Below are 57,671 nucleotides of genomic sequence, written 5' to 3' on the forward strand. Positions count from 1 at the left end.
CATAGTTGATCGACCTTATTCTCCCAGCCGTAGTAGCATTATTGACGGCATTTCTATTTTAATCCTCTGTGGTGCAGCGCTATTTCTTGCGCTGCATGTATGGCTAACGGGTAGTATTGTTCAACAAATTACTCGCACCGCGGTGGCTTGTTTCCGAAATTGAGATATTAGCAATAGCGACTATTACTGACTGTATCTGTCAACAATATTGAATTACACTACTATTAGGAGGCGATTCAAGTGAACCATAAGTCCAATGAATTACCGGTTATGTTTTTTGGCGAACAGCAATCTCTCGAGAATTGGCTGGAGAACAATCATGACACTTCACCGGGAATCCGGTTGCAAATCGCGAAAAAAAATTCCGGTGTGGTTACCGTATCCTACGATGAAGCGCTTGAAAGTGCATTGTGTTACGGATGGGTTGACAGCCAGAAGGAAAAGTTTGATGAAAAAATGTGGGTTCAACGATTTACTCCGCGTAGGGCTAAGAGCATCTGGTTGAAAGTGAATAAAGACAAAGCAGAGCTTCTCATTACAAATGGAAGAATGAAGCCTTCTGGGTTCAAAACGATTGAAGTTGCCAAAAAGAATGGACAATGGGATAAGGCCTACGAATCGCAAAGTATCGCTTCTATGCCTGAGGATTTCGCAATTGAACTTGAGCGTAATGTCAAAGCGAAGGCATTTTATGATACGTTGAATAGCCAAAATAAATATGCAATCCTGTTCAGAATCCATAATGCCAAGAAGCAAGAAACCCGGGCGAAACGAATTCAACAGTTTGTAGCGATGCTTGAAAAAGGTGAAAAAATATATTCCTAATCAGTCCCTGTCGATTTTGAACTAGCGGGTACGATAGTGCAACCGCAATATAGGTTGAGTTTTAGTTTTCATATGTTATATGAATTCTTAATAGATTTGGACCCTGAGCTAAGTGTAAGAGGACTAGAACATATATCCATTAGATTCCGCGAAAAACGCGGTTTTTTTTATTTTGACGTTAAGGTCTCTAACAGGATATTACCTCGTACAATTTGATGCGAATTGTATGAAGCGAAGAGAGAGGTCAAGCATCAACAATGTTTTTCTAATCGTGCATGCTGGTTGACAAAATAATGGCTAAGAAACTGTAAACTAACAAGATCCGTAACTAAGATAAAAAAGCAAAAGGCATCCAATAGGTGCCTATTGCTTTTTTCAATTATACAGTTAGAGACCAAACCGACGTTTCTTTAATGAACTGGCGACCACCAATTGCCGGATGCGACTAACATGCAAAGCAACCTAATCGTATTGCCGTAATAATCGTTGTCATCGAAGCTGGCATTTACCATATGCGTCCAAAGCTTATTAAGCCACATCTGATTATCGGCATGGATCATTGCGCTTACCGCAAAGGGAGACACGAAAGCCAGATGATTATTGAATTCTGTAGGCAAATCTTTGCCATTCAAATAATAGCCTGCTCGAATAATACCAGGATCCAGACTAGTTTTGCTTTTGATCCAATTGTTCACCTGCGTGAATTGAGCAAAGGCTCTTCGATCTCCCGTCATCAAATAATCTAAAGGGATCCGCCATGTCGTCCTGCAAGCGTTCATATAGTAATCGCCGTCATAAGGTCCTTCCAAAAAATTAGGGGGAGCTGGTGCGAAATCGACGTTGCGTTTTACTGCAAAATCAGGCAATAAACCTGTTTTAGGACTGAAATCATTATATAGCTGCTTCATTATGGAGTACGTAGTATTCACGACCCAGCCCCACTTGGCATCATCGGTTGCGATCTGAAACGCTTTCAGATGTTCGATCATAAAGTCGGAGGGACGTGTTGCTCCGCTATATTTAGGGGTATCCGGGTTGACCCAATCTCCCAGGCTTAAAAACCACTTCCGCTGATCCACATCATGCTTCAAGATGGCAGCAATCATTTTATTGGCTTCGTTTAAGTATTTGATTGTTCCCCGGTTTCCCCACTGGTTATAAGCGAGTAACAGGGAGAAAGCAATATCCATATCGCCGTCAGTGGCCGAATCGGCGCCTTCTGTATTTACGATGTTTCCTCTTTCGTCTTTAATCTGCTTCCAAGCCATCAATAGGGGATTATTGGAACTCGGATGAGCTTTGTAAAATCGGAAAAGGCCATCGAAATATTCCCGGGCATTCGGATCATAGCCGGCCAGGTAAGCTGTTAGAAGCATGCCATGCCCATGGCTCTCTGATGTCGATACGGAGTTCTTCGGTTCGGCCTGCCCTTCTAGGTTGAAATAAACGTAATATTGATCGTTCACAGCAGGATTTCGAATGAGATACTTTGATTTCCAAATTTCATAACATTCTTTTACACTCTGATCTAGCTGCGCTTGGTTGACGTGGTTTGGTTTAATCGTCCTCACTTTATATCTCGAATGCTGAGGGAAAGCACGTTTGGCTCTTGAAGCACGAGATTCGAAAATAAATAAGCTTCTCCAATTGGTTGCTTTCATGCGAATCCCCCTCTAAAGCTGAGCATCTTGACAATATTATTCGGCTCTAAAGCAAATAAGAACCTGCTGAAGTGAACGCAACTAGAATCTGGGCAAGGCAAATAACCCTCCGAATTTAGATTGGAGGTATTTCTTGTGTTGGTTGCTTGGGCCAAATTCAAGTCGATGAAAGTATCTTTGCGTTTTAGCGAGGGAATCTTTCTGTCGCCCAATATGACAAAAAAAGCCGCGAATTGCGGCTTTTTTCATGCCGTTCGCAACCGTTTTGAGGTGAAATAGACCTACTCGAGAATAAGGAATATTAATTATTTATATTTTGTCGAAAATTTAGCAGGCAAACCTTGGAATTTAGTCGAATTATAGAAAATGGACGTAGTTAAATTTACCTAAGTATTGAGGTGTCGGCAGGAATGAGGCTAAACATATTCATCCGAATTTTTTTGATCATAGCGAGTATCTTGCCGATCGTGCCGAATCTCGCGGGAGCATCCTCGGCTTCGGCTGGTTCATCGATCTCATCCTGGCAGATCAAATGGGAGACGGAAGCAGAGCGGCTTGCGGAGCCCGATCAGGCGTTGAAAGCTGCTGGGTGGGAGGACATACAGGCTGCGGATCCGGCAGTATCCAAACCGGAATATGCGGTGTCCGCATGGGTCCGGATCAAGCTTCCCGTCATCGAAAAGAACCAAGGGGTGTTCTTTCGCTCGATATATGCGCAGAACATCACCGCCTTTCTGGGCGGGGAAGAGGTCTTTCATTCGGAACGGAAGTATTGGTTCGATCTGAACCGCGTTTTGATTCCGCTTGAAAATCACGACTCCGGTCAAGAGCTGGTCCTGCATCTGGAAAGCCAAACGGACAGATTGGGCCTCGGACGCGGAATTAACATCTCGGATTACCAGGATCTCTTGCGTTTGTACGCGAAATTCGATTTGCTCGACATCATCTTGGGCAGCGCGTTTGTCTTCGTCGCCTTCGTCATGCTCGTATGTTCGGTTTTTCTCGACCGGAATCTATTGAAGAGCTGGCTCGCGCTATGCTTTATCATTCTGCCGATCGGCGGGTTATTGATCGGATACTCGCCGTTCCTGTATACCTTCTACGGAGAGTACGGTTTTATTTATCAGGGGATGTTCGATCTGTCCTTGTACCTGTTCTTGCCGTCCTTAATGATGTTTTTCGAGCAGTTGTTCGGAAGCGGCTATCGCGGCATCGTCAAGCATTTCCGCCGGTTCCAGATCGCCTATTCCATCTTTGGAATCATTGCGCTGACTGTCAACTGGGCATCCGGCTATGCATTACAGCAATATTACTTTTTTGTATCGGTTACGTGTATCGGCATAATCATGCTGGCCCAATTTATCCTGATCCTCATCATTCTGGTCAGGCAGCTATGGAATCGCAATATTGATTCGATTATCCTCTCTATCGGATTGGCTGTCTTTGCAGCGGTCAGCGTAGCGGAATTGTTGAAATTCTACGCATCTTCCAAGACGTACGACCTGTCGTGGTGGAAATGGGGGCTGGTCGCTTTCGTGCTATCGCTCATCGTGCTGCTCGGGCGCCGAATCTCCTACCAGCATAAATTGATCATTACCTACTCGCGGGACTTGGAAATCTACAACTCCGAGCTGCAGCGTTCGGAGAAAATGGAGATTATCAGCCAATTAGCGGCTTCTGTGGCGCACGAGGTCCGCAACCCGCTTCAGGTCACGCGCGGCGTGCTGCAAATACTCGAGAAACGCCACGACATCGCGCCGAATACCGAGAACTTTTACAAGCTTGCCATCGACGAGCTTGATCGGGCTTCGACGATCATTACCGATTTTCTTACCTTCGCAAAGCCGGAGCTGGAACAAGTGGACGAATTGGATTTGGCAGACGAATTCAAGCACGTGGAAGGCATTATCGTCCCGCTGGCCAACCTTCAGGGCGGCCACTTGGAGATGAGCGTGCCCCGTTCGCTACGGATCATGGGCAATTCCTCGAAGCTGAAGCAGGCATTGATTAACATCATTAAGAATAGCATTGAAGCACTGGAAGGCTCCGGCGTCGTGAAGATTTGGGCATACGAGGAACGCGAACAGGTCGTCATTCATATTTCGGACAGCGGCGCCGGGATGGATGAGCGCATACTCGAAAGGCTGGGGGAACCGTATTTCACCAACAAAACAAAGGGGACCGGTCTTGGACTCATGGTGACGTTCAGGATCATCGAGGTCATGCAGGGGACGATTAAATTCAAGAGTCAGAAGGGTGTCGGTACCGAAGCGATGATTCGTTTCCCAGCCGCGCGCTATGTAGAAACAAACGCGAAGGTCTCTATGTGACCTTCGCGTTTTTTGTGGGAAATATTGGAGTGTAGCAAATGCAGAGCATTACCAAGTACTGAGTTCGCTGTCCGTTTTTGCGGCGTCAGCCGGGTTTTGAGGGATGACGAGCGCGAGCTTAGATGGCGTTTCTTCGATGACGACCAGTTCCACGTCTTCAGGCAAAGCCAGATTGAAGGCTTCTTTCAACGCTGCTTTCGGGTCCGCCAGCAATTTGGCTTTGAAAGATTCGTCGGACCAGGCTTTCTCGATGATCTGTTGCTGCAATTCTTGTTCGGACATCTGGCTGCACCTCTTTTATAGGAATATACTACCATGTAAAGCTTATCACTACTATTGGGACAATTCTACTAATAATCGCTATTATACGACAATTATTGCACAAAAAAGGAATCCCCCGGCGGGTGATTCCCTTTGTCGTTTCTTCCCTATGTCTTTCTTACCACTAGTCAACATGTTAATTACCGGAAATGGAAGGTTTATTTTGCGAAAGCCAGTACGCAAATCCACCGCCGAGCAGCTGTTTCTTCGTTTGGCTCAATTGCTCGCCAGCTTCCGTCAGCCTGTCAGCCAAATGAGAGTGGAACGCGGCCAAATGGGGGAGAGCAAGCTTCAATCTTGCAAAAGCCTCGCCATTCGCTTGCGTAAGCTGCGAGTAACGGTTTAAGGCTCCGTCGATGTAGATGGCATTCCTGATATCGGTTCTCGTAATCAGGGAAGGGGACACCGCTTTCTCGGAGGCAATCATGCCGATCAGGCTGTTGGCGTTATGCAAGTCGAAGTCTTCTTCCCAATCGGCCCAATCGTCAGACATTTGCAGCGTAGCCAATACGAGATCGACCGCCTCGGAAACGGCGGGCTCAAGTTCGTGGCGACCGGCGAGAAGCAAGGCGCCGGTACTCGCCAATTTGACAGGCGCCGCCTTTTGCGCGAGCTTGGCCGGAGACAGGCTGACGGAAGGACTCTCATAGGCAACTGCCATGGACCAATCCGTCACGTAAGCGCGATAATAGTTCCAAAAAAGGGAGCTGCTCTCAAACAGCGTACGGTACAGGTCCAGCATGCTTAAATGGAACAAATTGCCGAGGGCCAGCTGTTCTTTCCAATCGGACGGGGCGGTATCCATGAGATCGTCCTGGATGAAAAAATACAGCATGACGAATACGTTAGCGAGCGACAAATCGCGATAGCGCTGTGAATCCAACTCCGTAATGGGCTGCATCCAAAACGGAAGCAGGTAGCAGATATGGTTCTTCGTGCCGGAAGGATTTAGCGGGTTGAAGGCTTTCAAATAATCCCGCCCTTTGTCGTTTAGCGGTGCCGGAAAGGCATCCATCAGCCGTTCCGCTTCCTGAAACACATAGACAAGTTCATGTTCGTAATCGGATCTCCATGACATCGTTTCTTGGTCCTCCCGGATTGGTAATCAAATGCGTTGAAACGATAAAGCGAACATGCCGGCCTCATAGGAGAAGGATTCCTCGCTAAGCCATCTGTCCAATTCCTGCTTTCGCTCATCGGACAAATGATTGCTTTGCATGATCCTAGTCACAGTTTCCATGTAGCGGTGCAGCAGCCGCTTCGTTTCGCTGTCTTCAGCCAGGATGCGATAACGCTGCAAATTCGTTTGTAAGCCGCCGAGGGTCGACGTTAATTCTTCCAGCCGATTGACAACCGGCTTAGGAAAGCGATCCAGCAGCGGCTTGCGCGAAGCCCGGAATAACGTTTCGAATCGAGGAAGGCAGTCGGCTGGCAGGGGACCAGTTGCGTCGTCGTCCAAATCGATTACGATGATCAAGGAATCAGAATGGGTGACGGTTCGCAGCCAAGTCAAAAAATGCCCGAAGTCCGGGAGATGCAGGGCGACCAGTCTAACAATGACTACATCGAACGGCTCGGCCCATGGCGTCCGCTCCCGATAATCAGCCTGAACAAATTGCAGGCCAGGCGCGCTTCTTGCCGCCGCAAAGCGGTAAATGCGTTCGTCCTTCTCGAGACCGATGCATCTCAAGTGCGGGTAGTCCTGTTTGACTGCCTCCAAATAGGCACCGTTTCCGCAGCCGATATCGAGAACGGACGAAGCGGCTTTAAGCGGCTCATGCAGGATCAGCGAACGCTCATGCCCATAGAAGAGCTGCACGGTCAGCGAAAGCATTTCGTTGAATAACTTGGTAGAATCGTCGGTGCCCAACATTAGCACTCCTTTATCGGCAATGTGATTAACTAGATTAAGTATAAGGTGAAGCATGCGGTCGAACAATGCTAAAATCCAAACGTGGGAATAGGCGAAGAATTCAGCTGATCACATCGTGGGGCTCTCTAACGAATGCAGGAGGTCTTATTTGCCCGGAATGGGGCAGTTTTGAATTCTAACGAATCCTACAGGTCTTATTTAGCCCTAATCCCGAGCTCCGATGCCAATTTCGGCGGAATAAGGCTTCTACGATTCGTTAGAATTTAGAAGAAGCCATTTTCGCGTTAATAAAGCCTGTATGATTCGTTAGAGTTGCCATTTGGGATGGACACCGTACCACAACTGAATGAATAAGATATTACCGCGACATCACTATCTCATAATATCTTGTTTTTGAAAGGGGAGTATGTATGGTTCGTAAATATACGACTGGACCTCTGAATAATTTAACGGAGAAAGATAAGACTGTCTCCAAAGATATTGTTGTAAACTCGTTAAACCAGAATCAACATGAGAATGTGAAAGTAAGAATCAAAGTTTATGCATTAAATGGGAAGAAGAAATTGATTCATAACGTTGTGCTGATTGTGAGACCGAACGCATCAACATATAATAGTTTTTATGTAGGAAATGCAAAGCAGTATGAAGTCCAATTTATTACCGATCATTCTAATGTTCAATTTGCATCGTTTGGGATTAGTCCGAAAGATCGTTTTGTTGCCGCGCATCGAGTAATCAACAGTGAATTAACAAGAATTGTTTGAGTAAGATATGACTGTCAATGCCGCGTAATTCGCGGCTTTTTTTATTGCCGCTTATTATCCGCTTTCCCCTGCTGCATTCTGACCGTTATCGAACTGCGAGGTCAACACGAATAATTAACCATTTTCGACATCGGCCAAGGTAGACATTCCACGCTTCGTACCCGTAGTATGAAAGTTAAAGGACAAATCTGGAATCTCTTTTCAAGTACAAGGAGGGTTTATGCAAAATTCAGGAAATGTCATTACGAATCCCCGCAGCGGGCAGCGCATGATATTCCGCAAGACCGGGAAGGACACGAACGGGACGATGGTGGAGATCGAAAGCTTCAACCCGCCGTCGCAAGAAAGAGAGCCCGAGCACGTGCATCCCAAACAAAAAAGCTCGTGCGAAGTGATTTCCGGCATTATTCATTTTCATATGGACGGCAAGACCCATATTTTAAAGCCCGGCGACAGCCTGGAGATTCCAGCCGGCGTACCGCATTATTTCTGGAATGAAAGCGCCGAGGAAGCGCATACGATTCAACGGTTTTATCCGGCGCTCGAGATAGACGGTTTTTTCAAATGCTATTTCGCGTTTGCCAGAAACGGCATGCTTAACAAAAAAGGACTGCCCAGCCTGCTTCGCATGTCGCGTCCGATGCTGAACTACCAAAACGAAATCCGCACGGTAAATCCGCCGTGGGCGGTTCAAAAAACCGTGTTTACGGCGCTCGCTCCGGTTGCCGGAATACTGGGCTACAAGAAGACCTACGAATAAGCGCGCGGCTTGTGTTCGTTGCACTTCCGCTGGACGATAGAATAAGAGATAGGGACGTATTGAAAAAAGAGCCGTAGAGGGCTCATTTTTTGTTTGAAATGCGATTATCCCCGCGGCGAGACAAAGGATACAATCGGTTGCTTGCAGTATTAAATAAGACTTATTCCGGGGATTGGGCTTAGAGCTGTTGGATAAATACCTTGATTCTCAATGAGATTACTAAATTCATCCAGGCCAAATGCGGATATTAAAGGTTCTGGCCCGAGGTTAAATATATTCAATACCAACTGCACTTCATAAGCAACATTCCCGGTGATGTTAAATCTCGAGACTTCATAGACACCAGGTGCTACAACGATTGAAGAGAGATATGCGGTATAGAATAGCTCTGAATCTACAGAAGCTATGAAAAAGGATTACACTTAGCGATTAAGTTGCGATGGTATATTTATTTAAGAGTTGTATTTTTGTGAGCTTGGGCGAAAGGGGGCAGCCTTGATTGAATGAACGGACAGCAGAGAAAATGGTCCCCGGATCCGTAGACAGGCGATAGCTGAGGAAGTGTTAGTATTGATTTCCTTGCTGTTTATGTACGAAGTAATTAAAAAAACAAGCCCCGATAAAGGGGCTTGTTCTGTATTTCTTAGGGCAATAATTAGTCCTCTTCTTGGTGATCATGCTCTTCGTGATCATGGTCTTCATGATCATGACTTTCATGTTGACCGCGATCTCCGTCATCATCTTCGTCTTCGTCTTCGTCACCTTGCTTACCGTCATGATGGTCATTATCCCGGTCACCACGAGCGAGTCGCGATTGCTGTTTCTTCTTTGCTTGCTGCTCTTTATGAGCTTTTTGCCAAGTTTCGTGCAACGCTTTTTTCTGCTCTTTTTGTGTTAGCTGATCTTTATTTGCGAGTAGTTCCTTATGGTCATTTTGATCTTCTTGCACATTTTTCACTTTAGCATTGCTTTCATCATCATCTTTTACTTGTTCGTATTTCAACACTTCAGGTCGATTCGTGAATTTGATTTCGATATTGATTTCCACCATTGTTGGTTCGATAGCAAAATGCTTGAACAGCGCATCCAATACTTGCTGCTTATTCATGTTTTCTTGTAATTTGACATCATCCAGAAGCTGCTGGATAAATTGGACCGCTTCGCTGCCTGTCAGGTGGTTTTCCTCACCCTTGCTACGGTTTATTACTACCTTGGATTCGGCCTTCGCTTGTTCCCGATCGAGCTCAATTTCAATCTTTAGGCCATTGCCGGCGATTTTAATTTCCAAGTCTTTCAATTGATCGAGTTTGATTGTTCCCTTACTCGCACTAGGTTGAGCAGTTGAGGTCGCAGGTGTTGCAGTAGCTATCGGTGGGACTACATATGTATCGCTTGCTGCAGTCGGTTTGTTCTCTGGTGTTGGGGACGAATCATGATCCGCATAGGCGACGAATCCATATGAAAGAATGATAGAGCAGAGTGCTCCTATTAACATATAGGCAATTTTCTTTTTCAAAAATAATCCTCCTCTAATTTGTTTGTTCTTTTGGCTTGTGGCAGCAAGTATAGGAATTCGTCATGCAAGTCTGGTTTTAGTCCGTACAAGGTTTTACTCCAGAAATGAAAAGGCTGGCCCCGCAGCTAAATAGAGTCAAGTGAAGATATTTTTTTGGTCGATGAACATTCTAGCCCAAAACGAAGTCCTTTCCTATATAGACAGGAGAGGAGACTTCAATCATGAATAGGATTATCGAATCAGTCATGCAACGATCGACCATCATTTTAGTTTGCGTCGTACTTATATTGGGATGGGGAACAGTCTCGGCTTTACAAATGCAGAGGGACTACCTGCCTGGTATCAATAACACCACATTAATGGTGTCACTGCGTGCATCATCCTACCAAGCGGATCAAGTAAAAAAGGATATTACGGCACCGATTGAGGATGCCATCCGCAAGACCAACGGAATAACCAACTTAGAGACAACCTCCTACGACGGCGGGGTCTTGATGAATATCTACTACCCCATGGATTACGATATGAATAAAGCGGAAAACGCTCTTAAACAGGCATTGAATGATGCGGCATTACCCGATGGGATCAACAAACCTGTCGTAACCCGATTAACGTCGAGCACGTTTCCAGTCTTGAGTTATAGCCTGACGGCAAATAACAATAAAGTAGACGATCTAACGCTGCAATCCACCTTGCAAACCGATATCGTAAAGCAATTGAAATCCGTACCCGGCGTCTCGGATGTTCAAACCGTCGGCGGTGCAAACCGAGGTTATGTTGTCGTTCTGCGCATGAAAGATCTCTTTGCGAATAACTTGACGCTGGATGATTTCAATAAATCCATCACGGCAGAAGTGCCCAGCTTGCAAGGGAACATTGCCAATGTTAAAGCTTCGTTCCCGATTCGAGTAGAAGGATGGGATCTCACGGAGCAGCAGCTGAACAATCTTGCGATTAAGAACAAAGACGGCAACAGCATCCCATTGTCGGACATTGCTTCGGTTTCTCAATCCCTAACCGATGTGAAAACCGTCTCAAGAACGAATGGCAAAGCAAGCGTGATGATCAATGTGATCAAAACGCCAACGGCAACGATTACAGATGTAGCAAAACATGTGAAAGAACGCGTATCCGGCATTTCGGCTGTTCAAAGCGGCGATGTCGCGATGACGCTTCAAACCGACCGTGCACAGGATCTGAACAGTTCATTAATGGGTCTGGTTCGTGAAGGCTTATTGGGATGTCTGTTCTCCATGCTCTTCGTACTATTTTTCTTCAGAAATGCACGTTCTACGCTATTAATTGCGATCACGCTGCCGATATCGCTGCTTGCTACGACAGCGATCTTGAAATCAATGGGGGTTACTCTGAACATCTTGACCGTTTCCGGACTTATTGTCGCCATGGGACGTATCGTCGACGATGCAATCGTGATTTTGGACAACATGTATAGACGCGTTCAGGAAAACAAAGACAAGCCAGTTCTGAGCGTATTATCTTCTTCGGTGGTCGAGATGCTTCCAGCCATCTTCGCTTCTACCGCGACAACGGTAGCCGTATATGTTCCGATTGCCTTAGTCGGCGGTATCATCGGTGCATCTTACTCCGGCTTTGCTTGGTCGGTCGTCATTGCGTTAGCAGTTTCCTTCCTCGTTGCCATGCTGGTGATCCCTGCATTCGCCTTTATGGGATGGAGATCATCGAAGGCGGAAGCGGTCACGCTCGAACCGCTCATGAAGCCGCTGCTGCAATCCGCGTTGAAGCACAAGAAAACCGTGATTAGCATCTCGTTGCTTCTGTTTATTGCCGCGGGAATCTTCGCATCGCAGCTTCCGTTCAGCCTGCTGCCAAGCACGGCAAGCGGCCAGGTCGCCGTCAAAGTGGAACTTCCGAAAGGAACGCCTTTGTCCGAAGTAGACAAAGAAGTTAAGAATGTGGAGCGCGTCTTGCAAAACAATGCTAAGATCGCTTCTTATACCGCTACATTCGGATCTACATTCACGCCAACGGCGGACGACGTCTTTGACCAAGGAGGAGGGTTCATTCAACAGCCGAACGTGGCGAATCTGTCCATCCAGTTAAAAAACAAAAATGATCTCACTACCATCATTCCAGCCTTGCAAGCCGCTTTGAATCAAGTGGCCAATAATTCGGCAATTACGGTAACGAATCAGAACATCGCCGGCGATGATTCCACGATCAATATCCTATTAACCGGCGCCGATCAAGCCACGTTGGAAAGCACGGCTCAGCAAGTCCGAACCAAACTGGTGACCATTCAAGGTCTGAGCGTAACAGGGAAAACGGATCTCACGAACGGGATACCGAAATATGCAATCGCGATTGATAAAACAAAGGCGCTGCAGGCTGGCATTAATCCTGACGATATCAATAAACTGTTGGCGCGTTACACGTCCAAAGCGAAAGACTTTGACATTTCGACGTCCACTGGCACGATTCCAGTCGACGTGTATATCGATTCCGTCAAGACAGGCGTTTCGAACGAAAATGCAATTCCCGTGTATACGCCTGAACAAGTATTGGCTTCGATGGCTGCCGAAACGGTTACCGGAAGTAAAGGACAGACTTATCGTCTGGACCAATTCGCATCGATTCAGAAGAGCGACGCCGTTTCTTCCATTCAAGAACGTGATGGTCAACCATTCTCCATCGTGCAAGTTCAGATCACGTCAAGCGACATGAGCAAGGTGTCGAAAGAAGTTTCTCAGTCCTTGAAAGCCATGAAGTTCCCGAATGGAGTCACGTATTCGCTTGGCGGCATTACGCAGCAAGTGACGCAAATGTTCATTGAAATTACAATCGCCGTCATTATTTCCATTCTGCTCGTGTTGCTCATCACCAGCTTTGTTTTCAAAGGTTGGAAAGCACCGCTTGCTGTATTGATCAGCATTCCGCTGGCATTGTCAGGTGTCGTACTCGCCTTGTACGCCATTCATGGCCAATGGAATCTCGCCGCATTCATCGGGGTATTGATGCTTACGGGAATCGTGGTTACGAACGGAATTGTTCTCATTGATAAAATCGAACGAAATCGGAAAGAGGGCATGGGACTTCGGGAAGCCGTCATGCAAGGAAGCCTCTCCAGGGTTCGTCCGATATTTATGACTGCGGGCACGACCGTTTTGACTTTAATACCGCTGGCGTTCTCGCATAGTTCAGATACCGTCATATCGCAAGTGCTTGGTATTGTGGTCATTGGCGGCATGATTACATCCACCCTCAACAGCTTTGTCGTGATACCGATTATTTATGAATGGATGCAGGGCAGGGTTGTGAGGGGCATTGGATGAACTGATTATTTGAGGATAAAACTAAAGGAAGAGGAGGGTATCAATGGGAAATTGGACATCTTGGTTAGAACAGTACGGATACGGACTGATTAGTTTGGCTGTATTTCTTGAAATACTCGCTTTGCCTCTTCCTGGCGATATGATGTTAAGTTATACCGGGCTTTACGTGTATGAAGGGAAAATGAACTGGATACTTAGTATCTTGGCGGCGGGTACTGGCGCAGCAGCCAGCATCTCCCTGTCTTACTGGATTGGATATCGTCTGGGTAAACCGTTTATTGTCAAGTACGGTCATCGCATCCATTTGGGTGAAGAACAATTGTCACGGATTACGGTATGGTTTGAGAAATACGGAACAAAGTTATTGTTCATTGCTTATTTCATTCCGGGATTAAAGCATATTATCGGCTATTTTTGCGGGGTAACGAGAATGCCATTTCGCCGCTATGCCGTCTTTGCTTATACAGGCGGGCTATTCTGGGTCAGTTTATTCGTTTCGCTTGGCCGAGTGTTAGGTCCGAAATGGGAAGCCTATCATTCAACGGTCAATCGATATATGATTATCTTTGGCATTGCTTCAGCGTTGTTGACGCTCGCAATTTATTTTTACCGAAAATATAAACGCCGCGTGCTGGCTTCATTGATGAATTTGTTGATCAAGGGCAGTCGCCATTTCAAATCGCTCGGTAAGGTCAGAATCCTGGTGCTGGCTTCATTCGCATTATTAGTGCTGTTCTTCTCGCTGATGCTGGGGATGATTCAGGATTTCCTTGCACACGAATTTAGCCAATTCGATGAAGTGACCTCATATGTGATCTTAACGTTATTCGGACCCGAGTGGCAGGAACCAATGCAGCTCTTCGCGAAACTGGGGACGATCTATCTCTATGGACCGCTTATCATGATAACATCCATTTGGATTTTGTTCAGGGGCAGGAACAAGGGATTGGAGTTTTTATTTCTTATCTGGGTAGTACTTGGCGGGGAAGTGCTTGATGATGGATTGCGAATGTTGTTTCACCGTCCTGGGCCTGTTGCAGCCGGTATCCAACTCATCAATACATTTCCGAGTGAGGAGACTCTTACTTCGATCACGGTGTGCGGTTTCTCTGCCTTTTTATTGCTAAGGCATTATATCCAGAACCTGATCCGGATTTTTGTATTTCTATTTGTTGTTCTCGTGTGCCTGCTAGTCGGCATCAGTCGTATTTATTACAATGTGCAGTTTCCAAGCGATGTCGCGGCCGGTTATGTTTTCGGCGGCGTATGGATAACTTTGAACGTCATTCTGCTTGAAGTGCTGAGGAAGCTTCAAGATAATGAAGCAGCGATAGTAGCTAATTGACGTGAAACCTCCTGGTTCCGTTTCGGTAGGAGTTGAGTAAGCGAGTGGTGGATGAGGAACTGAAGCATATCATTCATCGTGCTAAACGTGGCGACCGGGAAGCTTTTTCAGATCTAGTCCAACGTTTTAAAGGCCATGTCTATCGATATGCGGTGGGGATGTTAGGCGATCGAATGGATGCGGAAGACGTCTCGCAAGAGGCATTTATTAAAGCCTATTACTCCCTATCAAGTTTGGATAACGAGTATGCGTTTTCTTCTTGGATCATTCGAATTGCGGCCAATCTCTGCAAAGACCGATTAAAAAAACGCGCGAAATTGCCAGAACAAGAGAGTAATGAAGTACAGAACGAATGGATAGCGGATCAACACGCAACCGACCCGTTGGAGAAGTTATCCATTGAAGAAGGGCTATGCAGACTCTCGGTCGGTCATCGGGAAGTTCTATTATTACATGAGATCCAAGGCTATAATTATGAAGAAATCGCGGAAATGATCGATGTTCCTCTTGGAACGGTGAAGTCAAGGCTGTTTGCAGCCAGGATTAACTTGCGGAAAGAATTAAGAAGGGAGGACTGACTGGGAATGAGCAAACATCCGGAGGAACAGTTGTCGGCCTACCTCGATGACGAGCTGACTCAAGATGAAAGAAGGGGAATCGAAGTGCATCTTGAGACATGCGGGTCCTGTCAAGCGCTGCTGGAAGTCATGGCAAACACCAACAACGACCTTGTGCAGACTTTCAGCCTAATCGAAGCGCCTATGGATTTCGAGGTTAGGGTTATGCAATCCATCGGAGCGAAAGAAGAACGACATTTCGCATACAAAGGGCGGATTTTGGCGCTTTTATTAGGTTTGTTGACACTTGGGGTATTTTATCTGCTAACAGGAGCGATTATCGGTAAACTCATACATGGATGGTCTAAATTGGTGATCACACTGATCTATGCCATATCTCATTTCATTCTCAGTGTACCCGCCTTAACCGGGGGAACGATTGTCCTCTCTTTAATTATCCTTGTGACCTCCTTCATTTCACTCAAGCGGTTGCTTCAAACCTCAACGAGTTGAAAGGGAGGGTCACTTTGAGAAAACTAGCATATACCATCTGCTTCTTTATGCTGTTCATGTTGCTTATCCCTGGTATGGTATCAGCAAAGAGTATTTTTGAACACCAGAACACCACTGTGCCTGCTGAACAGATCGTTGACGACGTGTACGTTGTCGGAGGCGATGCCGATATCTTAGGCCAAGTACAAGGTATTGTCGTCGTCATTAACGGTAACCTGCATCTGGGCAGCACGGCCAAGATTACAGGTGTGATTGTCGTGATCGGAGGGAAGGTAGACCAAGATCCGGGTGCTGCTTTGGGGGACGATATCTATGATATCTCGCTGGATAACGCTACGCAAAACAGTTTTCTGATCGGAGGCGGGCTCGTGCTAAGCCTATGGGTGCTGCAGCTGGCAGGAAACTTGCTCATGGCTCTTGTACCTGTCCTAATTAGAGTCCTCGGTAAGGAAAAAATAATTGCTTTTACCGAACGTTATCAGCGTGAAGCCTTAGGTCGGCTCTTATATATTGGCTTTCTAAGCGGCTTGGTAATTGCTGCGTTAAGCGCATTGCTGCTCGTTACCGTTATAGGCATTCCGATTCTGGTTCTGATTCTGTTGGCGCTACTCGTCGCATTGGCGATGGGAATGACCGTGATCAGTTATCGAATTGGCGATATGATCAAAGGTTCGGAACAAATGCCTGATTGGTTAAAAGTGCTTATCGGCGCCAGCATGATAACTGCATTTTCGAGTATACCCCTGATTGGTTGGATTCTATTGTTGGTAGCTGGATTGCTCTCATTGGGAATATGCACACAATGGATTGCAGGGAAGCGCAAGAAAAAAACCAAGGACTAAACGTTCTCCGTTGTCGAGTGACAAGAACATGTAATCTTAAGAAGCCGCTAACTGCGGCTTTTTTCATGTTAAAGCTATATGTTCTTCTCAAAATCCATTGCAGGAATGACTCCTTTATAAAGCCAAAACAGCGAGAGATGGACATGGCATCCGTTTGCTAAATGGTAATGTCCAAATGCTTGCAGTTCAATTCTTGTTTCTGCGAGGAAATCGCAATTCGAAGCGTGTACCCGCACCGGCTTGGGATTCGGCGCGGATGGTACCTCCGTGGGCATCGACAATCCATTTGGCAATGGAAAGTCCAAGCCCGGTGCCACCTTCTTTTCGAGAACGTGCCTTGTCCCCTCGGTAAAATCGCTCGAACAGATAGGGGAGCTCTTCCTTCGGTATACCTCTGCCGCTATCTGAAACGATAACCGTTACTTGGTGAGCAGAAGATTTACCGGTCACCTCGATTCTTCCGTTAGAAGGCGTATATTTCAGCGCATTGTCCAAGAGGATGACGAGCAGCTGCCGGATGCGACTTTCGTCCCCCCAAAATGGTAGCGGCTCCTTGAGCGATACATCGATATCGATCTCTTTGGTGACCGAAAGCAACTGGAATTGCTTCGTCAAATCCATCAGCACATGATCCAAAGAAAACACTGAGCATTCTAGTTCTAATTGATTGGAATCGGACCTAGCTAGCGTCAGTAAGTCTTCGAGCAGCTTACTCATGCGGGTACTTTCTTTCAGAATGACGGCAATATTGTCGCTTTCCCTCTCGATCGAGTGCGCTGGATAACGGAGTAACAGCTCGGTCTGTGCACGAATGACTGAAACCGGTGTGCGGAGCTCATGGGAGGCATCCGCAACGAATCGTTGCTGCTTGTCCCAGGCTTTTCGAATCGGAATCCATGCTCGGCCTGCAAGAAAAAAACCAGCAAAGATCGAAATAAGGACGCCAGAGCCTACGCCCGTGATGATGTCGAGTAGCAGGGAATGGAGCGTGCTATCGTCGTCTTCGAGACTCGTGAGAACTGTAAGCGATTCGATTTCACCCCAACGCGCCTGAGAGAAGGGTGTGAGAAACCCGCGGTAACGGTCTCCACCGACTTTGAACGTTTCATATGAGGAAGTACCTTTATGATAGAGAAGAGCATCGATCTGTGCTTGCGTGAAAGTTTGGGCGGGTGACTGGCCTTGAATTTGACCCTCAGCGTCCAGAAAGATGTATATTATTCGGTCATCTTGCTCCAGTGCATGGTGCTCCTGTCTCAGAATCGCTTCCGCATCCCGAGCAGAGTCGATCTGCTCAGCAGCGTTCCGCAGCACCTCATCTGTTTCCTTATACAATCTATACCGCATGTGTAAGTAGAGGGTAGAACTGAGCATTACTAGGATGAGAAAGAGTACAGCTGCATTCAGAGCGACCAATCGAACGCGGACGTTATTAAACATCATATTCTCCTTTCAGCATGAACCCGATTCCCCGTATTGTTCGTAAACAGTTCTCGGCTCCAGCGACAGCCAGCTTTTTGCGGAGGTGGTGGACGTAGACATCGACCGCTGAGATGCCCGCTCTCGATTCAAATCCCCACACTCGGTCAAATATCTGTTCGCGTGTAAGAATTCGGTCTATATTGCAAACCATAAATTCCAACATCTCATATTCGGTTGAGGTGAGGGCGAGTAGAGTATGACCGATAAAAGCTTCGCGCGAAGCCGGCGAAAGACGGTACGGACCGTAAGTAAGATCCCCCTCCGCTCCAAGAGTGCCACGACGTCGCAGAACGGCTCTTGAACGGGCGAGCAGCTCTTCTACGGCGAAAGGCTTCGTGATATAGTCGTCTGCGCCTGCGTCTAATCCGGCCACGCGATCTTTCACAGCGTCTTTGGCAGTCAGTAAGATGATTGGAACCGTATGACCACTGCTTTGAAGACTTCGAACGATGTCAACGCCATTCATTCCTGGAAGCATGACATCAAGCACAATAAGATCGTAGATGGCTTGCTGAGCCATGAAATAGCCGTCGTCGCCAGTTTCCGCTGTATCTGTCTGAAACGATTCGCTTTCGAATACGCTTCGAATTATACCGAGTAGGGATGGATCATCTTCCACCACGAGAACTCTCATGCAACTATCAGCTCCTTTCTATGGGTATTTGCTTTTCTGTATGCGGCTGTTTTTTAAAATTAATTTAAGCTTGCAATATTATAATAAGTCTTACATGAATCAATGTGAAGTTAAGAAACCTTGTCCGAACGGAGGCCATACGATGGCGAAAATGAACAAAAAGTGGGTGGTGCTGTGCTCAACAGCTATTGCTGCTGTCTATGCCACTGATTATTGGACGACGGAGATTAATAAGCCTAACGTGCTGGTCAACACGGTTTACAGCAGTCCATCGGTATCAAGCAGCACCTTGGAAAGCCACTCCGCACAGGTGTCCGATTCCCAAAGCCAGGTATCCAAGAAGTACAACAATGGAACTTACATCGGAATGGGAAGCAATCGACGCGGCACAATCCAGGTAACAGTTGCCATAAAGAATGATCGGATCACAGACGTAGAGATCAGTGATTTCGCTATGCACTATTCCATCGAAGACGTAGTCGGAATGCCGGAAGAGATATTGAAGATTCAAAGCGCGAACGTAGATAACGTCTCTGGCGCGACATACAGCACCCGTGCATTTTCGGATGCCGTACAGGATGCTCTGAATCAGGCGCTTCGAGCTTGAGGCAGCACCGATGAAGAAAGCCAAATTATTCATGGATACGATTGTCCAAATCGAAGCCCGCAGCGGAAACGAGATGTCGGAGGATGAGCTCGTTTCTTGCATTAACAAAGCATTTGATGCCTTTCGGCAAGTTGAAAGGGCGTGCAGCCGTTTCAGTCCAGAGAGCGAGTTGATGCAAGCATGCCGCAGGATCGGAGAAGCGACAGCGATCAGCCCGTATTTGTTCGAGCCGCTTAAGTTTGCACTGGAAATGGCTGAATGGACGGATGGCTCATTCGATCCCACCATCGGCCGGCTATTGGAGTCGAAAGGGTTCAACCGCCATTATTTGACGGGTATAAGGACGAACAGCAATGTCGACGGCTCGGCCACTTACCGGGACATTGAGCTGAGTGAAGCGAATCGTACTTTATGCTTGCATAAACCACTCATTCTGGATTTAGGTGCTACTGCCAAAGGTTTCGCCATAGACTTGGCGGCTAGAGAGCTTGGCGGATGTGCAGGATTCGTCGTGAACGCTGGAGGCGATTTATATGCGGGCGGTACTAACGAACAAGAAGACAAGTGGACGATCGGCATCCGCAATCCGACAACAAACGGTATCCTGCAGTCGCTCAACATTACCGACGCCGCAGTATGTACCTCAGGAAGCTATGAGAGAAGAAGCGAAGTAGTCGAGGGCGAACATCATATCGTTCGGCCCGATACAGGAAAATCGCCAAACGAATGGATTAGCTGTAGCGTTATTGCTCCTTACGCCATGATGGCGGATGCATTTTCTACCGCAGCGTTTGCGATAGGTGGAGAAGGGGGGATCGCCCTGATTGCAGACGCTGGCTTGCAAGGCTTGATCCTGACGTCAGCTTCACGAATCAAGAGGATTGGAGGGATATAATATGAAAATGGCCCAATGGATCAAAACACCTAAAACTTATATTCTTATTGCCATCGTGGTCTATCTCTCGATCGCTTCTTGGGCGACGCACAGTTTGAGCGGTATTGAAAATGGAGGAATAGCCGCTGTCACAACTGTAGTCGTTGACGTCTTATTCGCACTCATCAAAAAGCGGAAGCGAATAATGCCAGACGGCGCTGCAATTACAGGACTGATTGTCGCTATGATATTAAGCTTGAATACCGCTTGGCCTATCATTGCATGTACGGCAGGTCTCTCGATTTTTTCTAAACATCTGCTTGTTAATAAGAAAAAAGCTATATTTAATCCAGCAGCATTCGGACTGTTCTTGTCTATCCCGATTTTTCACACCGAACAGAGCTGGTGGGGCGCCTTCGGGGACCTTTCCGGTTGGTATATCCCGCTGTTGCTGATCGGAGGATATGTTGTAACGAATCGCGTGAATAAGTATCCCCAAGTATTCTCTTTCTTCTTGATCACGTTCGCAATGATATTAGCAATGGCTTATTTTCATAAAGGCGACGCTTTCGATGCGCTACGGCCGCCGTTTATAAATGCGACCCTGTTCTTCGGCTGCTTTATGCTGACTGATCCTCCGACTTCTCCAGCCAAAATAAGGGATCAAGTCTTATTCGGTGGAATTGCTGCTATAGCGGGTTCAGTCATATATGTGCTTTATGGAGGATTAATGTATCTCTTTATCGGACTGCTGGCAGGAAATGTTTTTCATTTGCTGATGCAGCGCTTAACTGCGAACCGACCGAAGTCGTCCTCGAAACCATCTTCAAAACAGAAATCGAAATCTATATCATCCACTTTACAGAGGTGACTGACATGAGCAAAAGCAAAAAAGTTTGGATTCCTGCGGCCATTGCCCTCGTCGCAGCGGTTATTCTTGTCGTCTGCTATTACGTTTACGCTCCTTCAAGGGGAGAGTTTCACCCGCGTTTTCCACAAGATGGTAACGGTGGGATGCCTTCCAGTGGGGGACAACGGCCGGAAAGAGGAGAAGGAGACGCATTAGAAGGCTATTTTTCGACTTTCGGCACGATAGCTCTATTTGTTGGAGCAGCAGGCTTCTCCTGGTTTTGGTTTAAGAAAAAGCGGAGGTCGCCGTCGATGCTTGTAAGGCAGGCTGGAAAGCTTGCTTATTCGCTCCATAAGCTGCTTGGCTGGGGCACTTTTATCCTGGTTGCGGCCCACGGAATCTATTTCATATTTACAAAAATAAACGATGAGCATATTTATTCGGGTCTTGCAGGATTTGCAATTTTGCTCGCTTTGGCTGGTTACGGTTATTTCATCAATAAGATCCGGAACAAATGGATGCGGACTGTGCACCGATTACTTGGCGTACTTTGGGTACCGGTGCTCTGGCTGCATGCAGGGGGCTCGGCTTTTCTTGCCACGGCGGCAACCCTCGCAGTCGGCGGTCTCGTTTATCTGCTGGACAAGTCGGCGAATAGTGCAAATCAGACCGTGCAAGAGCGATAAAAACCGATGATTACGCAGATAATATAGAAATAAAAAATAGTTGGACTTGGTAACCGGCGTGCTAGTGTAAGGAGAGAATCGATATGAACCATTTGGAAAATTCAACGCATAGTGAACATCACTTCACCGCATCCGATGCTATTCGGGACATCGTAATCGGAATGTCAGATGGGTTGACGGTTCCCTTCGCACTAGCCGCCGGACTCTCCGGCTCGGTGTCTGGTACAAATATCGTCGTCGTAGCCGGTCTTGCTGAGATCGCAGCAGGTTCTATCGCCATGGGACTAGGCGGGTATTTGGCTGCAAGAACGGACCGAGAGCATTACTTGAACGAATTGGAGAGAGAAAAACGAGAAATCATTGAAGTTCCGGAACGTGAAAGGGAAGAAGTGGCCGAGGTTCTGCGGGGCTGGGGGCTACAGGAGCAAAATGTTGAACAAGCGGTAAAAGAGATAAGCGCTGATCCGAATCTATGGGTTGCATTCATGATGAAACTGGAGCTTGGACTTGAAAAGCCCGAGCCCAAGAGAGCGCGGAACAGTTCCTTGACGATCGGTTTATCTTACATTGTGGGTGGCATTATTCCATTAATTCCATATATGCTCATCCATCGTGCCGGTTCAGCTTTATTAGTCTCCGTTGTCGCAACCTTAATGGCTTTGTTTATATTTGGTTACGTCAAAGGAAAATTTACGGGTTCAAAACCGCTCAAAAGTGCCATTCAAACTGCACTAGTCGGAGGAGTTGCGGCGGGAATCGCATTTTTTGTTGCCAAGATCATTTCGTGAACAAATTTCAATATTAAATGCCGGCATGAATGAAATCATTCAATCGGCATTTTTTTGTTCTTCTTCGATAATAAGATCGACCGATATTCTTAAATATTAATTATTAAGCTAATAGTCCAGTTCCAGAATTACTAAGATGAATAAATTGTTGCAGGAAGCATCCAGTCACCTGATAACAAGTCAGAGGCATGAAATGTTATAGTAAGGAGATGAGAAATGTCACGACACGTATATAGTAAGTGGGTAAAAACCAACGCAATACGCAAGCATGCAGCAATCGAATCTCATGTGCCTGATACGCTTAGATTGACTAAGTCGTCGTTATTCAATAAGTTGAAACGTTATAATATGGTATATGTTAAGCCTGAAGTTGGAACGTTCGGAAATGGTGTTATGCGGGTTGAGTGTGGATCAGGTGGTTATAAGTTTCAAAAAGGGGCAAAGGTCCATACATTCGTATGCTACGATGCTTTGTATAAATCCATTTTACGTCACACTGGCGGAAAGCGGTATTTGGTGCAGAAGGGCATTCATCTACTCAAGCATCAAGGGGGGAGATTTGACCTTCGAGTCATGGTTCAATATTCTCCAGATCGTAAGTGGAGGACAACGGGGATTATTGGAAGGGTTGCAGCCAAAAACAAAATCGTGACTAATTTCCATAATGGCGGAAAGTTAGTCCCGGCAAAACGGCTATTGACTCCGCATACGAGTAAAGCAAAAAGCTTGTTGAAATCACTCTCGAAACTAGGCGTTCGAGTCGGGAAAGCGATGAAATCTGCATTTCCAGGCGTTTACGTTGTCGGACTTGATGTGGCGCTGGATAAAACCTTGCATCCCTGGATCCTTGAAGTGAATACAAGTCCTGATCCGTATATTTTCAAAAAACATGAGGATCCAAAAGTGTTTAGGACTATCATGAGATATGCACGATCCTATCCAAAGAAGTAGTAGGGAATCCTTTACCATTCAGGTTGACATTATTAAAGAAGCCCGGCGATTTAATATCGTCCGGGCTTTTATATTAGGCTTTTGACCATCTTATTAACTCTTCGGGCGTAATTCTACCCACAACTTCATACCCGTTGCCAAATCCTTTTGGCTTTATGATGATAGCTCCTAGGTTCGGAATTTCACCAAGAGCTACATGAGTTGGGAAGGTGTGAGCGACGATGACTGTGTTTGAACCTCGAGCAGGAGGAGTTTCAAATATTTTCGTTAGACCCGATAATATTTGCTGCTTCTCTTCAGTTGGAAGACCATCTATTTTTAATCTTTCAATGGTGGCTAAGTTGGGGTCTACAGTTACATTTTTTTTACCGAAAATAATATCGGCCGTATCCTTTGCCCGACAATAGGGGTCAGACACGACCGGGAAATGAATGGGAAAGGGATTTTTCCTAAAAACATCTCCGATTGCCTGAGCTTGTTCCTTACCAAAATTACTTAGATTTCTCTGTGTTTGGCAATCATTTAGGTTAAGATTCGGTTGATCTTGGCCAATGGTTGCCTCTCCATGACGAAAATAAATAATGAATCCACCTTTTTTCAAATTATCGAGTATCGCTTTATTGTTTCCAAGGTCGAGATTGCGAGCATCAACCCCTGTAACAGAAAAAAGGAGGAGAATGCTATAAATTACGAATGTGATCTTTATTTTAAGGGACACAAACCTCATCGTCCTTTCAGAGTTTATGACATTCTCATCGTGTAGTGTTGACTAAAAAGAAAAAGTTTATTATATTATTGTCATACCCATACGGGTATATGTATCTATGAAAAGGGGGTTATACAAAGTCTTTGATCGAAATCTGGAGCGAATTTTTTTTGCTCGAAAATATACCCCGAGGGGTATGTGTAAGCTATATAGGATTTTACATTAGAAAGGCAGGAGCCCCATGGATTTGGCGTGGATAATGACCATATTCGTTATTGGCTTCTTGGGCTCATTCATTTCCGGTATGGTGGGGATCGGCGGTTCAATTATTTACTACCCGATGCTGCTCTTTATTCCATCAGCTCTCGGATTTACGGCTTTTACCGTACAAGAAGTAACAGCAATCAGTGCAATTCAAGTTTTCTTCGCAAGCTTCATGGGAATGCTCGTTTTCCGAAAGGGAGGACTTGTCAATAAAACCTTAGTTCTTTACATGGGCATTTTTATAATCACTGGAAGCTTCTTAGGAAGCTTTGTTTCTAATACACTACCCAGTTCCGCAATCAATATCGTATATGCCATTTTAGCTCTGATTGCATCTGTAATGATGTTTCTGCCGAAAAAAGGAATTGATGCACAAGATATAAACCAAGTGACAATTAAAAAACCTCTAGCCATTACTTTAGCTTTAATAATCGGTACTGTTTCTGGAATTGTCGGGGCAGCTGGCGCATTTATAACGGTCCCTGTCATGCTTGTTGTACTTAAAATACCAACAAGGGTTGCAATTGCTTCTTCGCTCGCAATTACATTTATTTCTTCAATTGGATCAACAACAGGAAAACTAATGGGTGGACATATGTTATTGCTGCCATCCTTAGTTCTAATTATTGCCAGCACAATTGCGTCACCAATTGGAGCGAAAATAAGTAAAAATATCAACACAAAGATTCTTCAATGGATCTTGGCCGGATTAATCACAGCTACCGTCATAAAAATTTGGATTTCAATATTATTCTAGGCGGTAAATAATTAGAGGAGGACATTGAATGACTACTTTGAAGGTCAACCGAACATTGGAATGCGAAGGCCTGGCATGTCCGCTGCCGGTGGTTCGTACTAAGAAAGCAATGGAAGAGATGAAAACAGGTGAAGTATTAGAAGTACGCGCAACTGACAGTGGTTCTGTAGCTGATCTACAAAGCTGGGCAAAGCGCACCGGTCAGCAATATATCGGATTGAAGGAAGAAAACGGTGTATTTAGACATTACATCCGTAAATCGGATCAAACAGAAACCAAAGAAGAACGTAAATTTCCGCATACGATTTACAATGAAGAACTCCGGAAAAAAATCTCAGAGGGTGAAGCGTTAAACATAGTTGATGTGCGTGAGCCAGCTGAGTATGCTTTCTGTCGGATACCTGGAGCTAAGTCTATCCCATTAGGAGACATTGAAGAGCGGATCTATGAGCTTGATCCAAGTCAGGAATATGTCATAGTATGCCGCAGCGGTAATCGCAGTGATATGGCATGTCATGCATTAATGGAGAAAGGCTTTATTAAAGTGATAAATGCTGTTCAAGGAATGATTGAATGGACAGGAGAAATCGAAGAGGACGAATTAATCTAGGAGGGTGAAAATGACAGCTCTGAAAATACAAAAAGTATCCGCTAAAGAAATGACAAAAATGATTCTTAATAACGAATATTTGTTTATCCTAGATGTTCGGAATGAGTCGGATTTCAGTGATTGGAAAATAGAAGGAAATAAAGTAGAGATCATCAACATTCCTTACTTTGATTTATTGGATGATATTAGTCCTGCTTTGGATAAAATCCCAGCTGATAGACCAGTTGTAGTGGTATGCGCTAAAGAGGGTTCGTCCATTTTTGTCGCGGAACAACTCGCTGAGGCTGGGTTAAACCATGTCTCCTATCTTGAAGGTGGTATGAAATCGTGGAGTGAGTACCTTGAGCCTGTTAAGGTAGCTGATCTGTCCGGTGGAGGTGAGCTTTATCAATTTGTTCGTATCGGAAAAGGCTGCTTGTCCTATATGGTGCTTTCGTACGGGGAAGCAGCAATTATCGATACAAGCCGCATGATCGATCAATATGAGCAATTTATGCAAGAAAATAGCGTAACGCTAGTCCACACGATCGATACCCATCTTCATGCTGATCACATCTCTGGAGGTAGAGCACTGGCTCAGAAGTACGTCGCTTCTTATCATTTGCCACCAAAAGATGCAACGGAAGTAACGTTTGAGTATGAAGAACTGGTGGAAGGTAAAGACATTACGGTTGGTCAAGAAACCATTAAGGTACAGCCTATCTATACACCGGGACACACCATCGGATCCACATCCTTCATTATAGATAATAAGTATATCTTGACTGGAGATATCCTCTTCATCGAGTCGATTGGACGTCCCGATTTGGCAGGACTTGCGGAGGATTGGGTAGGAGATCTTCGTACTACCCTGTACAGCCGCTATACAGAACTTTCTGAAGAACTGATTGTACTTCCTGCTCATTTCGGAAAAGTAACCGAACTTGGTAAAGGCGGACTTGTATCCGGTCGCTTAGGTACTCTATATAGCGAAAATCCAGGACTGAATATTGAAGATGAGAGCGAATTCCGCCGAACAGTAACTGAAAACTTGCCACCTCAACCGAATTCATACCATGAAATTCGCCAAGCCAATATGGGAAAAATAACGCCAAATAAAGAAGAACAGCGTGAAATGGAAATCGGCCCTAACCGTTGTGCAGTTCACGATAAATAAGGAGGAAAAACAATGAACAGCGATAAAGTGTTGGATGCTAAAGGCATGGCTTGTCCTATGCCGATTGTAAAAACAAAAAAGTCGGTGGATGAACTTCAATCAGGTCAAGTATTAGAAGTGCACGCGACAGATAAAGGTGCTAAAAATGATCTTACGGCTTGGACTAAAAGCACAGGACATGAATTATTAGGCAGCAAAGAGGAAAATGGCGTATATAAGTTTTGGATCAGAAAAGCCTAATTTTAATTTTTTTTTGAAAAGATTTAATACCCATACGCGTATGTGTATAATTAAGAAAGGACGATATACTCTTGTCAGAAAATAAAGAAAAAACAACGATTGTTCTGTTTAGTGGAGAATTAGATAAGGCTATAGCAGCATTTATTATCGCAAACGGTGCGGCAGCATATGACCAAGAAGTAACCATCTTCTTTACATTTTGGGGGCTGAACGCGCTTCGCAAAGATGAACAAGTAGTTGTCAAAAAAGGATTCTTGGAAAACATATTTGCTAAACTGATGCCTCGAGGTCCTAATAAACTGGGTTTATCCAAAATGAATTTTGGCGGAATGGGACCTAAAATGATCAAGCATGTTATGAAGAAGCATCATGCTCTGTCACTACCGGAACTCATTGAATTGGCTAAAGAGCAGGGGGTCAAATTAGTGGCGTGCACCATGACAATGGACTTGCTCGGTTTGCAAAAGGAAGAACTGCTGGGAGGCATCGAATACGCAGGTGTTGCTGCATATTTGGGCGATGCTACAGATGCTAGAGTGAATTTATTTATTTAATGTATCAATGATATACAACCCATACCTGTACTCGGATTTGGAGGTTATCTCATGCAATACGATGAAGATGTAAAAAGAAGATTAAAGCGTGTTGAAGGGCAGATTCGCGGAGTTTTGAAAATGATGGAGGAAGAACAGCATTGTAAGGATGTCGTAGCCCAGTTATCCGCCGTCAGAAGCGCAGCTGATAAAGCGATCGCTTATATCGTTGCAGTAAACCTGGAACAGTGTATTACTGAAGAAAAAGAAGCCGGTGGAGATACAAGCAAACTAGTCAAACAAGCGGTTGAGTTATTGGTCAAAAGCCGCTAAAATTCATTCGAAATATTAAAAAATCATTAGCAAAAGGGCTAATGATTTTTTAAATTGAAGCATTAAAAATTCGACTTTTATAGTATGTATTATAGTTTAAAATTAGTTCTACAGTAAATAAGAAGTTGAAGTATTAAGGTCAGACAAATGAAAGTGCATAACCGAATATCGACCGGAACAAATTATATAAAACAAAACCCGGTTCAACGCCGGGTTTTGTTACGAATACTGATATCTTAAGACCATGTACTATGATAGAACCGGGTATTTAGATTGCGCAAAAGCAAATTGTTATACTTAGCAGCATGCTTCTGTTCATCCACGATGATGCCGTACAAGGTATCCTTATAGATACCGCTCGGAAGTCCAAACCAGATCTTTCTGTATTTCTCAACAGCAGCTAATTCGCCCTCGAACGCTTGTTGTAAGCCATCCATGTACGAGGTCACAATAGGATTTTCTTCGTTCAATGTCCCTGTAACTTCATAGCCGGTTAAGTCCTTGTACATTTGCCTAAACATAAGATTGTGACCCCGTTCATCGTCTCTTATCGAGGCGATGATGGCAGCTTGCTGTGCATTCGGTGCCATCTTGATCAACTGATCATAAAACAATTCGTCACTTCGTTCTCCTTGCACAGACTCCTTAATCAGTTCAGCTGCTTGCTGGGGCGTGGTTAGCCAGATGGGTACAAGTGAAGGAGCTCTCCAAAAAGGATTCACATAATTCATAACTTTCCTCCAAGGTCAGAAGATAGTAGGCACATGTCATCATATTCACTACACCTCAAATGGTGAGAATAAACTAACAGCTAATGAACAAAATGGTTATACAATAAGTGACGTCAAGCGATTCTTGCTAAGATTTACCATACTCATTGCTAAATAAGGATATATTAGGTTGGTGCTGAGGATAATACACTTAATCTTGATGTGGAGGGCTATCTATGAAGGAAAAGGACAGTATTAAACAAAAGCAGTTGGATGCCTATCGCGTTACGGATAAAGGCGAAGCTCTAACGACGAATCAGGGTTTGCGAGTCGAAGATGACGAACACTCCCTTAAAGTCGGTCCGCGCGGGCCGACCATAATGGAGGATTTTCACTTTCGGGAGAAAATGACCCATTTCGATCATGAGCGTATACCTGAACGTGTCGTACATGCGAGAGGCTTCGGCGCCCATGGCGAATTTGAGCTGTACGAATCGCTCACTGAGTACACAAAGGCGAAGTTTTTAACCGATACGTCGAAACGGACTCCTTTGTTTGTGCGATTTTCCACAGTGGCAGGGTCAAGGGGGTCAAGCGATACAGTACGAGACGTACGCGGTTTTGCGGTTAAATTCTATACTGAGGAAGGGAACTACGATCTCGTCGGCAACAACATGCCCGTTTTCTTTATTCAAGATGCGGTTAAATTTCCAGACTTCATACATGCTGTAAAGCCCGAGCCGCCAAATGAGATACCGCAAGCTTCGTCGGCACATGATACGTTCTGGGATTTCGTAAGTACGAATACTGAATCTGCTCATATGATCATGTGGGTGATGTCAGGACGAGCGCTTCCTCGCAGCTTTCGCATGATGGAGGGTTTCGGCGTTCATACGTTCAGATTCATTAATGAACATGGCAAGTCACATTTTGTAAAGTTCCACTGGAAGCCGAAGCTGGGCGTACACTCGCTGGTATGGGATGAGACCCAGAAGGTAGCCGGTAAAGACCCGGACTTCAACCGCCGTGATCTGTGGAATGCAATCGAGCAAGGGAACTACCCTGAATTCGAGCTCGGTGTTCAAATCTTGAAAGAAGAAGATGAATTCAGCTTCGACTTCGATATATTGGATGCGACGAAACTATGGCCGGAAGAGCTTGTGCCCGTGCGAATCGTTGGGAAAATGACTCTGAACCGGAATACGGATAATTTCTTCGCAGAAACAGAACAGGTCGCATTTCATGTTGGCCATCTTGTGCCAGGCATTGATTTCACGAATGATCCATTGCTACAAGGAAGGCTATTCTCTTATACCGACACGCAACTGCTTCGTCTCGGAGGTCCGAATTTCGCGGAAATTCCGATTAATCGTCCAATCGCGCCTGTACATAACAATCAACGAGACGGCATGCATCGGATGACAATAAACCAGGGGCAGACGAGCTATCATAAGAACAGACTGGCAAACAATGATCCTGCGCCAGTACCTCCGAGTGAAGGCGGTTATCGCCATTACGAGGAGAAGGTGGAAGGGAGGAAGATCAAGGCTAGAAGCAATAGTTTTGATGATCATTTCAGCCAAGCTTCGATGTTCTGGCATAGCATGTCTCCCATCGAGCAAAGTCAGATCGTGGACGCATTCCGGTTCGAGCTGGGTAAAGTAACTTCTAAAGAAATTAGGCAGCGTGTGGTGGATGTATTCAGCCAAGTGGCAGAGGATCTTGCGGAGCGAATCGCCGAAGGAATCGGAGCTACCCCAAACAAAGGAGTCGCTGCTACACCGACAGCCATATCTCCTGCGCTCAGTATGATGACTAAGGCGAAGACAGCTGCTACACGTAAGGTGGCGGTGATGCTCGGATCGGGCTATCAATCGGCAGAGGTACAAGCACTGCTAAAAGAGTTGACCGCGTCCAAAGTAACGGCGGAGATTGTAAGTATAACTCTTGCACCAGTAAAAGGGGCTGACGGTACGCATATTGAGCCTCAGCAATCGCTGCTAACGGCAGCATCCGTGTTGTATGATGCTGTCTATGTTACCGGCGGAGCGCAAGGTGTGGACGAGCTGCTTAGCGACGTTACATCAACTGGATTCGTTCGTGAAGCGTTCCAGCATTATAAGACAATTGCTGCTGTAGGCGATGGTGTACGTCTCCTTATTGATGCAGGTGCTGTAAATGCCGCAGGGGAGAAAGAGGCTCAGTCGAATGGAATTCTGATTGCCGAAGAAAAAAGCGCAGAAACTTCATTCTTCGCCTCATTCATTGAAGCGATCGCCCAGCACCGACATTGGGATCGGATATTACAGTCGCACTTGGGAAAATAGATATTATCTAAGCAGCCCACACCTATAAATTAACGTGTGGGCTACTTAACGTTTTCGGATTTCTTCACATGTTCATTTTAGTTGCATCTCTGGCAGCAACCTTCTACATAAAATCATCACAAGTGAGAGTTAATATGGTAGATATACCAGATTGTCATCAATAAAAGACGAGATGCCGAAGTTTAAGAGTGATTATATGGAGAACTTAAAAGAAGAAGCTCACAGGACGGGAAATGACTTGTGCCTTGTTGGCGTAATTCATGGCTATTATAAGAAGAGGTGTCGAATGAAGACTGTTTTAATGGTAGATGATGAAGAAAAGATTCGTGATGTGGTTATTTCTTATTTACAAAAGGACGGGTACCACACCTTAGAAGCCGACACAGGCGGTCAAGCACTCGATATGATACGCAACGGCGTGAATATTGATCTTGTCATATTAGATTTAATGCTGCCGGATTTATCGGGTGAAGAAGTGTGCAAAGCGATTCGACAATTTTCAACTATACCCGTTATTATGTTAACCGCTAAAATAGCCGAAGAAGATCGAATTCATGGATTATTGCTTGGCGCGGATGATTACGTTCTAAAACCATTCAGCCCGCGTGAATTAATGGCTAGAGTTAAGGCAAACTTGCGCCGCTCACATGAAGATGTGCTACTTGCAGAGAAGATATCTTTTCATAATGGCGATCTCGTCATTCATCCATCAAAACATGAAGTAAACAAAAATGGTCATCCGTTAAGCCTTACGCCTAATGAATATAAATTATTGTTATCATTTGCTCGGCACCCAGGCAGAACATTTACGCGCGAGGAGCTCATTGCTAAGGTGCACGGATTCGATTTTGAAGGTGATGCTCGAGCGATAGACCAGCATGTCAAAAATCTACGCCATAAAATTGAAACAGACCCTAAAAATCCGAAATATATCCTAACAGTGTTTGCAGTAGGATATCGGTTTTCCGGAGGCGCATAGGATGAGAGGACTGAAAGCTCGAATTGCAATTGCATGTATTTGTATTGCCTCCGGTGTATTGCTTATCTCGACTTTTACATTTATTTTTGAAGCCCATTACCATCTAACAATGGTTCAAAAGAATACAGAAGATATGAATTTAATCTCAAAGACATTTAATGATCATTTTGAACAGGCACTTATGCAATCCGTGTTACTGATATCCATTCTCGGCATTATTCTTGCGATTATCATCAGTCTATTGGTGGCAAAGCGAATTACTGCCCCGCTTATTCAAATGAAAAGCGTTGCTGAAAGAATGGCAAAAGGGGAGCTAACATCTCGCGCGAATGTAATGGGCAGCGATGAAATAGCTGATCTCGGTAATTCAATTAATCATCTTGCCGAACAATTAATGCTCCAAGAGCTGCTTCGCAAAACAATGACTGCTGACGTCGCCCACGAATTAAGAACGCCGCTGGCAACGCTTAAGAGCCATTTGGAAGCAATGATCGAGGGCGTTTGGGAGCCGACTCCTAAACGCTTAAAGTCATGCTTTGATGAAATTGAACGGCTTCGTTTTTTGGTAGGTGACTTAGAGCAATTGACAGAAGTGGAGTCTCCGAATTTTAAATTAAGGCTGGAAGAAGAAAATATTGCGGCAATTGTTCAGCACCATGTCGATTCAAGCCAAGCTGAGTTTAATAAAAAAGGAGTACATCTCATATTTCGAGACACATCCTATGTAAAAACTGAAATCGATAAGCTGCGATTCGGTCAAATTATAACGAATTTACTAGGTAATGCCTTGAAGTTCACCCCCAAGGCCGGGAACGTTTCGATTGAAATAGAGGAGAAGAGTGACGCGGTTTGTATCAGGATTATGGATACGGGGATTGGCATCGATGATAAGGAGCTTACATTTGTTTTTGAACGTTTCTATCGTGCGGATAAATCTCGCGACCGTAAATCCGGTGGAAGCGGCCTTGGACTTACAATTGTAAAAAAATTGGTTGAAGCTCATGGCGGAACCATAACGATTCGAAGCCAAAGAGAGAAGGGAACACTCGTTGAATTTAACATTCCGAAATCACACAAGATCTACACAAGTATTCTCTAAAATGAATGTGAGAATTGCAGGGGGGATACTATGAAAAAATTTACGTTTACAATGTTGGTTACTATTAGTCTGTTGTCAGGGTGCGGAAAAATGGATCATTCTGGAATGGGCAATATGGCTGGAATGAACCATAATGAAGAAAGTCATAAGAATATGGCGCCAATCGCGGACGCTTCACAAGCAGAACATGTTAAAGCCATGTTTATGCTCTCTAAGGATCAACCACAGCCGAACCAGGATACGACGATTACAGTTGATATACAAGATAAAGACGGGAAGGCAATAGAACAATTTGATGTTAATCATGAAAAAAAGATGCATATGATTATCGTAAGTAAAGACCTTTCTTACTTTAATCACATCCATCCCGATTATAATGGGAAGGATGAGTTTACAGTAAAGACGCAGTTTCCGAGTGCAGGACAATACGAAATAATAGCTGATTTTGCTCCGACCGGTATAGGTGCGATGAGCAAAAGCCATTGGATTACAGTGGAAGGGAATGCACCAGTAGCGAAGTCCATCGAAGCCGATGCTTCTCTCACCAAGATTGTTGACGGCAAAGAAATAACTCTTTCATTCGATCATCTTATGGCAAATATGGATTTGAGTCTGAAGTTCAACATAAAAGATGCAATATCGAAGGAACCAGTTACGAATTTACAGCCGTATCTTGGAGCAGTAGGTCATGTCGTTATTCTTACTAAAGAGGGCGGAGAATATCTGCATGTGCATCCAGTTGATGAAAAATCATCGGGACCGGATGCTAAATTTAGGGTTACTTTCCCGCACAGCGGCGTGTATAAAATTTGGGGGCAGTTTCAACAAACCGGAAAAGTCTTTACTGTTCCATTTGTTGTGGAAGTACCATGATTTTTTTGTCTTAAAGAATTGTTATGAAGCGCGGCATCCTGACTGGATGCCGCGCTTCATTTTGGGTTTATCAACCAATTTCGATATTCCGATGGAGTATTTTACTTTTACGGTTGAGAATGCGTTGAAGAAAAATGGAGTACAAGGTGACCACTGCGATTGGATAAGCACGAACCAATGGCGAGACGCAATTCGTTTATCAGTTTTGTCGAATCTGGCAGTAGAACAAGGAGGTTGAGAATGAATTTTGTTTGGAGAAAGGAATGGACCAAGGCGTATGGAACGCCTTGGTCCAATTTTGAAAAGCTGGCATTTGCTAATTGCCTTGAGCGAGATGACATTCTACGTTTTTTCGGAATTGCCACAGAAAAACATTGGAACTGGAGGACAGTGGATCAAAGCAAGATATGTCAGTTGGATCGGGAAAGTACTGAACGTGGAATCGGAACCGGCAAAGGGAAACTCGCTCGGTTCTGCGGCAACCATTATCGGACCTGCGGGTTAGCGAAAAACATCGAGTCATGTCGACTGAGTTTGGAAATGATTACATAATGTTAAAGTGGGTACAATTGCTCATTAATTGAATTATTTATACTTTAGCAAAAACGCAATCGTGAGAGTTATTAATATAGTATAAACGCAATTCGTCGATTAATTAGTAGAATTTAACGAGTAAACTGTTGTCGATTACATATTAAACAGATTAATTTTTGTAAGGAAAGATAAATTATTTGAACATTAGAACTATTAAATTTAATATGAAATGAGGTTTTTATATTATTTAATACTAGAAATTTTTAGGGTACATAATGTTAATAAATGGGAGATTTACATAACGACAAATAATGATTCGAAACGCGAAGTTATATCGCTGTGCGATAGCGAGATCTCACAAAAACCTCCGAATATAAAGGATTTTAGGGTAGATTAAATCGCGATAAATGTCGGAATTTGCACCTCTAAAAAATTTAAGAAATCTTTAAAAAAGTAATGACAATATTCCAATTACTGTGATACACTCTGCCTAGAAATGAGGGAAAAATAGGAATGAAGTCACAACGTGCTGAAAAGAAGCAGTCTTTGTAAGTACAAAGAGAAAGGTCGATGCTGCGATGCTGAGGAATGAAAGAGGAGTTGCGCTTCCGATCGTTCTGTTGATTGCGACCGTCTTGATCATCCTGGGTATATCCTTGATTAGCATCAGCGCTAACGGCATGAAGCGTGAGGATTTCCAGGAGAAGAAGATCCAGGCCTACTATCTTGCGAGATCGGGTGCTAATGCGATCGCCGATTATATCATCAAGACGTACAACTACCAATCAATCCAAACCAAGATAGATACACTCAACAATGAAATCAAAAACACGAATGTCCGGTTAGATCCGCTCGACAGCACCAAAACCTTTACCGTACAAGTGAACAAAGTGTCCGGCACCACAGATAAACTGCAAATTGTTTCAACGGGAAAAGTAAACACCGTCCAGGAGAAGACGACGCTGATGCTGGAAACCGGCGGATTCTTTTTCGGAGGCGAGACGGTATTTGCTTATAACAAAATCCTTGGTAACGGAAAAACAAAGGTTGACGGTGATGTCGCAACGAATCAGCCGGCATCGTCCAATCCGGTTACGACCAATGTGACCGGCGATATTATATATGACGCGAAAAGGACGTATCCGGACGCACAGTATCCGAGTTACGCAAACAAAGATTGCGACTTGACGCTGAATAACAATAAAGCACCTGTAAGCAGCGGGTGTTACAGCGATAACGGCATGAATAATAAGGACGTAATCACCATTTCAGTAAACGTTGGCAATACGGATATTTCGCTTGATTTAACCCGTTTGAAGGACATTAAAGGCGGCAATGACATGACGTCCTTAACCTTCAATGTGACCAAACAAAATGCCGATTCGACGGGCAGAGTATTACTCTTTTTCGACAGTTTGGACTTCAGCGGCGGTTCAACCCTTGCAATCAAAGGTGTACCCAATTCGGTTGTCGTTTTCTTCAAAGGTGATTTAAAAGCTTCAGGACAAGTGGATTTTCAAAACGTTGCCTTATATGCTCCTAAATCGACCATCACGTTAAATGGCGGCATAACATTTTCAGGGACTATGATCGCAGATACGGTGAATCTGACCGGCCATTCGTCAGTTTCGGAATCGGACAGCTTCACGTATGTGGAATATTCTGATTCGGTCTCTCCTGTCAAGGTCTATAACAAGGGCGATTGGGGAGGTTAGGACATGAAAATGATCATGAAAACGATCAGGAAAGAGCAAGGCTTTACATTAATCGAAGTGCTTGCCGCAGGCGTGATTCTCGTAATTCTGCTAACGGCGTTCCTGGGCTATTTCATAAACGGGTCGGGCGTGATTTCGGGTATCGGCGAACAAGGGAAAAACTTGTATGAAGCGCAGCTGAATTTAGAGAAGAAGACCGATTCCGATTTGGCAGGTGCGACATCTTGGTCCTATGTTTACCCGGGGTCACTGGGCATTATGCTTACTGGGAAAGTAGCCACGGTTACCATTCAAGGCAATGAAAAACTAAAAGCGCTTTTTTCACAATGAAGACAGGTGTCGGGGGACGAGGAGGCAGCCATGATTGGTCATAAAGCGTTGAATTCAAATGGGTTAACTTTAGTGGAATTATTGGCGGCAATCGTTATTTTTGCGCTGGTGCTTACCGTCGCGGTTCCGGTTATGCTCATCGGCGTCCGAACTTATAGCGTGGGCCAAGAGAAAAGCAGCTTGCATGATCAAGTTCAACTGGCTTCCCTGTCGCTCACCAAAGAGCTTCGATATGCGAAGGAAGTCAGTATCGTCCCGGCATGTCCCGCGTCAGGCTTTAACTGTATTTACGTAGAAAGCGCTTCACCCAAATCTCTAAGTAAAAAATCGGTTTCAGGACTCACGGGGAATTTCATCAAGGACCTTAAGGGAAAGCAAAGCATTGATGCGACGTTTTCGTACACTATGGGAGTGAAGCAGGATAATTTGCTCAAGATCGTCATTCAAGGCGCGACCTCTGCCCGCAGCTATGAGATCCAAACCGAACTCGTTCTTCTCAATACGAAGGCGATCGGCGGTTTAACGACCGGTCATGCCATCAAATACAAGTAAAGCCATCTGAAAGGTGGGACTCATTCCAATGAAAAAGGCAAAGAAACTAGCGGTCGCACTCTGTATTGCGTCATTATCTTGTACTTACACCAATTCTCTATCAGCTGAAACAGCGGAGACGAAAGGCGGTGTCGATTACACGACCGCATCCCCCGAAGTCAAGAAACAGATGGAAGCGGATAAGAAGCGGATTGAGCAGACGGATGGCTTTAAGCTGAGTGAATTTAAGCGAACGCAGGACGTGATCAAAGACTTGCTCACACTGGGCAAAGATATTTCTTACCAAGAAGCTTATCTGAAGCAGCTGCTGGAGCTGTCGGGAACGGACAAATTGATTTCACAGAACGCGATTGCATTTGATGACACAAGCGGCTCATTGAAGAAATGGACGGAATACTTAAACGGAACCGTGATTGAACCGAACCATGCTTTGTCTTTGCTTGGCGCCTTAAAAGAGCTGCAGCCGGCAAGCTCCGATGCGCTGAATGTGCTCGCAACCGGAATCTATTCCGTTGTTTTGCAGAGCAACTTCAGTCTCCTCGAGCGATCCATTGGCCGTACACTGCCGGATTATGCGAAGCTCGGTTATGAAGCCAAAACGGTTCCAGGACGCGCCGACCTCAAATTCGCGAACACAAATGAAACCCCTTACAAGGTGTTTCTCGAATATTACAACGGAGTACTGTACACGTATCTCGCAGGCGCTCCGCTCGAGGCGAAATATCGAATCGCCACGGAAGACGTACATACCATAGCGCCGCGCACCGTAAAGCAATCCGGTACGATAGGAGTAAATGCCGGGAAGCCGGGTTCTTACGCCGTCATCTATCGCCTGACAATCGATGCCAATAACGTCGTCACCAAGAAGGAACGCATCTCTGAGGATTATTACGCGCCGGCAAACCGGATTGAGACAACTGTGCGAAGCGAGGGTGATAAGGATGAAGCAGCAGGGCCGACGGCTGGGGGAGCTTCTGGTTGAAGCAGGGTTAATTACAAGCCAGCAGCTGCAATATGCGCTGGGACTCAAGAAGGATAATCAGAAGTTGGGGGAGCTGCTGATTCGGGAGGGTATTCTCACCGAGCGGCAGATCATGAAGGCGCTCGAGAGCCAGCTCTCGATTCCTTTTGTTGGTCTTTATCAATATGACATCGACAAGAAGATATTGAATCTCGTCCCTAAGCAGCTTGCAGAACGCTATATGACGCTGCCGCTCAAAATCGATAATGACAGGCTGCATGTTGCGATGGCGGATCCGCTCGATTTCATTGCCATTGAGGATTTGCAAATGGCGACCGGTTTTAAAATCGAACGCGTCATTGCCACGAAAGATGATATTAACCGATCGATCAACAAGTATTACGGGATTGACGAATCGATGGAGCTGCTCCTCGAGGAGCAGCAGGTCCAGGAAACGCGGGAAGACAGCTTTCCGGAGGATGATTCTCCGGTTATCAAGCTGGTCAATCAAATTTTGATGAATGCCGTAGCTAATAAAGCGAGCGATATTCATTTTGACCCACGTGAGACTAAGCTGGTCATTCGTTATCGGGTGGACGGTGTGCTGCTGATTGACCGCGTACTGCCGAAGCAGATGCAGAATATGCTGACAGCGCGGATTAAAATTATGTCGAATTTAAACATCACTGAGCACCGCGTCCCTCAGGACGGCCGAATTAAGCTGAATGTCGACCGCTATCATATCGATATCCGCGTATCCACGCTGCCGACCGTTTATGGGGAGAAGATCGTTATGCGGATTTTGGATTCGACAAGCACGTTCAAGGAATTGGACAAAATGGGCTTTCATCCGGACAATTATGAACGTTTTGCCCGCATGATTGAACGGCCTACCGGAATCGTACTGATCACGGGGCCTACGGGGTCGGGGAAAACATCAACGCTTTATGCGGCACTTAACCGGCTGAACACCGATCAGGTCAATATTATATCGGTCGAGGATCCGGTTGAATACCAGCTTGAAGGGGTCAATCAGATTCAGGTGAACGCCAATGTCGGTTTAACCTTCGCAGCGGGGCTTCGGGCAATTTTAAGGCAGGATCCGAACATTGTCATGGTAGGGGAAATTCGGGATACGGAAACGGCTGAAATCGCGATGCGGGCAGCACTGACAGGTCATCTCGTGCTTAGTACGATTCATACAAACGATTCGATCAGCACGATTACAAGGCTCGTAGATATGGGCATTGAACCGTTTCTCGTTGCCGCTTCACTGGCCGGGATCGTCGCGCAAAGGCTTGTCCGACGTGTATGCCGTGACTGCGGTCAGCCGCATACGCCAACGGTTCGAGAAGCGGAGATCTTCCGCAGCCGGGGAATGACCATCGAACGTATCACTCGCGGTAAAGGCTGCAGCAATTGCAGCATGACAGGGTATAAGGGGCGGATTGCAATTCATGAAATACTCGTCATTAATGATGAAATCCGCAAGCTGATTATGGATAACAGCTCGCTTCGGAGCATAAGAGCGTACGCGAAGAACAGCGGCATGATTTTTCTGATGGATGACGGTCTCATGAAAGTAGCCCAAGGTTTGACAACGACGGAAGAAGTGCTGCAGGTTGCAATTGGAGAATAGGAGGTGAGAACGTGAAAGAGAAGATTGACGGGCTGCTGCTTGATGCATTTAACAAGAAGGCGTCGGATATCCATCTGACGATCGGATCCCCCCCCATTCTGCGGATTAACGGGAGTTTGAGGGAACATGGCGACGCTGTACTGACCTCAGAGGATACGGAAGAGATGGCGCGTGTCATCGTCCGTGAAGAGCATTGGGCGCTGTTTGTAGAGAAGGGCGAGCTGGACTTAGCGTATGCGCTGCCGAATATTTGCCGATTCCGGGTGAATGTGTTCTATCAGCGGGCGCATATCAGCTTGGCTTTACGGATTATCCCAACGAACATTCCTTCTCTGGAATCGCTGCAGATGCCTGAAGTGCTGAAGAAGATCTGCACGAAACCGCAAGGACTGTTCTTGGTTACCGGGCCTACCGGGAGCGGCAAATCGACGACGCTTGCTTCTATGCTCGATCATTTGAACAAGACGGATCGCAAGCATGTCATTACGCTGGAGGATCCGATCGAGTATCTGCACAAGCATGAGAAGAGCATTATCGTGCAGCGTGAGGTCGGGCACGATACGTTGAGCTTTTCGAACGGTCTGCGCGCTGCGCTGCGGCAGGACCCCGATGTTATTTTAGTCGGCGAGCTCCGGGATTTAGAGACGATCTCTACCGCCATCTCGGCATCGGAAACCGGCCATCTCGTGCTCGGCACCTTGCATACAACGGATGCTCCGTCCACGATTGACCGGATCATCGACGTCTTCCCGCCGAATCAGCAGCAGCAAGTCCGGATTCAGCTCGCTTCCGTGCTGCTTGGCGTATTATCGCAGAGGCTGTTCCCGACAGTGAATTACAGCGGAAGACGGGCTGCTACGGAGCTTCTGATTAATACAGCGGGGGTCGCTAATTTGATCCGCAGCGAAAAGGTGCACCAGATTCCGAACATTATGCAGACAAGCCGCGCGTCAGGCATGCATACGCTGGACATGTCGATCAGGGATCTGATTCAGCATGATATTATCTCGCGAGAGGCTGCCGGACCTTATTTGAAGGAGATGACGATCTAACATGGCGCAGTTTCAATATGTCGGACGTCAGCGCACCGGGAGAATGACGAAAGGGAAGTTGGTCAGTGACTCCAGAAGGACAGCTGTATTGCGGCTCAGGGAGAAAGGAATTGCCGTCACTCATATTCAAGAGGTTGAGGCTACGCTGTTCAACAAGGAAATCAATATATACTTAGGCAGTCCGGTGAAGCTGCAGCATTTTGTCATCTATATGCGGCAGTTTGCAACATTGATCCGAGCGGGTGTATCTATCGTTGAAGCAACGCGGATCCTAGCGGAGCAAACCGACAGCAAGGCACTAAGAAAGGCGCTGCAGCAGGTAGAGACAGATATCCGAGGAGGAGAAGCGTTCTCCGATTCGGTGGAGAAGCATCCGAAAATTTTCCCACCCTTATTTATTCATATGATCCGGGCAAGTGAATACAGCGGTACGTTAGACGAAACGTTAAACCGACTTGCAATTACGTTCGAGAAGCAGCATGTGACGCGGCAAAAAATCAAGTCGGCTTTGTCCTACCCGCTGATGCTGATGGTCGCTTGCGTAGGAGCAGCTGTTTACTTACTGACCAATGTCGTGCCTACGTTTGCCTCCATGTTCGTAAGTATGGATGCCGAGCTTCCGACAATTACCCGAGTCGTCCTCGGTGTCAGTGAGTGGATGCAAAGCTTCTGGTGGCTGCTGCTGATCTTCGCGATCGGGATCGTTATTGGCATCGTACTGGCGAAGAGGAATCCTGCAGGCGCCTATCAATTGGATTATGCGCTGCTCAAATTGCCCCTGTTCGGGGCGCTGCTCAGGAAGGCAACCATTGCTAGAATGGCAAGAACGTTAAGTTCGTTGTTTTCTAGCTCTGTTCCCATATTACATGCCATTGATATTGTGGAGAAAGTTGTCTTGAACAAGGTCATGTCAGCTGTTCTGGAGACATCGAAACAAACTCTAGAGAGAGGGGGGATGCTGAGCGAACCGTTCAGCAAGCATTGGATTTTCCCGCCGCTTGTGACGCAGATGGTCAAGATCGGCGAACAAACGGGTTCCTTGGATGCCATGCTTTCCAAAATAGCCGACTTCTACGAAATGGAAGTCGATATGGCGGCTGACAGGTTGAAATCAATGATTGAGCCAATCATGATCGTCATTATGGCTGCAGTGGTCGGGGTCATCGTATTATCCATTATTGTTCCGATGTTTGATATTTTCCAGCACGTACACTAGTTCAACCCAAAAATACGAAAATAAAGGGAGAAATGATCCATGTTGAAACGTTACTTGAAAAATCAAAAAGGCTTGACTCTAATCGAACTATTGGCTGTCGTAGTTATCCTCGGGATCATTGCTGCCATTGCGGTTCCTAGCGTGTTTAAAATCATCAACAACTCGAAGAAAGACGCCGAAGTTGCGAATGCGATTCAAATGATTAGCAGTGCGAAGCTTATGGTAGCCGGTGGAACTGTCACTGTCCCTGCATCTACTGCCACTCCTAACTATATAACTATTAAATTATCAGATATGACTACTAATGGAGACTTAGCTTCTGGTGTTACAGATCCATTCACTAAGAAAGCTTATGACACTACTAACTCATATGTTAAAGTTACTGCTGGTGCTACTGAGCCAACATATTCTGTTATTTTAGTAACCCCAGCCGCAGATGGAAGTCACGGTCTTCATAATATTGCTGAGACTGGTGATACAGATGATGGTGCTGCTGGTGACCCAGTTACAGAAGGAAAAATAGATAGAGGCGACGCCTATTAATTAGATACTATCGTGACAACCCTCCCTCGGGAGGGTTGTCATTAATACCAAGCATCCAAACCAAGCCCACAAAGGATGATGACATGACAGCCTTCTACTATACCTATTCGTTTCTCATCGGACTTATTGGAGGATCTTTCTTCAATGTAGTCGGGTTCCGTGTCCCTAAACAGCTGTCTATCGTTCGTCCCGGATCACACTGCGGTCATTGCCGGCGGAATTTGAAGCCGATGGAGCTAGTACCGGTACTCTCTTATTTGATTCAGCAAGGGAAATGCAAAGGCTGCCAGCAGCGCATTTCACCGATCTATCCGCTCATTGAACTCGCAACCGCTCTACTCTTTCTACTTTCACCGCTTCTGCTGGGCTTGTCTTGGGAAGTGTCAGTCGCTTGGCTCCTCATCTCATTGCTCGTCATTATTACGGTTTCGGATATCGCCTATATGCTTATCCCAGATAAGGTTCTGCTTGCTTTCGGAGTGCCGCTTGCAATACTAAGAATCTTCTTCCTTCCGATCGGCGCATGGTGGGAGCCGCTGCTTGGCGCATCTGTCGGTTTTACGCTTCTACTCCTCATTGCCATTGTCAGCAAAGGCGGCATGGGCGGCGGAGATATTAAGCTGTTTGCCGTATTAGGTCTTGTTTTTGGTTGGAAAGGAATAATGCTCGTGTTTTTCTTCTCTACAGTAATTGGCACATTAATCGGACTCATTGGTATGAGAGCAGGTAAGGTTCGGAAAGGCAAACCGATGCCATTCGCTCCGGCGATTGCGCTCGGGACGATATTGGCATTTTTCTTCGGCGAACAGGCGTTACACTGGTACATTACGACATTTGTTTCTTAGTCGTTACATATTGGGGGTCAATCGTGATGAGCTTTCGGTTCAGTCTCAAGAAGAAAGACGCTGTCAATTTGGTTATTAAGGATCATGTCATCCGTTTCCTGGACGGCCGTGACATCGATTCCATTAAAATTTTCGGTGAATGCTACCTTCCCGACGGTTTAATCTCCGGCGGGAAGATCATGGATACAAGGAAACTGCAGCAACTGCTGCAGCCTTACATCAAGCAGTGGGGAATCCAAGGTCGGGACATTCGCATTACGCTCCCCGATCCGGTAGTCGTTGTGCGCAATCTTCAGGTTCCGGCGGACGTGGAGGATCACGAGCTGAAAAGCCATATCTATATGGAGCTTGGCACGAGCATCCATCTGCCAATCGAGCAGCCTGTCTTTGACACGGCGATTCTCGCTCAATCCGACCAGAAAAAGGACATTATGCTGTATACGGCTCCTGAGCCGATCGTTACCGAATATGTCAAGCTGCTGAAATCGCTCAAGCTGGAGGCGATTGCGGCGGATATTTCTCCGCTTGCCGTCTACAGGCTGTTTAATCAGCTCAGCCTGGTCGGGGCGGAGGATCATGTGCTTTGCGTCCAGTTTGATGTGCTCTCGGTTACGGCAAGTATTTTCAAAGGGCATAAGCTGATTCTTATGAGGCATGTCAAAATGGAAGCAAGTATCAAGGATTGGAAGCTCGAGCAGGATGCAATCGGACATGAGCATTTGGTTTGGGCCGGAGATCCCGAACGGATGTCGGATGAACTTCAGAGCATGCTCGTGGAAATCGAACGCGTCATGAATTATTACCGCTTTACCTTCAGCCAAGGCCGGGATCAGATTACGAAAATGATGCTGACCGGCGATCACCCCCAGCTGCACCAAATCTACGACCGAATTAAAAACATGACGGACGTGCTTATCATGTCACTGCATGATAAAGACTTCAAGACGTCTAAAGGCATGGTTGTTCCGGTTCGGCATTTCGCTTCGCTCGGACTTGCCCTGAAAGGAGCGCATTAATGCAGCTTATCGATATCAATCTGCTCCCGAGGCAGGAGAAGGCAAGCAGCGCCTTTAAGGCAATAACGTTGGGGATTATCCTTTGTACGATTATTGGTAGCATTGCATTGGCGGCCACTTACTATGTGATCGATCAAAAGCTCGCAACGGTATCGCAGGAGCTCGAAAGCACAAAGAAGCTTCAAACCGTCCTAGATAAGAAGCTCGCCGAAGGAAATGTCAACACTTCTGCCGCGAATGGCCTGCAGGCGGTACTTTCAACCGTAGAGAGGTTCTCTATGCCTGCGGTTTCCATCGTCAATTATCTTGTAGCGCTGCTGCCGGAGCGTGGCTTTATTCAGAACTTTAACTACAGTAACGATACGGTCCAGATGGCCGTTCAATTCGACACTTTATATGAGACGTCTGCATTTCTTGATTCGCTCAACCGGACGGAATGGGTGGAAAGCGTTGTGATGCCGGGGGTTTCAATTGGTAATGAATCGCAAGCAGCCGCTTCAGCTGATGCGCCTGCAGAAACGGTGCCAAGGCATACGGCATCATTTCAAATCAAGCTGAACTTGAACGCAATTATGAAGACGGAGGGGCAGGAGAAGTGATGGGGATGCTGCAGAAGCGGAAAATCATCGTAGTGCTCTTCGTAGTGTTACTGGGGATCATGTTTTCGGTATCGTATACCTATTTAATCAGGCCGAAGGCGAGTGAGCTACTTCTAAATAAAACACAGCTTGCACAGAACAAGCTGCTGCTTAAGGCCGTAGAGGCTCGGCTTAAGAACCAGGAAGGTGTGCTGCAGAGCACCCTGAATTTGCAACGCAAACTGCCGGTGGAGCCGCTCATCGATCAATATTTGCTGGATCTCGAGAAGGCGGAGCTGCTGTCGGGGAGTAAGCTGCTGAACATCGGCATTACGGAAGCCGATGCTGCAGAGACGCTCCAGACAAGCACGGCCCAGCCTTCAAACGAACAGCCGGCTGCAGAAAGCAGCAGCGGCACTGCCGATCAAACGCAGGCGCAGGATCAGTCGGCAGAAACAGCTCCGGCCGCTGGGTCTCCTAATCACGCGGGCATTAAACAACTCACATTCGATCTGAATGTAAGCTCGCCTAATTATGAGGATATGCTTTCATTTGTCAGCAGGCTGGAGGGGCTAGAGCGGGTCAGCCGGATCGAATCCTTTGCGTTTTCCGGAAACGCAGCGAGTGATCAGCAGGGTGCAGCCGGACAGCCGTCGATAGGCATGGATTTTTCCATTTCGGTATCGACCTACTACGCATCCGGGATGGACGGGCTAGGAAGCGTGCTACCGTGGGTGGAGTATCCGAAACCGGCCGGCAAGAAAAACCCTTTCGAATAAGGGGCTAACGCGATCGGCCTTCTCCAAGTCCGAAATATGTAATCACTGAAATAACGGGCACGATAGCACAATAGAACATGACGGCAGCTGGATTGATTACCGGCTGCCGTTTTTCATTGAAATAACGGGCAGCATTCCTATTATGAAGAAATACGAGGTTTGAGAAATAAAAAGACTCCTTGGTATGATGTTAATGGGGTCCACGACGCTGGCCGGCTGAACGGATCCCAAAAACAAACCAAGGAGAACACAACATGAATTTTAATCAAAATGAACGAATTAATCAAATCACATCTTCTACCTTAATTGTCGGTGTAGACATCGCAAAATATAAACATGTGGCTCGTGCACAAGACAATCGCGGAGTCGAGTTCGGGAAGCCAATTATGTTTGAAAATAACCTGGCAGGCTTCGAGTTGTTTGTGAGCTGGTATCAGAAGATCTTAACGGAACAAGGTTTCCAAGACGTTATTGTTGGCATGGAACCAATCGGTCACTACTGGCTGAACCTTGCTCATTTTCTTAGAGAAAAGCAAGTTAAGTACGGCGTTGTGAATCCGCTGCACGTGAAAAAGAGCAAAGAGTTAGACGACAACTCTCCAACTAAAAATGACATCAAGGATGCGAAGGTTATTGCACAGCTGGTCAAAGACGGAAGATACGCCGTGCCAAGCCTTCCTCAGGGCATTTATGCGGAATTGAGGGAAGCGATGAAGATTCGCGATCACCTAACGACTGACCTTTGTGTGGTCCAAGCACGTGTCCATAACTGGCTAGATCGGTACTTTCCAGAGTTTCTAACAGCACGGATGAGTCGGAAAGGCACTATCCATACGGACGAAGATCCTGCCCTCGCAGCATATCTGACCTCCACCTCATGGACAGGTTGAATGAAGGAATGTGGGAGCGTAGACTCTGCGAGATGTGGGAGGGTAGACCGCCATGAGTTTATGTGGAGATCCAAGGTGCAACCATACTTTACCTGAGCAACCACTTTTTACAGAGAGTGGTCTAGGTGGAGGCTTTTTTCGCGCCTTTACTAGCCCCAACAATTTCTTCATCTACAACTTCGTTCCATCCAAATGTTATCTGTGAAGAAGGACACTTGGTCCAAATCTAAGAAAACGAGAGCACTTAAGAGAAAAGCGATTTTCCATAGAGGGAGGATTGTGTCGTGTAATAAAATTCCATATCAAAGTGCCTTTATTCCATTTCGGATTTTAAGATCAGTCGTTAAGATTTAATTAAAGTAAGGTGAGGAGGGGACAACATTGATAAGTGTAGTAGTTGGTTCTGGTGGGAGCAAAAATGATGAAGATTGGTTGCACACCGAGGAACATGAGTTAAGTTTATTGGAAGGTGAGAATTGGGATAACAAGTTTGACCTTGATTCAGTTGATTGATGTCATATTAGTAGAGCATGTTTGGGAACATCTTACTTACGATGAAGGAGTTTCAGCAGCAAACTTATGCTTTAGATATCTAAAGGCGGGTGGATACATCCGCTGTGCGGTACCAGATGGTTATTTTAAAGAGGAAGCTTATCAAAAAATTGTCAAGATCGGTGATCCAGGTCCTAAAGATCACCATGCGGCTTCTCAGAAAATCGTACATACTTATCAATCATTACGAACCATGTTCAATGAAGCAGGTTAACGGCCAGGATTGGGGGAATCTTCGGAGAATGCGGCTCACCGAACAAGGGGTGCGAACGTCGCTATATTAGCACCGGTTGGTGGAATAATAACGCTCATCGACACGTTCATTCCGAATTGATTGGGTGCTTGATATGGTCTTCGTAGAGGTCGAAGAAGAGGCTGCCGTTCGTTCCTTGGACCGCGTAGCACACTTGCTCCAGGCGAAGATTTCTTTTGGCGAGTTGCTGCTCTAGCCATTGCGGACCGAGACCCGGTTGATGGAGGTTGGCGTCCACGACCTTACCGTCCATGATCAGCTCGACGGGAAACCTGGTTTTCCCTTTGCTCGTAAGGGCTAAGTCTTTTCTCGTCACCTGACGGTATTCGGGCTTGCGAAGGACAGAAAGCTTGCCGTTCAGCTCTAGAATGGCGAACTCGACTTCTTCAATATTGAAAATTTCTTTCTCGCGGAGCTCTTGGTTCAACGTGTCGAGAGAAAACTTCTGTTTGCGCAAGTTATGCTCCAAGATTTTGCCTTCTTCGATGACGATGGTCGGCTTGCCGGCAATGATTTTTCGAAGCTTGCGGTTTTTCAACGAAATATGAGCCAACGCGTAGGCGATCGCCCCGAAAACGACGAGGGACGCCGTAAGGTTCCATATCTTCAGTCCCGTATTAAAGGCGATGTTGCCGGTAATGGCGCCGAGCGTGATCGAAGAGACGATATCGTGATAAGTCATCTGTGTGATTGTCTGCTTGCCCAGTATTCGAGTGACGATCATGATCAAAGCGAACGCGACGAACGTTCGCACGACCGTTTCCAGCAAGGGGTTCATAGCGTGCTCCTTCCACGGGGGCTTCGGCATGTCTGTCGCGTGGGGCAGTTTCCGAAGCTTATTTATTGTAGTATGCCTCGAAACGAATAAATGAACGGTTAACTACCTTTCCTGTAAGATTAGAACTCAAGTCATTGAATGTTTAGCAAAAAGAACCAATATGTAAAGTAGATAATACATTTTCCAATTGGCAACTGCATTATCTTTTTGTATGGATAAATTTATTCTTTCTAATTCTTCATATATTAATGAGAAGGCATGTCCGTTGGAGAGGTGTTTCCCCAAATGCTGAACAAAAACTTAATATGTCTATAACTTTATCTCTCTTTGTTATGCCACTACTACATATTGGATTTTGTGGGTCTGTTTTTAACTTATGGTAAAGTGGGGTAGAAGAGTAGAGATTTCGGAATGAATTTCGTTTGTAAATCGTTAAGTTAACGAGAACGTTAGCTCAATACTAAACTTTTGGACGGCAGCCGGATCGGCTGCCGTTTTTATGCTATCCAGGGAGTGGGGGTTGGTCCTAACTTTCAGATTTCATATTACAACATTATTTTTATTCAAATAAAGTCCTTTAATCATTGTGGTCTTGAAAAATAGGAGCAGCCGATACTGTGAATAGTACTTGAGAGTTGTGGAGCGGCTACTCATTTCACAATAAAGAGCCGTAAGAATGCTATCTCGTACGGCTCTTTTTTATATTAAATAATTGGTCCGGCAGGCTTTGTGCGTAATAGAGAATAAAATGTGACCCATAATATTATCCGAGCGCTAGCCCTGCGGTGATTTCTTATTCATCTCCATATAATTTACTCCCCACTCAAACATCTTATTTAAAATCGAGCTCAGACTCTCCCCGAATTCGGTAAGAGAATACTCAACCTTGGGAGGAACGACCGGATATACTTCGCGGTGAATTAAACCATCAAGTTCAAGCTCACGAAGTTGCTGCGTGAGCATTTTTTCGGTAATTGAGGGAATTAGCTTTTTTAATTCGCTGAATCTTAGCGTATTTTCTCTCAAACGCCATAGTAGTAAAGGTTTCCACTTACCGCCGATCGCATCAATCGTGGCTTCTACAGGACAAGTAAATTCTTTATCTTTCATATAAGATCACCTCATACTTACTTTTTGGTTAGTACCTTACAATATTGTGGGTACTTCTATTTTAGACTGGTTACGAGCATAATGAAAGCGTGAATGAAACAACCAATGTGAGGAGCAAAAATAAATGAGCGCAGATATCTTAGTAATTGGGGCTACAGGAACAACAGGCAAGGATTTGGTGAAACTTCTGGCGAAGAACGGCCATAAAACGCGTGTTACTGTTCGTTCGACAAGCAACACAAGCGAACTCCAAACGCTAGAGGTCGAATTGGTACAAGCCGATCTAAATGATGTGGACTCACTTGTCCACGCCATGATCGGCATTGAAAAAGTATATTTTGCAACACCTCTTGTACCGAATATGGTGGAGCTTTCTTCTTCAATTATACGTGCAGCTAAAAAAGCTGGCGTGAAACATCTTGTGAAGTTGTCCGGCGGCGGGTCTGAAATGGATACATTGGCCAAGTGGCATAGAGCTGCAGAGAAAGAAGTGGAGCAGTCAGGTATAGCTTATACATTCTTGCAGGCAAATACTTTTATGCAAAACTTAGTTAAATTCAGCTCATATACGATTCGTAATCAGGGAGCCTTCTATGAGCCGCATGGCGAAGGAAAATCGGCTTACATCGATGCACGCGATATTGCCCAGGTTGCTTATTATGTCTTAACGGAGAAAGGCCATGAGAATAAAGCGTATTACTTGTCTGGTCCGGAAGCACTCTCCGGTGCAGAGATTGCAGATATTCTTTCTTCGGTTGCCGGAAAAACAATTAAGTACGTTGATGTACCGGAAGAGGCTTATCGCGCTTCGATGCAAAAAGTAGGTATGCCTGCTGAAATAATCGAGGGCTTGTTAGAGCATTATCAAATGGTGAAGCAAGGATATACAGCAAAAGTATCCAGTGCGGTAGAAGAAATTACCGGTCAAAAAGCTACCTCGTTTGATTCTTTTGCTCAAGCAAATAAGGAAGCATTTATCGGTTAATTGAGCAAAGCTAAAGCATAGGGCTGTCCCGATTAGTCGTAAAGACTATACGGATGGCCCTTAGATTTAGATCTTCGTTGAGAAGAAAAGAGATGGGTACAATACAGTTAAAGCAAAGGGCAAAACTATTCGCCAATCGGACAACGAGAGGAATTTATATAATGATAACTACAGCTGATAAACCCGCATTCTCAATCAAATCGATCATTGCCCCATTGCTTGCGGTCATGATTGGAATGATTATGGTGCTTCTGGATACTACCGTTATTAATGTTGCAGTACCTACTTTAGAGAAGTACTTCAATAGTTCATTAGAATCCATTCGGTGGGCGATTACCGGCTATACTCTTGCGTTAGCTACTGTGATCCCCTTGGCTGGCTGGATGACTGATAAATTTGGAGCTAAACAAATTTTTCTCATCACAATTGCTTTCTTTATGATTGGATCCGTACTCTGTACCTTGGCTCAAACGCCTGCACAGCTTGTGCTTTACCGCATCCTACAGGGTTTAGGTGGAGGAATGGTAGCACCTATCGGTATGGCATTGGCATTTAGGTTGGCACCTCCCGAAAAAAAAGGAGCTGTAATGGGGGTCCTTGGAATACCGATGCTGGTTGCGCCTGCTACTGGCCCTTTGATTTCCGGTTGGTTGATTGGCATCGGGTCTTGGCATTGGATCTTCTTTATTAATATCCCAATCGGTATTGCAGCTATTATTATAGGCATTAAATATTTACCGAGGATTGAACGTCACAAGACGGCTTCATTGGATGTCTTAGGCATGGTTCTTGGCCCAATCGCCTTTACCATGCTTACTTATGGAGTAAGTGAAGGCGGGAGTGATTGGAGTTCCACTAAAGCGATAACCGGACTAGCCATCGGTGGCGTTGCCCTTATCCTATTCATTATTGCAGAGTTACGTCATAAGCAGCCTCTACTCGAATTACGTGTTTTTAAATCATTTGATTTTATTCGGGGGATTGTGTTGTCTTGGCTTTTACAAATCTCCATGTTCGTATCTGTTTTGTTGCTCCCCTTATATCAACAAGGAGTACTAGGTCGGACACCGCTCGTAAGTGCGTCAATTGCTCTTCCTAGTTCGCTTGGTGCTCTAATTTTTTCGCCTATATCCGGTAAACTGGCTGATAAATTCGGCGCAAGGCCGCTTGCCGTTACTGGTTTGAGCTTTGTGTCTGTTGCGATATTTCTTCTATCAAGGGTTACTATCCACACCCCGCCAATTGGATTAATGATTCCCATGTTTTTGATGGGAAGTGGGATGGGTTTAGCGATGATGACGATTAACACGCACGTGCTGCAATCAGCTCCGCGTGATCTGATAAGTCGAGTAACGCCTCTGACTTCAGCAACACAACAAGTAGTCGTTTCGTTCGCAATAGCTGCCTTTACGGGATATTTAACTTCACGAATTGGGACACGCATGGTAGAAGCTGGGCCGAGCGCCGATAAATTGAAGGAGTCTGCCCTTGCATTCGGTGATACTTACTTTATCATCGCTTGGTTTGCGATATGTGGCGTGGTGCTTGCACTATTCCTTCGCAGGCCCAGATCGGCAGGCCAAGTAAAATAACCAAGTAGTTATGCTAAGGAGGAAATATTTCACATGAGCCAGATAATTCGACCACAGATACGTACTATAGATGGTCTTTCCATACGTTACGCCGAGAGTGAATCCCGTGATAATCATGCGTTATTACTAAGTCCGTGGCCGGAGAGCACTATTGTTTCGACCGAAACGAAAAAACAATTTTCATTCCAAAAAATGATTAACGGCCCCGCATGTTGGATATTACAACTAAAACCGTTTCATTCCCTCAACACGTGCGCGACTACGGCGCGATATTGGTTGATGATGCCCTTCTAGCTTGCGTACTCGTTCAGTGACAGCGGGTTGCGATAAGGAGACGGTTTTTCCCAAATCCGTCATCGAGATGCGTCCCTGGCGGTGATCGCCCATCATAGTAGAAATCTTAGTTAATCAACTTTAACGAAAGTCGAACTTTACCAAAGCTGATTTGTAATCTTGCATACAGAACTTTTGGAAAGTTTCCGATATAATTTTATATATTCCCGGGAAACTTAATATAAAATCAACTTTAAGGGAGTAATTATTATGAATTCAATAGAACAGACTGTAATTATTGCACGCTTTCAATTAAAGCCTAACTCAGACAAACAAGCTTTTTTTGATAATCTAAAGCCATTGTTTGACACAATGTCAAAAGAACCGACATTTGTAAATGGGATTGTTCATGAGAATGTCGACAATCCGGATGAAATTGTATTTTATGAAATTTGGAACTGTTCTAAAGAGACATGGCTGGCAGAAGAAGAATCAAAGGCTTATCGTCAAGGTCCTTATACTAAGGCAGCAGAGTTTTTATTGGGAAGAGAGCTTAGTTTCTACACTCCGACAGCTGAGTGGGGAACTACGATTACTATAGGCAAGCATTTTTCTTGAAGCAAATAAATTAAGCTCTTAAATAATTAATAAAATCCCCTCCAGTTAATGTTGAGTTCTTATACAAAGAACTTAACATTAACTGGAGGGGATTATTCGATCTTTTATGTATCGGATGACAAGAACATTATCTCATTAAAGGTCGCGAAATTCGCGGCTTTTTTATTTATGGGATCAAGTTCTTGTCAAAACCAGATGACAAGAACTTGATCCCATTACCGAAATTGACAAGAACTTGATGCCATTGCAGACGAAAGGCTGGGAATCGTATATTGAAGCAGTCCGCGTCAGAGGTGACCGACTACATTTCGTTCAGCAAGAGGTTGACTGTGGCGAACTTGGAGTTATTGCTGCTGCATAAAATTATGGGATATCAAAAACGAGCTAGGTAAAATGGCGACAGCGGTATAAGGTCTATGGACTTAAAGGGCTAGAGGAAGATTGCAAGCCAGACGCAGCGGGAGAATGTGAAATTCCTGGGAATTCATGAATTGGGGAAGGATTGGGTGACGGAAAAGCTACTCATTTCTGAGAATAATAAATTGTTGGTCGTTGTCGCTAGGCGACCCGATCCGCAGCCAGTTTTTATTCGGAGACATTGCCAATTGCAAAAAAACATCGTGTAATTAAGAAACATTGTTGACGGTACGAAGGGGATATACCCATCATGACGTTTTTCAGTTTATAATAAAGTCGCGTATTTTATGGGATGTCTGTTGTTAACCTGTGATGGTGTTTGAACAATGTTCCACTGACAGCAAGTATTTTACTATTCTAAGGACATCGATTGTTCTGGTAGGTATAGAGGGGTTTTTAATGATGAAAGAAAACTTTTGGCGCGAATTACCACGGCCTTTTTTTGTACTAGCACCCATGGAAGATGTGACGGATGTTGTGTTTCGCCATGTGGTAAGTGAGGCAGGCAGACCGGATGTGTATTTTACGGAGTTTGCGAATACGGAGAGTTATTGTCACCCAGAGGGGAACAAAAGTGTACGTAGGCGCTTGACTTTTACCCCAGATGAACAGCCCATTGTAGCACATATCTGGGGAGATAAGCCGGAATTTTTCCGTGAAATGAGCATCGGCATGGCGAAAGAAGGATTCAAAGGCATCGATATTAATATGGGTTGTCCAGTGGCGAATGTAGCAGAGAATGGGAAGGGCAGCGGCCTGATCTGCCGTCCTGAAATCGCAGCGGATATCATCCAAGCCGCCAAAGCCGGGGGACTGCCTGTCAGTGTAAAAACAAGGCTCGGTTTTAGTGACCTAGATGAATGGCGTAACTGGTTAACCCATATTTTGAAACAAGACATTGTTAATCTGTCCATTCATCTTCGGACAAGAGAGGAAATGAGCAAAGTACAAGCTCATTGGGAACTGATTCCGGAGATTAAGAAGCTTCGTGAAGAGGTGGCGCCAGATACACTTCTGACCATTAACGGGGATATCCCTGACCGTCAGACCGGCCAGCAGCTTGCAGAACAATACGGTGTCGACGGTATTATGATTGGACGCGGTATTTTTCAAAATCCATATGCATTTGAGAAAGAGCCGAAGGAGCACAGCGGTGCGGAATTGCTTGATCTGCTGCGGCTCCATCTGGATCTGCATGATCAATACTCAGCAGAGGAACCACGTTCGTTTAGTGCGCTTACCCGTTTCTTCAAAATCTATGTCCGTGGGTTTCGAGGGGCAAGTGAACTCAGAACCAGCTTGATGAACGCCAAATCAAAAAGTGAAGTGCATGCATTGCTGAATAAATTTGGAAGCAAGGAGCTTGATGGGGCTGAGGAACATGGGGATTAGATGGAGCCACTCTCCGACGCTGGCCGTCTGGTTTCAAAAGATTTCATCGGAGCACGGCTTCCATTGTCGTTGCGGCTTTTTTATTTTTTGTATAGAAGTTCTTGTCGTGAGCTCAAGACAAGAACTTCTATGCAAAGCCGTATTTTAACAGTGGAAGAGATAATGAGTCTAATCTTTTTGCTAAATAAGCGTGTAGACACCGTGTATCGGATCGCGATGAGAACAATCAGACCGTCGAAGAATTTAGTTGTTAACGACAAGGAGGGGACGTTTGATGATACGAATTCCATACTTCGACAACGCTTCGGTTGAAATAGTAGAGGAAATCGACCCGAGCAATAAGGAGGCTGCAGTTGCCCTGGTAGCCTTTCTATCGCTCACAGGAGCAGACCGGATTCCAGATTCTCGCCACGTCTTTGCTTAATACAAGGACTTTCATGAGGTGGTGGTTGGAGGAGAAGAGTGGCTGAACAATGAAATGGGTGATCTCCAAACCCCTGCTGAGATATGGACGTACGTTATTCCCGGTTGAATTGAACTGCGTCAAGGTAGAAATGGCGACGATAACTGGTATGTCATAATGGAGGCAAAATGTAGTTGGGAAGAGCAGCACGGACGCCGGACAGCTCGGCCGGCAACATGGGCTTCCGTTGCGTGCGCAACGGGCATTGAACCTTGCGCCCGTCTAGTCTAGGCACATGGCTTAAGAAACCGCTTTTCATTACAGAGTAACGAACACATGTTCTCGCCAAGTGGTGAAGTCATGTCGGTTGACAAGAACATTATTTAGAGCTGGAAAGTAATACGTAAGAGGCAAGGGGATTCCCCCTTGCCTCTTTTCTGTTTATCGGCGCAGGTAATAACCTAACGTCGATATGTGATAAATTATGACGCAATATTGCATCAAAATACCTAAAAGGACCGTAAAAACTAGTTCTATGGCAGTTAAATGATAAGTTTTAGCGAAGAAATGATTGATAAATGGAAAATGTTCGGGTATTATGTACCTGACAATATATCAGAAAATAAAGTGTTTTATGTCTTGTTTAATTTAATATACCTATCTACTAATAGATAGGAATACAGCTTTTTGTTGTATATGAACCTTTCTTTAAAAAGGGTTACATATAAAATTGATTTAGGAGGAAAGTCATGCAACATCGGAAGGTTGTCAGAAAAGCTCTATCATTATCGCTCGTATTAACAGTACTCATTGGTTCGTTGTTCGGCAGCATGGCTTTTGCCTCGCCAAGTACGAGTATCGGCGTCGAGCCGGGAACCGCGCATGAACAACCGGCCGTTCAGGATGCCGCGTCCGCGCAGTTCGACACGCTGACGCCAAGCGAGTCGAAGGTTGCCTTCGCCTTGTCGGAGGGAAGCCATCCGGTGACGGTCGAAGCGAAGTATAAGGACGGTTCGGCGAAAGACGTGACGACGCAAGGCGCTTGGATGTCCATGAATCCAGCCGTCGCCGTCGTCGACCGGGGCGTCATTACGGCCAAAGCGGCCGGAACGACGGAAGTGCGCCTCATTCTCGGCGACGCCGTCGTCAACGTTTCTGTTACGATCACCGCAGGCGCCGGAGCGCCGGAAGCGGCAGAGCCTTCGGAGCCGACGCTTGTCACATACCTGCTGTCCACGCTGAACGTGTTCGTCGAGGCGGATACGAACTATCCGCTTCATCTGCATGGGACGTTCACGGACGGGTCGACGCGGGATATTACGGCCGATGCCGTCTGGAGCACGGACGATGCCGCGGTTGCGACCGTTTCGCACGGCATGATCAAGGGCATCAAGGGCGGGGCTTCGACGTTCATCCGTGTAAAATACGGCAGCATGCCGACTCTGTCGATCGCGGTCACCGTTCAGAAGGATCCGATTCCGTTTCAGTTGTTCGGTCTTATGATGTCGGAAAGCGTACTGAAGATCATGGAGACCGACGCGCCACATAAAATCTATGCGGACCTGGAATATCCCGATCAGGATCTTTACGAGGTGACGAATCTTGGCAAATGGTATTCGTCTAATGAATCCATAGCCACTGTCGACCAGAACGGCGTCATTACGCCGGTCGGCAAAGGCATGGCCTATATTTACTTCGAATATAAGTATACGGCGCCGTCCGGCACGGAAGGCGAGGAAGGCTATGACGACGGCCTGCTTGTCAATGCCGTGCAGGTGTTCGTCGGCGGACCGTTCAAGCTGGAGCGCTATACGCCAGACATGATGGCGCAGCTGGAGCTGGACACGCCTATTTCACTCCCGCCGCGGAGCTATCAGGAAATTACGATCATGGGCGTTTACTCCGAGGATCCTCGGACTGGCCAAAACTATAACGAAGATGACGTCACGGGCGATATCGAATGGACTGTCGCGGATAAATCCATCGTGACCATCAACGACTCCGGCCGTATCTTTGCAGGCGGCAAGGAAGGCACGACGACCATTACGGGCCATTATTTAGCGCTCGAACCGTTCACGTTCAACGTGACGGTGACGAAGGCCGCTGCTGCAAACAAGGTGCTGAATTTGGTAGCTGAGCCGACCTTCGTGGAAATTAAGGATGGCAAACCTGTTCAGCCGCCAATCATCAAAGCCATTTACAATGACGGCACAGTTGAAGACGTCACGTCCAAAATCGCCGACAGCGATTGGCTCGCTTCCGATGCATCGGTAGCGTACCACAGCGACAACGGTACGATCGTTGCTGAATCCGTCGGCTCGGCCGTTCTCGGCGCGATCTACAAGAATGAAGTTGCCATTATACCTGTTATCGTGAAGCAAGCAGAACCGAAGACGGCGGTCTCCCTTTCCGTTACGCCAGATTCGCTGAACTTGCAGCTCGGCAAGCATGAAGCGTTGTCAGTCGAAGCGGTCATGTCCGGCGGCGAGACGCTGAATAAAACACAGGCAGCTGTCTATCGCTCGGCTAACCTGCAGGTGGTCTCCGTTAACCGCAAGGGAGAGATCACAG

General features: G+C 45.8%; 57 protein-coding genes and 2 pseudogenes (1 of these 59 running past the window's edge). 47 read left to right on the plus strand and 12 right to left on the minus strand.

Going from position 1 to position 57,671, the window contains the following annotated elements:
- Positions 1–240 precede the first annotated feature (240 nt).
- Entirely contained in the window at positions 241–825 is a 585-nt protein-coding gene (locus tag AC6ESO_RS28660) for a YdeI/OmpD-associated family protein (RefSeq protein WP_497094367.1), read from the plus strand.
- Between the two features lie 410 nt (positions 826–1,235).
- Here the strand turns inward: AC6ESO_RS28660 and AC6ESO_RS28665 are convergent, their stop codons facing one another.
- On the minus strand, positions 1,236–2,486 hold the full coding sequence (locus tag AC6ESO_RS28665; RefSeq protein WP_497094368.1) for a family 8 glycosyl hydrolase: 1,251 nt from the start codon (positions 2,484–2,486) through the stop codon (positions 1,236–1,238).
- A gap of 410 nt (positions 2,487–2,896) precedes the next feature.
- Here AC6ESO_RS28665 and AC6ESO_RS28670 point away from each other — a divergent pair, with 410 nt between their 5' ends.
- Entirely contained in the window at positions 2,897–4,816 is a 1,920-nt protein-coding gene (locus AC6ESO_RS28670; RefSeq protein ID WP_497094369.1) for an ATP-binding protein, read from the plus strand.
- 48 nt (positions 4,817–4,864) lie between these two features.
- On the opposite strand, the gene AC6ESO_RS28675 is transcribed toward AC6ESO_RS28670, so the two are convergent.
- From AC6ESO_RS28675 to AC6ESO_RS28685, 3 genes are all read right to left on the minus strand, one after another.
- The gene (locus AC6ESO_RS28675) at positions 4,865–5,098 is read right to left on the minus strand and encodes an NHLP leader peptide family RiPP precursor (protein WP_497094370.1); all 234 of its coding nucleotides are present in this window, start codon (positions 5,096–5,098) and stop codon (positions 4,865–4,867) included.
- 175 nt (positions 5,099–5,273) lie between these two features.
- Positions 5,274–6,215: a hypothetical protein gene (locus tag AC6ESO_RS28680; RefSeq protein ID WP_497094371.1), complete on the minus strand. Its 942-nt coding sequence runs from the start codon at positions 6,213–6,215 to the stop codon at positions 5,274–5,276.
- A gap of 27 nt (positions 6,216–6,242) precedes the next feature.
- Complete coding sequence (locus tag AC6ESO_RS28685; RefSeq protein WP_497094372.1) at positions 6,243–7,010, minus strand: class I SAM-dependent methyltransferase; 768 nt, start codon at positions 7,008–7,010, stop codon at positions 6,243–6,245.
- A gap of 410 nt (positions 7,011–7,420) precedes the next feature.
- On the opposite strand from AC6ESO_RS28685, the gene AC6ESO_RS28690 reads away from it, so the two are divergent.
- Both AC6ESO_RS28690 and AC6ESO_RS28695 read left to right on the plus strand, forming a co-directional pair.
- Positions 7,421–7,774 (plus strand): hypothetical protein, encoded by a 354-nt coding sequence (locus AC6ESO_RS28690; RefSeq protein WP_497094373.1) that lies wholly within the window; start codon positions 7,421–7,423, stop codon positions 7,772–7,774.
- Between the two features lie 220 nt (positions 7,775–7,994).
- Positions 7,995–8,534, plus strand: coding sequence for a cupin domain-containing protein (locus AC6ESO_RS28695; RefSeq protein WP_497094374.1), 540 nt, complete (start codon positions 7,995–7,997; stop codon positions 8,532–8,534).
- A 655-nt stretch (positions 8,535–9,189) separates the two neighbouring features.
- On the opposite strand, the gene AC6ESO_RS28700 is transcribed toward AC6ESO_RS28695, so the two are convergent.
- Complete coding sequence (locus tag AC6ESO_RS28700; protein WP_497094375.1) at positions 9,190–10,050, minus strand: YusW family protein; 861 nt, start codon at positions 10,048–10,050, stop codon at positions 9,190–9,192.
- A 221-nt stretch (positions 10,051–10,271) separates the two neighbouring features.
- Between AC6ESO_RS28700 and AC6ESO_RS28705 the strand changes: the two genes are divergently transcribed.
- Genes AC6ESO_RS28705 through AC6ESO_RS28725 form a run of 5 tightly spaced genes read left to right on the plus strand, consistent with a single transcriptional unit; the run spans position 10,272 to position 16,618 of the window.
- Positions 10,272–13,361, plus strand: a complete 3,090-nt coding sequence (locus tag AC6ESO_RS28705; RefSeq protein ID WP_497094376.1) for an efflux RND transporter permease subunit — start codon at positions 10,272–10,274, stop codon at positions 13,359–13,361.
- A gap of 43 nt (positions 13,362–13,404) precedes the next feature.
- Positions 13,405–14,706 carry a VTT domain-containing protein gene (locus AC6ESO_RS28710; protein ID WP_497094377.1) on the plus strand — a complete coding sequence of 434 codons (1,302 nt, stop codon included), beginning with the start codon at positions 13,405–13,407 and terminating at the stop codon, positions 14,704–14,706.
- Between the two features lie 44 nt (positions 14,707–14,750).
- A complete protein-coding gene (locus AC6ESO_RS28715; RefSeq protein WP_497094378.1) occupies positions 14,751–15,284 on the plus strand; it encodes an RNA polymerase sigma factor in 534 nt (177 codons plus the stop codon).
- A gap of 6 nt (positions 15,285–15,290) precedes the next feature.
- Complete coding sequence (locus AC6ESO_RS28720) at positions 15,291–15,776, plus strand: anti-sigma factor family protein (protein WP_497094379.1); 486 nt, start codon at positions 15,291–15,293, stop codon at positions 15,774–15,776.
- 14 nt (positions 15,777–15,790) lie between these two features.
- A complete protein-coding gene (locus tag AC6ESO_RS28725; RefSeq protein WP_497094380.1) occupies positions 15,791–16,618 on the plus strand; it encodes a hypothetical protein in 828 nt (275 codons plus the stop codon).
- A gap of 186 nt (positions 16,619–16,804) precedes the next feature.
- Here the strand turns inward: AC6ESO_RS28725 and AC6ESO_RS28730 are convergent, their stop codons facing one another.
- Both AC6ESO_RS28730 and AC6ESO_RS28735 read right to left on the minus strand, forming a co-directional pair.
- Positions 16,805–17,953 (minus strand): sensor histidine kinase, encoded by a 1,149-nt coding sequence (locus AC6ESO_RS28730; RefSeq protein WP_497094381.1) that lies wholly within the window; start codon positions 17,951–17,953, stop codon positions 16,805–16,807.
- A 97-nt stretch (positions 17,954–18,050) separates the two neighbouring features.
- Positions 18,051–18,734 (minus strand): response regulator transcription factor, encoded by a 684-nt coding sequence (locus AC6ESO_RS28735; RefSeq protein ID WP_497094382.1) that lies wholly within the window; start codon positions 18,732–18,734, stop codon positions 18,051–18,053.
- 142 nt (positions 18,735–18,876) lie between these two features.
- Between AC6ESO_RS28735 and AC6ESO_RS28740 the strand changes: the two genes are divergently transcribed.
- The 6 genes from AC6ESO_RS28740 (at position 18,877) to AC6ESO_RS28765 (ending at position 23,490) form a co-directional block, all read left to right on the plus strand.
- Positions 18,877–19,341 carry an FMN-binding protein gene (locus AC6ESO_RS28740; protein ID WP_497094383.1) on the plus strand — a complete coding sequence of 155 codons (465 nt, stop codon included), beginning with the start codon at positions 18,877–18,879 and terminating at the stop codon, positions 19,339–19,341.
- Between the two features lie 10 nt (positions 19,342–19,351).
- On the plus strand, positions 19,352–20,236 hold the full coding sequence (locus AC6ESO_RS28745) for an FAD:protein FMN transferase (RefSeq protein WP_497094384.1): 885 nt from the start codon (positions 19,352–19,354) through the stop codon (positions 20,234–20,236).
- Between the two features lies 1 nt (position 20,237).
- On the plus strand, positions 20,238–21,086 hold the full coding sequence (locus AC6ESO_RS28750) for an RnfABCDGE type electron transport complex subunit D (RefSeq protein WP_497094385.1): 849 nt from the start codon (positions 20,238–20,240) through the stop codon (positions 21,084–21,086).
- A 5-nt stretch (positions 21,087–21,091) separates the two neighbouring features.
- The gene (locus tag AC6ESO_RS28755; protein ID WP_497094386.1) at positions 21,092–21,751 is read left to right on the plus strand and encodes a hypothetical protein; all 660 of its coding nucleotides are present in this window, start codon (positions 21,092–21,094) and stop codon (positions 21,749–21,751) included.
- Positions 21,752–21,834: 83 nt separating this feature from the next.
- On the plus strand, positions 21,835–22,539 hold the full coding sequence (locus tag AC6ESO_RS28760) for a VIT1/CCC1 transporter family protein (RefSeq protein ID WP_497094387.1): 705 nt from the start codon (positions 21,835–21,837) through the stop codon (positions 22,537–22,539).
- A gap of 216 nt (positions 22,540–22,755) precedes the next feature.
- Positions 22,756–23,490 (plus strand): YheC/YheD family protein, encoded by a 735-nt coding sequence (locus tag AC6ESO_RS28765; protein WP_497094388.1) that lies wholly within the window; start codon positions 22,756–22,758, stop codon positions 23,488–23,490.
- A gap of 73 nt (positions 23,491–23,563) precedes the next feature.
- Here the strand turns inward: AC6ESO_RS28765 and AC6ESO_RS28770 are convergent, their stop codons facing one another.
- Positions 23,564–24,217 carry a histidine phosphatase family protein gene (locus tag AC6ESO_RS28770; RefSeq protein ID WP_497094389.1) on the minus strand — a complete coding sequence of 218 codons (654 nt, stop codon included), beginning with the start codon at positions 24,215–24,217 and terminating at the stop codon, positions 23,564–23,566.
- 220 nt (positions 24,218–24,437) lie between these two features.
- On the opposite strand from AC6ESO_RS28770, the gene AC6ESO_RS28775 reads away from it, so the two are divergent.
- The 6 genes from AC6ESO_RS28775 (at position 24,438) to AC6ESO_RS28800 (ending at position 28,089) form a co-directional block, all read left to right on the plus strand.
- Entirely contained in the window at positions 24,438–25,217 is a 780-nt protein-coding gene (locus AC6ESO_RS28775) for a sulfite exporter TauE/SafE family protein (RefSeq protein ID WP_497094390.1), read from the plus strand.
- 28 nt (positions 25,218–25,245) lie between these two features.
- Complete coding sequence (locus AC6ESO_RS28780) at positions 25,246–25,827, plus strand: sulfurtransferase TusA family protein (protein WP_497094391.1); 582 nt, start codon at positions 25,246–25,248, stop codon at positions 25,825–25,827.
- Between the two features lie 19 nt (positions 25,828–25,846).
- Positions 25,847–26,983 carry an MBL fold metallo-hydrolase gene (locus AC6ESO_RS28785; RefSeq protein WP_497094424.1) on the plus strand — a complete coding sequence of 379 codons (1,137 nt, stop codon included), beginning with the start codon at positions 25,847–25,849 and terminating at the stop codon, positions 26,981–26,983.
- Between the two features lie 12 nt (positions 26,984–26,995).
- Positions 26,996–27,223, plus strand: a complete 228-nt coding sequence (locus AC6ESO_RS28790) for a sulfurtransferase TusA family protein (RefSeq protein ID WP_497094392.1) — start codon at positions 26,996–26,998, stop codon at positions 27,221–27,223.
- A 71-nt stretch (positions 27,224–27,294) separates the two neighbouring features.
- Positions 27,295–27,777 (plus strand): DsrE/DsrF/DrsH-like family protein, encoded by a 483-nt coding sequence (locus tag AC6ESO_RS28795; protein ID WP_497094393.1) that lies wholly within the window; start codon positions 27,295–27,297, stop codon positions 27,775–27,777.
- Positions 27,778–27,828: 51 nt separating this feature from the next.
- Positions 27,829–28,089 carry a metal-sensitive transcriptional regulator gene (locus AC6ESO_RS28800; RefSeq protein ID WP_497094394.1) on the plus strand — a complete coding sequence of 87 codons (261 nt, stop codon included), beginning with the start codon at positions 27,829–27,831 and terminating at the stop codon, positions 28,087–28,089.
- A 236-nt stretch (positions 28,090–28,325) separates the two neighbouring features.
- On the opposite strand, the gene AC6ESO_RS28805 is transcribed toward AC6ESO_RS28800, so the two are convergent.
- Positions 28,326–28,820 (minus strand): ferritin family protein, encoded by a 495-nt coding sequence (locus AC6ESO_RS28805; RefSeq protein WP_497094395.1) that lies wholly within the window; start codon positions 28,818–28,820, stop codon positions 28,326–28,328.
- Between the two features lie 215 nt (positions 28,821–29,035).
- Between AC6ESO_RS28805 and AC6ESO_RS28810 the strand changes: the two genes are divergently transcribed.
- The 20 genes and pseudogenes from AC6ESO_RS28810 (at position 29,036) to AC6ESO_RS28905 (ending at position 47,493) form a co-directional block, all read left to right on the plus strand.
- Entirely contained in the window at positions 29,036–31,126 is a 2,091-nt protein-coding gene (locus AC6ESO_RS28810) for a catalase (protein WP_497094396.1), read from the plus strand.
- Between the two features lie 286 nt (positions 31,127–31,412).
- Complete coding sequence (locus tag AC6ESO_RS28815; RefSeq protein WP_497094397.1) at positions 31,413–32,105, plus strand: response regulator transcription factor; 693 nt, start codon at positions 31,413–31,415, stop codon at positions 32,103–32,105.
- A 1-nt stretch (position 32,106) separates the two neighbouring features.
- Entirely contained in the window at positions 32,107–33,204 is a 1,098-nt protein-coding gene (locus AC6ESO_RS28820) for a HAMP domain-containing sensor histidine kinase (protein ID WP_497094398.1), read from the plus strand.
- Positions 33,205–33,234: 30 nt separating this feature from the next.
- Complete coding sequence (locus AC6ESO_RS28825) at positions 33,235–34,077, plus strand: DUF8832 domain-containing protein (protein ID WP_497094399.1); 843 nt, start codon at positions 33,235–33,237, stop codon at positions 34,075–34,077.
- 240 nt (positions 34,078–34,317) lie between these two features.
- Complete coding sequence (locus AC6ESO_RS28830) at positions 34,318–34,629, plus strand: hypothetical protein (RefSeq protein WP_497094400.1); 312 nt, start codon at positions 34,318–34,320, stop codon at positions 34,627–34,629.
- Between the two features lie 560 nt (positions 34,630–35,189).
- On the plus strand, positions 35,190–36,326 hold the full coding sequence (locus AC6ESO_RS28835) for a hypothetical protein (protein WP_497094401.1): 1,137 nt from the start codon (positions 35,190–35,192) through the stop codon (positions 36,324–36,326).
- Between the two features lie 3 nt (positions 36,327–36,329).
- Positions 36,330–36,656 carry a prepilin-type N-terminal cleavage/methylation domain-containing protein gene (locus tag AC6ESO_RS28840; protein ID WP_497094402.1) on the plus strand — a complete coding sequence of 109 codons (327 nt, stop codon included), beginning with the start codon at positions 36,330–36,332 and terminating at the stop codon, positions 36,654–36,656.
- A 30-nt stretch (positions 36,657–36,686) separates the two neighbouring features.
- Positions 36,687–37,208: a PilW family protein gene (locus tag AC6ESO_RS28845; protein ID WP_497094403.1), complete on the plus strand. Its 522-nt coding sequence runs from the start codon at positions 36,687–36,689 to the stop codon at positions 37,206–37,208.
- A gap of 28 nt (positions 37,209–37,236) precedes the next feature.
- Complete coding sequence (locus tag AC6ESO_RS28850; RefSeq protein ID WP_497094404.1) at positions 37,237–38,190, plus strand: hypothetical protein; 954 nt, start codon at positions 37,237–37,239, stop codon at positions 38,188–38,190.
- The gene (locus AC6ESO_RS28855; RefSeq protein ID WP_497094405.1) at positions 38,150–39,808 is read left to right on the plus strand and encodes a GspE/PulE family protein; all 1,659 of its coding nucleotides are present in this window, start codon (positions 38,150–38,152) and stop codon (positions 39,806–39,808) included. The genes AC6ESO_RS28850 and AC6ESO_RS28855 overlap by 41 nt, the downstream gene beginning before the upstream one ends.
- 11 nt (positions 39,809–39,819) lie before the next feature.
- Positions 39,820–40,860 (plus strand): type IV pilus twitching motility protein PilT, encoded by a 1,041-nt coding sequence (locus tag AC6ESO_RS28860; protein ID WP_497094406.1) that lies wholly within the window; start codon positions 39,820–39,822, stop codon positions 40,858–40,860.
- A 1-nt stretch (position 40,861) separates the two neighbouring features.
- Positions 40,862–42,076: a type II secretion system F family protein gene (locus AC6ESO_RS28865; RefSeq protein ID WP_497094407.1), complete on the plus strand. Its 1,215-nt coding sequence runs from the start codon at positions 40,862–40,864 to the stop codon at positions 42,074–42,076.
- Positions 42,077–42,115: 39 nt separating this feature from the next.
- Positions 42,116–42,619 (plus strand): type IV pilin protein, encoded by a 504-nt coding sequence (locus tag AC6ESO_RS28870; protein WP_497094408.1) that lies wholly within the window; start codon positions 42,116–42,118, stop codon positions 42,617–42,619.
- Positions 42,620–42,702: 83 nt separating this feature from the next.
- Positions 42,703–43,464 (plus strand): prepilin peptidase, encoded by a 762-nt coding sequence (locus AC6ESO_RS28875; protein ID WP_497094409.1) that lies wholly within the window; start codon positions 42,703–42,705, stop codon positions 43,462–43,464.
- 26 nt (positions 43,465–43,490) lie between these two features.
- Positions 43,491–44,480: a type IV pilus biogenesis protein PilM gene (gene pilM, locus AC6ESO_RS28880; RefSeq protein ID WP_497094410.1), complete on the plus strand. Its 990-nt coding sequence runs from the start codon at positions 43,491–43,493 to the stop codon at positions 44,478–44,480.
- Positions 44,480–45,079 (plus strand): PilN domain-containing protein, encoded by a 600-nt coding sequence (locus AC6ESO_RS28885; protein WP_497094411.1) that lies wholly within the window; start codon positions 44,480–44,482, stop codon positions 45,077–45,079. Before pilM ends, AC6ESO_RS28885 begins: the two co-directional genes overlap by 1 nt.
- Positions 45,080–45,084: 5 nt before the next feature.
- On the plus strand, positions 45,085–45,837 hold the full coding sequence (locus tag AC6ESO_RS28890) for a hypothetical protein (RefSeq protein WP_497094412.1): 753 nt from the start codon (positions 45,085–45,087) through the stop codon (positions 45,835–45,837).
- 254 nt (positions 45,838–46,091) lie between these two features.
- Positions 46,092–46,634 (plus strand): annotated as a pseudogene (locus tag AC6ESO_RS28895) (IS110 family transposase); the annotation flags it as partial.
- A 474-nt stretch (positions 46,635–47,108) separates the two neighbouring features.
- Positions 47,109–47,240 carry a hypothetical protein gene (locus tag AC6ESO_RS28900; RefSeq protein WP_497094413.1) on the plus strand — a complete coding sequence of 44 codons (132 nt, stop codon included), beginning with the start codon at positions 47,109–47,111 and terminating at the stop codon, positions 47,238–47,240.
- Positions 47,224–47,493, plus strand: coding sequence for a hypothetical protein (locus tag AC6ESO_RS28905; protein ID WP_497094414.1), 270 nt, complete (start codon positions 47,224–47,226; stop codon positions 47,491–47,493). Before AC6ESO_RS28900 ends, AC6ESO_RS28905 begins: the two co-directional genes overlap by 17 nt.
- Before the next feature lie 106 nt (positions 47,494–47,599).
- Here the strand turns inward: AC6ESO_RS28905 and AC6ESO_RS28910 are convergent, their stop codons facing one another.
- Positions 47,600–48,310: a DUF421 domain-containing protein gene (locus AC6ESO_RS28910; protein ID WP_497094415.1), complete on the minus strand. Its 711-nt coding sequence runs from the start codon at positions 48,308–48,310 to the stop codon at positions 47,600–47,602.
- A gap of 774 nt (positions 48,311–49,084) precedes the next feature.
- Complete coding sequence (locus AC6ESO_RS28915; RefSeq protein ID WP_497094416.1) at positions 49,085–49,420, minus strand: winged helix-turn-helix transcriptional regulator; 336 nt, start codon at positions 49,418–49,420, stop codon at positions 49,085–49,087.
- 124 nt (positions 49,421–49,544) lie between these two features.
- Between AC6ESO_RS28915 and AC6ESO_RS28920 the strand changes: the two genes are divergently transcribed.
- Entirely contained in the window at positions 49,545–50,405 is an 861-nt protein-coding gene (locus AC6ESO_RS28920; RefSeq protein ID WP_497094417.1) for an SDR family oxidoreductase, read from the plus strand.
- Between the two features lie 161 nt (positions 50,406–50,566).
- Positions 50,567–51,997 carry an MDR family MFS transporter gene (locus tag AC6ESO_RS28925; protein ID WP_497094418.1) on the plus strand — a complete coding sequence of 477 codons (1,431 nt, stop codon included), beginning with the start codon at positions 50,567–50,569 and terminating at the stop codon, positions 51,995–51,997.
- Between the two features lie 257 nt (positions 51,998–52,254).
- On the opposite strand, the pseudogene AC6ESO_RS28930 reads toward AC6ESO_RS28925, so the two are convergent.
- Positions 52,255–52,387 (minus strand): annotated as a pseudogene (locus AC6ESO_RS28930) (AsnC family transcriptional regulator); the annotation flags it as partial.
- 153 nt (positions 52,388–52,540) lie between these two features.
- On the opposite strand from AC6ESO_RS28930, the gene AC6ESO_RS28935 reads away from it, so the two are divergent.
- The 4 genes from AC6ESO_RS28935 to AC6ESO_RS28950 all read left to right on the plus strand — a co-directional run.
- Complete coding sequence (locus AC6ESO_RS28935; RefSeq protein WP_497094419.1) at positions 52,541–52,888, plus strand: putative quinol monooxygenase; 348 nt, start codon at positions 52,541–52,543, stop codon at positions 52,886–52,888.
- An 819-nt stretch (positions 52,889–53,707) separates the two neighbouring features.
- The gene (locus tag AC6ESO_RS28940) at positions 53,708–54,697 is read left to right on the plus strand and encodes a tRNA dihydrouridine synthase (protein WP_497094425.1); all 990 of its coding nucleotides are present in this window, start codon (positions 53,708–53,710) and stop codon (positions 54,695–54,697) included.
- 274 nt (positions 54,698–54,971) lie between these two features.
- On the plus strand, positions 54,972–55,121 hold the full coding sequence (locus AC6ESO_RS28945; protein ID WP_497094420.1) for a hypothetical protein: 150 nt from the start codon (positions 54,972–54,974) through the stop codon (positions 55,119–55,121).
- 728 nt (positions 55,122–55,849) lie between these two features.
- Positions 55,850–57,671: the start of an S-layer homology domain-containing protein gene (locus AC6ESO_RS28950; RefSeq protein WP_497094421.1), read on the plus strand. It continues 2,585 nt past the right edge of the window; the window shows 1,822 of its 4,407 coding nt (coding positions 1–1,822); its start codon is at positions 55,850–55,852; its stop codon lies beyond the right edge, outside the window.

The sequence above is a fragment of the Paenibacillus rhizoryzae genome (assembly GCF_059686995.1).

Coding starts and splice junctions, on each gene's coding strand:
- AC6ESO_RS28850 (WP_497094404.1), top strand. CDS start 37,237: ATGAAAAAGGCAAAGAAACTAGCGGTCGCACTCTGTATTGCGTCATTA.
- AC6ESO_RS28815 (WP_497094397.1), top strand. CDS start 31,413: ATGAAGACTGTTTTAATGGTAGATGATGAAGAAAAGATTCGTGATGTG.
- AC6ESO_RS28670 (WP_497094369.1), top strand. CDS start 2,897: ATGAGGCTAAACATATTCATCCGAATTTTTTTGATCATAGCGAGTATC.
- AC6ESO_RS28910 (WP_497094415.1), bottom strand. CDS start 48,310: ATGAACCCCTTGCTGGAAACGGTCGTGCGAACGTTCGTCGCGTTCGCT.
- AC6ESO_RS28805 (WP_497094395.1), bottom strand. CDS start 28,820: ATGAATTATGTGAATCCTTTTTGGAGAGCTCCTTCACTTGTACCCATC.
- AC6ESO_RS28735 (WP_497094382.1), bottom strand. CDS start 18,734: ATGAGAGTTCTCGTGGTGGAAGATGATCCATCCCTACTCGGTATAATT.
- AC6ESO_RS28830 (WP_497094400.1), top strand. CDS start 34,318: ATGAATTTTGTTTGGAGAAAGGAATGGACCAAGGCGTATGGAACGCCT.
- AC6ESO_RS28720 (WP_497094379.1), top strand. CDS start 15,291: ATGAGCAAACATCCGGAGGAACAGTTGTCGGCCTACCTCGATGACGAG.
- AC6ESO_RS28840 (WP_497094402.1), top strand. CDS start 36,330: ATGAAAATGATCATGAAAACGATCAGGAAAGAGCAAGGCTTTACATTA.
- AC6ESO_RS28820 (WP_497094398.1), top strand. CDS start 32,107: ATGAGAGGACTGAAAGCTCGAATTGCAATTGCATGTATTTGTATTGCC.
- AC6ESO_RS28940 (WP_497094425.1), top strand. CDS start 53,708: ATGAAAGAAAACTTTTGGCGCGAATTACCACGGCCTTTTTTTGTACTA.
- AC6ESO_RS28845 (WP_497094403.1), top strand. CDS start 36,687: ATGATTGGTCATAAAGCGTTGAATTCAAATGGGTTAACTTTAGTGGAA.
- AC6ESO_RS28770 (WP_497094389.1), bottom strand. CDS start 24,217: ATGAGGTTTGTGTCCCTTAAAATAAAGATCACATTCGTAATTTATAGC.
- AC6ESO_RS28755 (WP_497094386.1), top strand. CDS start 21,092: ATGAGCAAAAGCAAAAAAGTTTGGATTCCTGCGGCCATTGCCCTCGTC.
- AC6ESO_RS28740 (WP_497094383.1), top strand. CDS start 18,877: ATGGCGAAAATGAACAAAAAGTGGGTGGTGCTGTGCTCAACAGCTATT.
- AC6ESO_RS28875 (WP_497094409.1), top strand. CDS start 42,703: ATGACAGCCTTCTACTATACCTATTCGTTTCTCATCGGACTTATTGGA.
- AC6ESO_RS28885 (WP_497094411.1), top strand. CDS start 44,480: ATGCAGCTTATCGATATCAATCTGCTCCCGAGGCAGGAGAAGGCAAGC.
- AC6ESO_RS28810 (WP_497094396.1), top strand. CDS start 29,036: ATGAAGGAAAAGGACAGTATTAAACAAAAGCAGTTGGATGCCTATCGC.
- AC6ESO_RS28775 (WP_497094390.1), top strand. CDS start 24,438: ATGGATTTGGCGTGGATAATGACCATATTCGTTATTGGCTTCTTGGGC.
- AC6ESO_RS28690 (WP_497094373.1), top strand. CDS start 7,421: ATGGTTCGTAAATATACGACTGGACCTCTGAATAATTTAACGGAGAAA.
- AC6ESO_RS28675 (WP_497094370.1), bottom strand. CDS start 5,098: ATGTCCGAACAAGAATTGCAGCAACAGATCATCGAGAAAGCCTGGTCC.
- AC6ESO_RS28745 (WP_497094384.1), top strand. CDS start 19,352: ATGAAGAAAGCCAAATTATTCATGGATACGATTGTCCAAATCGAAGCC.
- AC6ESO_RS28865 (WP_497094407.1), top strand. CDS start 40,862: ATGGCGCAGTTTCAATATGTCGGACGTCAGCGCACCGGGAGAATGACG.
- AC6ESO_RS28665 (WP_497094368.1), bottom strand. CDS start 2,486: ATGAAAGCAACCAATTGGAGAAGCTTATTTATTTTCGAATCTCGTGCT.
- AC6ESO_RS28765 (WP_497094388.1), top strand. CDS start 22,756: ATGTCACGACACGTATATAGTAAGTGGGTAAAAACCAACGCAATACGC.
- AC6ESO_RS28945 (WP_497094420.1), top strand. CDS start 54,972: ATGATACGAATTCCATACTTCGACAACGCTTCGGTTGAAATAGTAGAG.
- AC6ESO_RS28695 (WP_497094374.1), top strand. CDS start 7,995: ATGCAAAATTCAGGAAATGTCATTACGAATCCCCGCAGCGGGCAGCGC.
- AC6ESO_RS28920 (WP_497094417.1), top strand. CDS start 49,545: ATGAGCGCAGATATCTTAGTAATTGGGGCTACAGGAACAACAGGCAAG.
- AC6ESO_RS28915 (WP_497094416.1), bottom strand. CDS start 49,420: ATGAAAGATAAAGAATTTACTTGTCCTGTAGAAGCCACGATTGATGCG.
- AC6ESO_RS28935 (WP_497094419.1), top strand. CDS start 52,541: ATGAATTCAATAGAACAGACTGTAATTATTGCACGCTTTCAATTAAAG.
- AC6ESO_RS28890 (WP_497094412.1), top strand. CDS start 45,085: ATGCTGCAGAAGCGGAAAATCATCGTAGTGCTCTTCGTAGTGTTACTG.
- AC6ESO_RS28855 (WP_497094405.1), top strand. CDS start 38,150: ATGAAGCAGCAGGGCCGACGGCTGGGGGAGCTTCTGGTTGAAGCAGGG.
- pilM (WP_497094410.1), top strand. CDS start 43,491: ATGAGCTTTCGGTTCAGTCTCAAGAAGAAAGACGCTGTCAATTTGGTT.
- AC6ESO_RS28760 (WP_497094387.1), top strand. CDS start 21,835: ATGAACCATTTGGAAAATTCAACGCATAGTGAACATCACTTCACCGCA.
- AC6ESO_RS28825 (WP_497094399.1), top strand. CDS start 33,235: ATGAAAAAATTTACGTTTACAATGTTGGTTACTATTAGTCTGTTGTCA.
- AC6ESO_RS28780 (WP_497094391.1), top strand. CDS start 25,246: ATGACTACTTTGAAGGTCAACCGAACATTGGAATGCGAAGGCCTGGCA.
- AC6ESO_RS28835 (WP_497094401.1), top strand. CDS start 35,190: ATGCTGAGGAATGAAAGAGGAGTTGCGCTTCCGATCGTTCTGTTGATT.
- AC6ESO_RS28790 (WP_497094392.1), top strand. CDS start 26,996: ATGAACAGCGATAAAGTGTTGGATGCTAAAGGCATGGCTTGTCCTATG.
- AC6ESO_RS28705 (WP_497094376.1), top strand. CDS start 10,272: ATGAATAGGATTATCGAATCAGTCATGCAACGATCGACCATCATTTTA.
- AC6ESO_RS28750 (WP_497094385.1), top strand. CDS start 20,238: ATGAAAATGGCCCAATGGATCAAAACACCTAAAACTTATATTCTTATT.
- AC6ESO_RS28680 (WP_497094371.1), bottom strand. CDS start 6,215: ATGTCATGGAGATCCGATTACGAACATGAACTTGTCTATGTGTTTCAG.
- AC6ESO_RS28925 (WP_497094418.1), top strand. CDS start 50,567: ATGATAACTACAGCTGATAAACCCGCATTCTCAATCAAATCGATCATT.
- AC6ESO_RS28710 (WP_497094377.1), top strand. CDS start 13,405: ATGGGAAATTGGACATCTTGGTTAGAACAGTACGGATACGGACTGATT.
- AC6ESO_RS28685 (WP_497094372.1), bottom strand. CDS start 7,010: ATGTTGGGCACCGACGATTCTACCAAGTTATTCAACGAAATGCTTTCG.
- AC6ESO_RS28870 (WP_497094408.1), top strand. CDS start 42,116: ATGTTGAAACGTTACTTGAAAAATCAAAAAGGCTTGACTCTAATCGAA.
- AC6ESO_RS28800 (WP_497094394.1), top strand. CDS start 27,829: ATGCAATACGATGAAGATGTAAAAAGAAGATTAAAGCGTGTTGAAGGG.